Annotated in this window: 49 protein-coding genes, 16 tRNA genes, 1 rRNA gene and 2 pseudogenes; 9 read left to right on the top strand and 59 right to left on the bottom strand. The window is 51.4% G+C overall.

Annotated features, from left to right (window positions below; translation table 11 throughout):
• Positions 1-209: 209 nt before the first annotated feature.
• The 4 genes from AC0YNV_RS12845 to AC0YNV_RS12830 all read right to left on the bottom strand — a co-directional run bounded on the left by AC0YNV_RS12845 (position 210) and on the right by AC0YNV_RS12830 (position 6223).
• The gene (locus tag AC0YNV_RS12845) at positions 210-1760 is read right to left on the bottom strand and encodes an ABC transporter substrate-binding protein (RefSeq protein ID WP_475768464.1); all 1551 of its coding nucleotides are present in this window, start codon (positions 1758-1760) and stop codon (positions 210-212) included.
• Between the two features lie 55 nt (positions 1761-1815).
• Positions 1816-2688 (bottom strand): carbohydrate ABC transporter permease, encoded by an 873-nt coding sequence (locus AC0YNV_RS12840; RefSeq protein ID WP_475768463.1) that lies wholly within the window; start codon positions 2686-2688, stop codon positions 1816-1818.
• A complete protein-coding gene (locus tag AC0YNV_RS12835) occupies positions 2688-3668 on the bottom strand; it encodes an ABC transporter permease (protein ID WP_475768462.1) in 981 nt (326 codons plus the stop codon). Before AC0YNV_RS12835 ends, AC0YNV_RS12840 begins: the two co-directional genes overlap by 1 nt.
• A 278-nt stretch (positions 3669-3946) precedes the next feature.
• Positions 3947-6223 (bottom strand): helix-turn-helix domain-containing protein, encoded by a 2277-nt coding sequence (locus AC0YNV_RS12830; RefSeq protein WP_475768461.1) that lies wholly within the window; start codon positions 6221-6223, stop codon positions 3947-3949.
• Positions 6224-6520: 297 nt separating this feature from the next.
• Between AC0YNV_RS12830 and AC0YNV_RS12825 the strand changes: the two genes are divergently transcribed.
• Both AC0YNV_RS12825 and AC0YNV_RS12820 read left to right on the top strand, forming a co-directional pair.
• On the top strand, positions 6521-6646 hold the full coding sequence (locus tag AC0YNV_RS12825; RefSeq protein ID WP_475768460.1) for a hypothetical protein: 126 nt from the start codon (positions 6521-6523) through the stop codon (positions 6644-6646).
• A 144-nt stretch (positions 6647-6790) separates the two neighbouring features.
• Positions 6791-6925: pseudogene (locus tag AC0YNV_RS12820) on the top strand (DNA alkylation repair protein); the annotation flags it as partial.
• A 239-nt stretch (positions 6926-7164) separates the two neighbouring features.
• On the opposite strand, the gene AC0YNV_RS12815 reads toward AC0YNV_RS12820, so the two are convergent.
• From AC0YNV_RS12815 to AC0YNV_RS12805, 3 genes are all read right to left on the bottom strand, one after another.
• The gene (locus AC0YNV_RS12815) at positions 7165-8004 is read right to left on the bottom strand and encodes an oxidoreductase (protein ID WP_475768459.1); all 840 of its coding nucleotides are present in this window, start codon (positions 8002-8004) and stop codon (positions 7165-7167) included.
• Between the two features lie 347 nt (positions 8005-8351).
• Positions 8352-9149, bottom strand: coding sequence for a TrmH family RNA methyltransferase (locus AC0YNV_RS12810; RefSeq protein ID WP_475768458.1), 798 nt, complete (start codon positions 9147-9149; stop codon positions 8352-8354).
• 8 nt (positions 9150-9157) lie between these two features.
• Positions 9158-9823, bottom strand: a complete 666-nt coding sequence (locus AC0YNV_RS12805) for a potassium channel family protein (RefSeq protein ID WP_210038143.1) — start codon at positions 9821-9823, stop codon at positions 9158-9160.
• 86 nt (positions 9824-9909) lie between these two features.
• Between AC0YNV_RS12805 and AC0YNV_RS12800 the strand changes: the two genes are divergently transcribed.
• The gene (locus AC0YNV_RS12800) at positions 9910-10203 is read left to right on the top strand and encodes a small acid-soluble spore protein SspI (RefSeq protein WP_379113916.1); all 294 of its coding nucleotides are present in this window, start codon (positions 9910-9912) and stop codon (positions 10201-10203) included.
• 217 nt (positions 10204-10420) lie between these two features.
• Here AC0YNV_RS12800 and AC0YNV_RS12795 read toward each other — a convergent pair whose 3' ends face one another.
• From AC0YNV_RS12795 to AC0YNV_RS12720, 16 genes are all read right to left on the bottom strand, one after another.
• The gene (locus tag AC0YNV_RS12795; RefSeq protein ID WP_210038142.1) at positions 10421-11515 is read right to left on the bottom strand and encodes a Gfo/Idh/MocA family protein; all 1095 of its coding nucleotides are present in this window, start codon (positions 11513-11515) and stop codon (positions 10421-10423) included.
• Between the two features lie 118 nt (positions 11516-11633).
• Positions 11634-12260: a ThuA domain-containing protein gene (locus AC0YNV_RS12790; RefSeq protein ID WP_475768457.1), complete on the bottom strand. Its 627-nt coding sequence runs from the start codon at positions 12258-12260 to the stop codon at positions 11634-11636.
• A gap of 32 nt (positions 12261-12292) precedes the next feature.
• Positions 12293-13456, bottom strand: a complete 1164-nt coding sequence (locus AC0YNV_RS12785) for a Gfo/Idh/MocA family protein (protein WP_475768456.1) — start codon at positions 13454-13456, stop codon at positions 12293-12295.
• Between the two features lie 91 nt (positions 13457-13547).
• A complete protein-coding gene (locus AC0YNV_RS12780) occupies positions 13548-14621 on the bottom strand; it encodes a LacI family DNA-binding transcriptional regulator (protein ID WP_475768916.1) in 1074 nt (357 codons plus the stop codon).
• Between the two features lie 287 nt (positions 14622-14908).
• Positions 14909-15703: an aldo/keto reductase gene (locus AC0YNV_RS12775; protein ID WP_475768455.1), complete on the bottom strand. Its 795-nt coding sequence runs from the start codon at positions 15701-15703 to the stop codon at positions 14909-14911.
• Positions 15704-15734: 31 nt separating this feature from the next.
• Positions 15735-16445: a cyclase family protein gene (locus tag AC0YNV_RS12770; protein ID WP_475768454.1), complete on the bottom strand. Its 711-nt coding sequence runs from the start codon at positions 16443-16445 to the stop codon at positions 15735-15737.
• A gap of 180 nt (positions 16446-16625) precedes the next feature.
• Complete coding sequence (locus AC0YNV_RS12765) at positions 16626-18764, bottom strand: hypothetical protein (RefSeq protein WP_475768453.1); 2139 nt, start codon at positions 18762-18764, stop codon at positions 16626-16628.
• Between the two features lie 71 nt (positions 18765-18835).
• Positions 18836-19705: an aldo/keto reductase gene (locus AC0YNV_RS12760; protein ID WP_475768452.1), complete on the bottom strand. Its 870-nt coding sequence runs from the start codon at positions 19703-19705 to the stop codon at positions 18836-18838.
• A 17-nt stretch (positions 19706-19722) separates the two neighbouring features.
• Positions 19723-20703 (bottom strand): amidohydrolase family protein, encoded by a 981-nt coding sequence (locus tag AC0YNV_RS12755; protein WP_475768451.1) that lies wholly within the window; start codon positions 20701-20703, stop codon positions 19723-19725.
• Positions 20704-20767: 64 nt separating this feature from the next.
• Positions 20768-21766 (bottom strand): 4-hydroxythreonine-4-phosphate dehydrogenase PdxA, encoded by a 999-nt coding sequence (gene pdxA / locus AC0YNV_RS12750; RefSeq protein WP_475768450.1) that lies wholly within the window; start codon positions 21764-21766, stop codon positions 20768-20770.
• Positions 21763-23094, bottom strand: a complete 1332-nt coding sequence (locus AC0YNV_RS12745; RefSeq protein ID WP_475768449.1) for a four-carbon acid sugar kinase family protein — start codon at positions 23092-23094, stop codon at positions 21763-21765. The genes pdxA and AC0YNV_RS12745 overlap by 4 nt, the downstream gene beginning before the upstream one ends.
• A gap of 269 nt (positions 23095-23363) precedes the next feature.
• Entirely contained in the window at positions 23364-24620 is a 1257-nt protein-coding gene (locus AC0YNV_RS12740; protein ID WP_475768448.1) for a nickel pincer cofactor-dependent isomerase, group 22, read from the bottom strand.
• 122 nt (positions 24621-24742) lie between these two features.
• Complete coding sequence (locus tag AC0YNV_RS12735; protein WP_475768447.1) at positions 24743-25756, bottom strand: HoxN/HupN/NixA family nickel/cobalt transporter; 1014 nt, start codon at positions 25754-25756, stop codon at positions 24743-24745.
• 471 nt (positions 25757-26227) lie between these two features.
• Positions 26228-27832 carry a malate synthase A gene (gene aceB, locus AC0YNV_RS12730; protein WP_475768446.1) on the bottom strand — a complete coding sequence of 535 codons (1605 nt, stop codon included), beginning with the start codon at positions 27830-27832 and terminating at the stop codon, positions 26228-26230.
• Positions 27833-27866: 34 nt separating this feature from the next.
• Positions 27867-29312: an NAD-dependent malic enzyme gene (locus AC0YNV_RS12725; protein WP_210038129.1), complete on the bottom strand. Its 1446-nt coding sequence runs from the start codon at positions 29310-29312 to the stop codon at positions 27867-27869.
• A gap of 181 nt (positions 29313-29493) precedes the next feature.
• Complete coding sequence (locus AC0YNV_RS12720; protein ID WP_210038128.1) at positions 29494-30243, bottom strand: IclR family transcriptional regulator; 750 nt, start codon at positions 30241-30243, stop codon at positions 29494-29496.
• Positions 30244-30657: 414 nt separating this feature from the next.
• Between AC0YNV_RS12720 and AC0YNV_RS12715 the strand changes: the two genes are divergently transcribed.
• Positions 30658-31821 carry an iron-containing alcohol dehydrogenase gene (locus tag AC0YNV_RS12715; protein WP_475768445.1) on the top strand — a complete coding sequence of 388 codons (1164 nt, stop codon included), beginning with the start codon at positions 30658-30660 and terminating at the stop codon, positions 31819-31821.
• 241 nt (positions 31822-32062) lie between these two features.
• Here the strand turns inward: AC0YNV_RS12715 and AC0YNV_RS12710 are convergent, their stop codons facing one another.
• From AC0YNV_RS12710 to AC0YNV_RS12695, 4 genes are all read right to left on the bottom strand, one after another.
• Positions 32063-32377 (bottom strand): hypothetical protein, encoded by a 315-nt coding sequence (locus tag AC0YNV_RS12710; RefSeq protein ID WP_475768444.1) that lies wholly within the window; start codon positions 32375-32377, stop codon positions 32063-32065.
• Positions 32378-32396: 19 nt separating this feature from the next.
• The gene (locus AC0YNV_RS12705; RefSeq protein WP_475768443.1) at positions 32397-33986 is read right to left on the bottom strand and encodes a peptide chain release factor 3; all 1590 of its coding nucleotides are present in this window, start codon (positions 33984-33986) and stop codon (positions 32397-32399) included.
• Between the two features lie 126 nt (positions 33987-34112).
• The gene (gene zwf, locus AC0YNV_RS12700) at positions 34113-35669 is read right to left on the bottom strand and encodes a glucose-6-phosphate dehydrogenase (RefSeq protein ID WP_475768442.1); all 1557 of its coding nucleotides are present in this window, start codon (positions 35667-35669) and stop codon (positions 34113-34115) included.
• A gap of 136 nt (positions 35670-35805) precedes the next feature.
• Positions 35806-36636, bottom strand: a complete 831-nt coding sequence (locus tag AC0YNV_RS12695; RefSeq protein ID WP_475768441.1) for a YwmB family TATA-box binding protein — start codon at positions 36634-36636, stop codon at positions 35806-35808.
• A gap of 87 nt (positions 36637-36723) precedes the next feature.
• Here AC0YNV_RS12695 and AC0YNV_RS12690 point away from each other — a divergent pair, with 87 nt between their 5' ends.
• Positions 36724-37131: a hypothetical protein gene (locus AC0YNV_RS12690; RefSeq protein ID WP_475768440.1), complete on the top strand. Its 408-nt coding sequence runs from the start codon at positions 36724-36726 to the stop codon at positions 37129-37131.
• 127 nt (positions 37132-37258) lie between these two features.
• Positions 37259-38536: a hypothetical protein gene (locus AC0YNV_RS12685; RefSeq protein ID WP_475768439.1), complete on the top strand. Its 1278-nt coding sequence runs from the start codon at positions 37259-37261 to the stop codon at positions 38534-38536.
• Positions 38537-38682: 146 nt separating this feature from the next.
• Here the strand turns inward: AC0YNV_RS12685 and AC0YNV_RS12680 are convergent, their stop codons facing one another.
• A complete protein-coding gene (locus tag AC0YNV_RS12680; protein ID WP_475768438.1) occupies positions 38683-40068 on the bottom strand; it encodes a molybdopterin molybdotransferase MoeA in 1386 nt (461 codons plus the stop codon).
• 108 nt (positions 40069-40176) lie between these two features.
• Here AC0YNV_RS12680 and mobB point away from each other — a divergent pair, with 108 nt between their 5' ends.
• The gene (gene mobB / locus AC0YNV_RS12675) at positions 40177-40788 is read left to right on the top strand and encodes a molybdopterin-guanine dinucleotide biosynthesis protein B (protein ID WP_475768437.1); all 612 of its coding nucleotides are present in this window, start codon (positions 40177-40179) and stop codon (positions 40786-40788) included.
• A gap of 134 nt (positions 40789-40922) precedes the next feature.
• On the opposite strand, the gene AC0YNV_RS12670 is transcribed toward mobB, so the two are convergent.
• The 12 genes from AC0YNV_RS12670 to AC0YNV_RS12615 form a co-directional block, all read right to left on the bottom strand.
• Positions 40923-41600, bottom strand: coding sequence for a response regulator (locus AC0YNV_RS12670; protein WP_210038118.1), 678 nt, complete (start codon positions 41598-41600; stop codon positions 40923-40925).
• 21 nt (positions 41601-41621) lie between these two features.
• Positions 41622-42707: a sensor histidine kinase gene (locus AC0YNV_RS12665; protein WP_379113911.1), complete on the bottom strand. Its 1086-nt coding sequence runs from the start codon at positions 42705-42707 to the stop codon at positions 41622-41624.
• Between the two features lie 89 nt (positions 42708-42796).
• Positions 42797-43516: a PspA/IM30 family protein gene (locus tag AC0YNV_RS12660; protein WP_210038117.1), complete on the bottom strand. Its 720-nt coding sequence runs from the start codon at positions 43514-43516 to the stop codon at positions 42797-42799.
• A gap of 2 nt (positions 43517-43518) precedes the next feature.
• Positions 43519-44025 carry a PspC domain-containing protein gene (locus AC0YNV_RS12655; RefSeq protein WP_475768436.1) on the bottom strand — a complete coding sequence of 169 codons (507 nt, stop codon included), beginning with the start codon at positions 44023-44025 and terminating at the stop codon, positions 43519-43521.
• The gene (locus AC0YNV_RS12650; protein WP_210038115.1) at positions 44022-44717 is read right to left on the bottom strand and encodes a PspA/IM30 family protein; all 696 of its coding nucleotides are present in this window, start codon (positions 44715-44717) and stop codon (positions 44022-44024) included. Before AC0YNV_RS12650 ends, AC0YNV_RS12655 begins: the two co-directional genes overlap by 4 nt.
• Positions 44718-44771: 54 nt before the next feature.
• Positions 44772-45062 carry a LiaF transmembrane domain-containing protein gene (locus tag AC0YNV_RS12645; RefSeq protein WP_210038114.1) on the bottom strand — a complete coding sequence of 97 codons (291 nt, stop codon included), beginning with the start codon at positions 45060-45062 and terminating at the stop codon, positions 44772-44774.
• A gap of 429 nt (positions 45063-45491) precedes the next feature.
• Positions 45492-47063, bottom strand: a complete 1572-nt coding sequence (locus tag AC0YNV_RS12640) for an ABC transporter substrate-binding protein (protein WP_475768435.1) — start codon at positions 47061-47063, stop codon at positions 45492-45494.
• A gap of 121 nt (positions 47064-47184) precedes the next feature.
• Positions 47185-48120: a carbohydrate ABC transporter permease gene (locus AC0YNV_RS12635; protein WP_475768434.1), complete on the bottom strand. Its 936-nt coding sequence runs from the start codon at positions 48118-48120 to the stop codon at positions 47185-47187.
• Between the two features lie 19 nt (positions 48121-48139).
• Positions 48140-49123 (bottom strand): ABC transporter permease, encoded by a 984-nt coding sequence (locus AC0YNV_RS12630; RefSeq protein WP_475768433.1) that lies wholly within the window; start codon positions 49121-49123, stop codon positions 48140-48142.
• A gap of 99 nt (positions 49124-49222) precedes the next feature.
• Positions 49223-49411: a helix-turn-helix domain-containing protein gene (locus AC0YNV_RS12625; protein WP_475768915.1), complete on the bottom strand. Its 189-nt coding sequence runs from the start codon at positions 49409-49411 to the stop codon at positions 49223-49225.
• 15 nt (positions 49412-49426) lie between these two features.
• The gene (locus tag AC0YNV_RS12620) at positions 49427-50827 is read right to left on the bottom strand and encodes a response regulator (protein WP_475768432.1); all 1401 of its coding nucleotides are present in this window, start codon (positions 50825-50827) and stop codon (positions 49427-49429) included.
• On the bottom strand, positions 50805-52520 hold the full coding sequence (locus AC0YNV_RS12615) for a sensor histidine kinase (protein WP_475768431.1): 1716 nt from the start codon (positions 52518-52520) through the stop codon (positions 50805-50807). The genes AC0YNV_RS12620 and AC0YNV_RS12615 overlap by 23 nt, the downstream gene beginning before the upstream one ends.
• 319 nt (positions 52521-52839) lie before the next feature.
• On the opposite strand from AC0YNV_RS12615, the pseudogene AC0YNV_RS12610 reads away from it, so the two are divergent.
• Both AC0YNV_RS12610 and AC0YNV_RS12605 read left to right on the top strand, forming a co-directional pair.
• Positions 52840-52992: pseudogene (locus tag AC0YNV_RS12610) on the top strand (TetR/AcrR family transcriptional regulator); the annotation flags it as partial.
• Between the two features lie 6 nt (positions 52993-52998).
• A complete protein-coding gene (locus AC0YNV_RS12605; protein ID WP_475768430.1) occupies positions 52999-53418 on the top strand; it encodes a TetR family transcriptional regulator C-terminal domain-containing protein in 420 nt (139 codons plus the stop codon).
• Positions 53419-53661: 243 nt separating this feature from the next.
• Here the strand turns inward: AC0YNV_RS12605 and AC0YNV_RS12600 are convergent, their stop codons facing one another.
• From AC0YNV_RS12600 to AC0YNV_RS12510, 19 genes are all read right to left on the bottom strand, one after another.
• Positions 53662-54018, bottom strand: coding sequence for a VOC family protein (locus AC0YNV_RS12600; RefSeq protein ID WP_475768429.1), 357 nt, complete (start codon positions 54016-54018; stop codon positions 53662-53664).
• Between the two features lie 71 nt (positions 54019-54089).
• Positions 54090-54902 (bottom strand): SDR family NAD(P)-dependent oxidoreductase, encoded by an 813-nt coding sequence (locus AC0YNV_RS12595; RefSeq protein ID WP_475768428.1) that lies wholly within the window; start codon positions 54900-54902, stop codon positions 54090-54092.
• 964 nt (positions 54903-55866) lie between these two features.
• A tRNA-Leu gene (locus tag AC0YNV_RS12590) sits at positions 55867-55948 on the bottom strand.
• Positions 55949-55955: 7 nt separating this feature from the next.
• Positions 55956-56032, bottom strand: a tRNA-Arg gene (locus AC0YNV_RS12585).
• Between the two features lie 19 nt (positions 56033-56051).
• Positions 56052-56125, bottom strand: a tRNA-Cys gene (locus tag AC0YNV_RS12580).
• A 7-nt stretch (positions 56126-56132) separates the two neighbouring features.
• Positions 56133-56207 (bottom strand) — tRNA-Gly (locus AC0YNV_RS12575).
• Positions 56208-56214: 7 nt separating this feature from the next.
• A tRNA-Gln gene (locus tag AC0YNV_RS12570) sits at positions 56215-56289 on the bottom strand.
• A 29-nt stretch (positions 56290-56318) separates the two neighbouring features.
• Positions 56319-56394: transfer RNA gene (locus AC0YNV_RS12565), tRNA-His, on the bottom strand.
• Positions 56395-56409: 15 nt separating this feature from the next.
• Positions 56410-56483, bottom strand: a tRNA-Trp gene (locus tag AC0YNV_RS12560).
• 9 nt (positions 56484-56492) lie between these two features.
• Positions 56493-56578: transfer RNA gene (locus AC0YNV_RS12555), tRNA-Tyr, on the bottom strand.
• Between the two features lie 5 nt (positions 56579-56583).
• Positions 56584-56659 (bottom strand) — tRNA-Thr (locus AC0YNV_RS12550).
• A 20-nt stretch (positions 56660-56679) separates the two neighbouring features.
• Positions 56680-56755 (bottom strand) — tRNA-Phe (locus tag AC0YNV_RS12545).
• 12 nt (positions 56756-56767) lie between these two features.
• Positions 56768-56844 (bottom strand) — tRNA-Asp (locus AC0YNV_RS12540).
• Positions 56845-56879: 35 nt separating this feature from the next.
• Positions 56880-56956, bottom strand: a tRNA-Met gene (locus AC0YNV_RS12535).
• 27 nt (positions 56957-56983) lie between these two features.
• Positions 56984-57059: transfer RNA gene (locus AC0YNV_RS12530), tRNA-Val, on the bottom strand.
• A 79-nt stretch (positions 57060-57138) separates the two neighbouring features.
• A tRNA-Glu gene (locus AC0YNV_RS12525) sits at positions 57139-57213 on the bottom strand.
• A gap of 55 nt (positions 57214-57268) precedes the next feature.
• Positions 57269-57359: transfer RNA gene (locus AC0YNV_RS12520), tRNA-Ser, on the bottom strand.
• 3 nt (positions 57360-57362) lie between these two features.
• Positions 57363-57438: transfer RNA gene (locus AC0YNV_RS12515), tRNA-Asn, on the bottom strand.
• Positions 57439-57560: 122 nt separating this feature from the next.
• Positions 57561-57671: ribosomal RNA gene (locus AC0YNV_RS12510) — 23S ribosomal RNA — on the bottom strand; the annotation flags it as partial.

The raw sequence follows: 57671 nt of genomic DNA, 5'->3' as shown, positions 1-57671 counted from the left end.
CCTTCCGTCCGCGCAGCAGCAACACCTCATTTTCCGCCACGCACCGCAATTCCCCGGCAAGCGCCTTTCCGCGTGGAAAAGGGAGACCATTCCTCATCTTCCGAATCGAAAAAAAGGGTCTCCCTTCGTCAGCTACGCGGCTTTTCCTGCTCACTGCAACCTTCTGTCGTTCTTTCGTGAGCTGCTGTCTGACATATCCGGATTGCCGCTTATTTGGCGCTTTCCAGATAAGTATTCAATTGTTTCTGATATTCTGCTATGACTTTATCGATACCCGCGGCTTGTAATTTCTGCTGGGCTTGTTGAATATGGCTGTCATAGTCCACCACTCCGGCGTAGATCGGTGCCACATCGGAAGTAAGCACGGCCTTCACGTTTCCGAGTTCTGTCTTGACCGGAGTCGCGTCGAAAAAGAAGCCCGATGAAATAAAGTTCTTGGCATCCGGGTCTGTCTCATACAGCTTGCGGGTAGCATTTACAATATCGCCGACACGAATGTAATTCAGATTTCCGATCATCCAATCTGCATTCGGTATAAGCGAATTTTGAGTCTTCGGATCGAGTATGGCTTCCATCCCCCGGTCCCCGACCTTCTTATAGGTCTTTCCTTCGATACCGTACATAAACAAGTCGTAGTTGTCCTGACTGCCGTACAGCCAGTTCATAAATTGCACAACGGCCTCCGGATGCTTGCTGTTAGCCGCTACGACGTTGAGATTTTTGGCGTTGGTGAAGCGGTAATGTCCTTTCTCGGGATTGAACTCCTGCAGCGTGAAGTCGCCCAGCTTTGCCCCGGGCATATTTTTATCAAGATCCGCCTGCGTATCGGCAACCGTCCCCAGGATGAAGGACCAGTTCACTTCTCCAACCGCTTTTTGCACTTGATCCTGTTTCAATGTCAGCACGTCCGGGCTAATCAGCTTTTTCTGGTAGGCTTGCCGGAAGAACGCGCTTTCCTGTTTGAATTCTTCGCTGTCCACCCAGCTTTTGATTTGTCCATCCTTGGCAATCATCGCAATCCCGTCGCGGACATCGAATGGATATGAATCGAATGCGCGGTGCAGAAAATCCTCGCCGTTTGCGGATATATAGCTGAGCGTGAACGGAAACTGCGGTTTGGGTGCAGGCGCCGCATTGTACAGCTGCTCCATGATGTCCAGCATCTCCTGCGGCGTGCCAGGCTTGCTGTTGATTCCGTATTTTTTCAGCAGATAATCATTGGAAGTAAAATTGTTCACAACGGCCGGTTCCATCCAGTTGGCGGGAATTCCGTAAATTTTGCCGTCCTTGGTCACCGCATTGAAGATATCCTCGGGAATCACCTTTTTGATATCTGGACCGTATTGGTCCAATTCCGCGGAAATGTCCTTAACCGCTCCCCTCGCAATGTAATTGGACAGCGAAACGACATCGTTCATGACCTGGAACATATCGAAATCGGCGCCTGTCGACAGCATCAGGTTCAATTTCTGATCCCATACGGACCAATCGATATACTGCTCGTCAATCTGCACGTTCAGGCCGTCGGCCAGCAGTTTTTTGTTAACTGCATCCTTCACTTCCGGCCAGCTGTCCGGCGCAATACCCGGAATGACGTATTTGATCGTGACCGGATCGCCTTGGGAGGCATCGCCGCTATTCCCGTTCGCAGCATCTTTCTCCGGGACATTCGAAGCATTGTTCCCGCTCTTGCTGGAACAGCCCCCAAGTACCATGAGCACCAAAACCAGTGACAACATCAAAAATGCACTCTTTTTCAATCTGACCCTCTCCTCATGAATTGAATTTATATAAACCCCAAATAAGGGGGATATATCAGCCTTTCACGGAACCGATAATCAAACCTTTGACAAAATATCGCTGCAGGAAAGGATAAAGCAGCACGATAGGCCCGATGGTCAGCACCACAGTTGCCATTTTGGTCGACTCGGCGGGAATCGTGGTCATCTGTACACCGCTCGGAATCATATTCAGTGCGTCTATATTGGATTTTATCTGCAGCAGCAGGTACTGGACGGGGTACAGATCTTTATTTGATACAAGCATGATTGCGTTGAACCAGTCGTTCCAGTAACCAAGCGCATAGAACAAACAAATGGTGGCCAGCACAGGCACGCATAACGGCAGATAAATCTGAAATGCGATTCGTAAATCGTTGGCCCCGTCCACGTAAGCGGACTCTCGCAGCTCACCGGGCAGACTGTCCATGAAATTGCGTACCAGAAACATGTTGAACGGACTGAACATCAGCATCGGTATGATCAGTGCCCATATATTATCGATTAATCCAAGCTTGCTGCACATCAAATACCAGGGAACAAGGCCGGCGCTGAACAGCATCGTGATAAAAAAATAAAGAGCCAGGCCGTTTCGGTATTTAACATTTTTATTGGCCAGCGTATAGGCAGCCATGCCGGTCATAATCACAGCCAGCAGAGTACCTGCGACTGTTACGGAGATGGAGACGAAATAAGCTTTGAATAATACATTCCCTTGAGCGAATACGAGCCTGTAGGCCTCCAGCGAGAATTTATCCGGAAACAAGCTGTATCCGTGCTGTGTGATACTGTCCTCGCTGGAGAAGGAAACGATGACCGTAAGCAGCATCGGGAACAGGCAAAACAGGGAAAACAAAGCGAGAAACAGATAGATGAACATGGAAGCGATGGAAAAACGGCGTCGGCTCATTAATACAGCGCCCCTTCCTTATAAAATTTTCGCGTGATCCAGTTGATGGTAAAGACCAGTACAAAACCGACAACGGATTGAAACAAGCCGATGGCTGCCGCATTGGAAGGATCGCCGATTTGCCGGAGCGCGCGAAACACATACGTATCGATAACATCCGTGGTCGGGTACAATACGCCATTGTCGCCGATAATGGCATAGATCATCCCGAAATCCCCATAGAAAATTTTACCCAAATTCAACAAGGTCAATATGGCAATAGTAGGCGCAAGCAGCGGAAGTGTAATGCTTCTGATTTTGCGCCAGCGAGATGCGCCGTCAATATCGGACGATTCATATAGAGATTGATCGATGCCCGTAATCGCAGCCAAATAGATAATCGAGCCCATCCCTGCATCCTTCCAGATTTTCATGCCTGTCAGCAGCCATGGCCAGACATCCGGCTTGGAATTCCAGTTGACCGTCTGCAAGCCGACGTAGGCCAGCACTCGATTGACCATGCCAAAATCGGTAGCGAACAGCATGTACATTAAATAGCTGACGATAATCCAGGAAAGAAAGCTGGGAAAAATCATAGTGGATTGCGCCAGTTTGATAAATATCTTCTGACGGATCTCGTTGAACAATACAGCCACCGCTACCGCGAAGAAGGTGCCGAATACAAGGAACAGCAAATTCAACTTGATCGTATTCGACATTACCAGCCAGGCATCGCTCGACTTGAAGAAGAATGCGAAGTTTTGAAACCCGACCCATTCACTGTGCAGGATTCCCGTCTGATAATTAAACCGCTGGAAAGCGATTACCAGATAAGGATAAGTAGCATAGGAAAAAATAAATACATACAAGGCAGCCGGCAAAACCAATAAATAGGAAAATCGATTCCTGGACAGTTCGTGCAGGAAACCTGTCTTTCTCTTGACTGCCCCCCCAAGCGGATAGGTTGACGCCCCAGTCTGAATGGATGTTTTGTCCCTCATAAGCATGCACTCCTTTTGTTCCCAGCATAAGTCGCCCTCTGGCCGTTGTAAATTTCAATCTTGCGGTATTTGATGAGAAAATCAGCTATGTCTTCATTTCAAATAAGATTGCTCCAAATCAGGGATGCGGCGGAACGCATTTATCGCTTTCGGTTTTTGATGCGATAACGGCTATGTCTTCATTTCAAATCGGATCGCTCCAAACAAAAAGACGATGAAGAGAGCGAACAGGCTCTTTCATCGTCTTGTTTGGGGAAGGCCGACAACCGGCAGCTGGCTTATGCTTTATGGTTTTCCCTGTACTGGGAGGGCGCCATGCCGGTATGCTTCTTAAATACGGTAGAGAAGTAGGCAGTTCCCGGGAAACCGGATTGTGCGCCAGTCTCCGCAACGGTATAGTTCGTGGTGAGGAGCAGGTGCTTGGCCTGCTCGATCCGGATCATCGTCACATAATCGTTGAATGTCGATTGGACATGGCTTTTGAACAATTTTCCCAAATACCCTGGAGATAGTCCGACCTGACTGGCCGCATAGTCCAAAGAGAGTCCGGGATCCACGTATTTGTTCTCGATAAGCTGCTTGACCTCCTCGATCACCCTCGTGTTTTTCAAGCCCGACACCTGCTTTTTCTTTTCCTGAATGACCGTTACGATTTTATCGCAGCATTCCGTCAGGGTCGCCTTCATCTGATCCAATATCTCCACTTGTTGAATCCGGTGAATATAAATGTATAAATTGTTGGTGTCAATATCCCACCATTCCGAGATATGCTCAAACTCCCGGATCACCGCGAGCAATAAAAAGTTCGTAAACAGCATGGCCTGAGTATTCGTGCATTGGGACATCTGAACGATCCAATCGTCGATTTCTGTCTGAATGGCCTTGACGTTGCACATTTTAACCGCATCGATTAATTTCCTTTCATAAAGTGCCGGGTAACGCGAGTCGGCTATGCGATCCTGAATCGTCCGTTCAGCCGATAGGATGCTGTTATAACCGAAAAACAGACGGTATCCACTGTATACTTGCGCAGAGCGGTAAGAGTTGCGCAATTCGATGAAGGAATCGCACCAGTCTCCAATGCTGGCCGAAACCGTCAACTTGTAATACCTTTGGACTACATCTTGAATTTCCGCCAGCGCAAGATAAAGGGAATCGTTCAAATCCTTTTTGCCGGATTGCAGAATGATAACGATTTCATCCTCCAAAACGGCAACATCGTTCATATCGTTTTTAATGAGCAGCTCCTGGGCTATATTGCTGATGGCGAAATGGATCAGCTCCCTGTCGAAGGCAGAATACATCTCTTTAAACGATGGCAGGTTATCCACTTTAAACAAAATGACCAGGAAAAATGGTCCCTTGAGACGTTCGCCCCAGTCCCGCTCAATCTGTTCTACGGTCGCTTTATCGATACCTTTGAGCAGAGACAGAATGGAGCTGTTCTTCAATGCCTGCCTGGAACGATTCATTTTGGATTCCAGTATCTCCGCATTCATAAAAGCATTCGAGAGTAGCTTGTACTCATCATTTTTGAGCAGGCTGCCCTTGCCGGCTTCCGCTCCCTGGGATTCAATCACCCGATCGACCAGGACACGAATCGGATTGTATATATTTCCTGTTAAAAACAGCGCGGAAGCTGCGCCCAGAACGATCAGAAACAATGAGATGATCCAGGTCCAATTGCGCAGTTCATAAATATCCGACAACAAGATGTTATAAGGCCGCACGCTCACAAAATACCAATCAAGAGTGGACGATCTTACATAGGTTACCAGATTTTTTTGATGATCTATCGTCTGTACGAAGCTTCCCTGGTTCTGCGATCCGTCCAGTATGCGACGAACGTAATTCGTCTTGGAGAAATCGTCCATAAAATTATCCGGATCGGAATGGGACAACACCTGCCCGGAGGCATCCATTACGAACGTATCGCCTTTTTTGGTCGAAGCGTTGATACTGCTGATTGTATTTTGAATATAGGATTCGTCCAAATCCAGCACCAGCGCATACTTCGGTGTGACGTCGGCCTTCCACTGCGGCACAATGCGGAATGACAGCAATCGCAGCTTGTTCTTCTCATTCTTTAACGCCATGCGAGGATAGAATCCGATGTACTGCTCATCTGTAACCTGCGCAGTTACCTGCGGATCGCGCGGCAATCCGAGAGTATCGATATATTCTCCATTCGTGAAATTATATAGACCAATATCGGCAATGAAATTATAGACACTCGGAAGTTTGGAAATGACGATGTAGGCTTTTTGATTGGTTATTTTGTTAATATCGTCCTCATAAAAAAAACCGCCCACATCGTTTTCGACCAACAGTTGACTCGAAACATCTTCGATTTGCTTGTACACCACGTTCGCCGTATAACTCACCTGGGACAGCATTTGTCTTGACGAATGATCGATTTCTTTAATGGTTTTGGCCGAAAACAGGAAATACAAGGTGGTGCTGACCACGACGATAGACATGACGATCGCGATCAAGTAAGAAAGAACCAGTCTCCGATATACCCGGTATTGACGAATTCGATTTAAAAGTGACATTTAGTATCCCCCTCAGCCTCAGTATATCAGAAGAGAATAGCTCCCGGTGAATACTCTGTTATCTTAAATAACTCGGAAAAATTAAAATATATCCTTCAGGAATCTTTCTATTTCAATCTGCTCAATTTGTCTATCATTAAATTTCGCATTCAAGTCAGGGTTATTATGTCGCCCGCCGCTGCTTCGCTAAACGTAACCGCCCTAATCCTCGACGGTCTATAGCCATATTCCGGGAAGAACAGGTCGAGCCCATTGCCAATCCGCCCTTTCACTTGCGTCAGGTTGACGGATAGCTTCATGCAGATTCATGAGGATACGCAGATCGGCGTAGGCTTGTGTAGGCAGCTTCGGTTCGGCGTACTTCATGTTCCCGACGAGATCCACGATGGCTTTGGCGTCTTTACAGTCGCTCTTCGTCTGTGAATTGACCTCCTGTTATTTTGAGGCGCAGCAAGCTGGGGAGACGGGGACCACGGTTGCAGGTCGTCCAGTGATAACACATAGCTGTCCGGTATGTGATTATGATAAACTTGATGAAATCCTTCAAAATAAGGGGAGTGTTAATCAATAGATTTCGAAATGGTTATACAGGAACTTGAAACTCTCGGCAAGGAACGAACCAAGAAAATATACGTATCCAATGGCGCGCACGAACCGCTTTTTGGTGTGGCTACAGGCGAAATGAAACCCACCGCCGAAAAAAATTAAAAAAATCAGCCTTTGGCTGAGCCAGAGTGTCGAGAAACCCATTATTTTTAACGCTGGGTTTCTCGACACTCTGAAAGAACCCTTCGAAGGGTTCTTTGTTTGTCTGTGAGATAAGCCTAAGGAGAAGACTTGCCGTATTTGCCGGTTATACTCTCTTTAAGATAAATACGAAATACCGGTAAGGGACTCCGACACATCCCACAACTGTTTGGTAATTTGCGGATCATATAATTTCAGAACGGACGTGTCCACCTTCGGATACCCTTTGTTTCCGCCTTTTCCGTCCGGACCGATGTATTCGCCTCCCTTGAGTACGGATAAGTTGCCGCATACAAGGTCGGTAAAGCACCCATCTCCGCGGATTGCAGGGCTAAGAGTGCCTTTACAATTTTCATAAGGGGTCCTGTTTTTTCGGATCCAAGCGAGAACAGATTGGTGTTCGCTCTTCCCGGGTGGCTGCCCAGACTGATGGTATTCGAGCCGCTTGCCCTCAATCGTACATTCAACTCTTGGGCAAATAATAAATTGGCTAGCTTGCTTTGACCATAAAATTTCACTCTGTTGTAGCCATTGCTGCCATCGAGATTATCGAAATTAATTTTGGCTCCTCGTATAGCGGTACTGCTTAGAGTGACGACGCGAGAAGAAGGGACATTACTCATCATCGGCAACATAAGTCCAGTAAGCGCGAAATGACCGAGATGATTACTTCCGAACTGGAGCTCGAAACCATCCTTGGTTTTTTGAAAAGGCGGGGTCATGACGCCGGCATTATTGATGAGAAGATTAAGGGAATCATAAGATTGCTTATACTCTTGGGCAAATCGGCGGACGCTGGAAAGATCGCTAAGGTCCAGCTTCATCAATTTCAGAGATGCGTTCGGATACTCCTTTTTAAGTTGTCTGGCGACCTCCTCTCCTTTTTCTAAATTTCGAATGGCAAATACCACCTCGGCGCCTTTCGATGCAAAAGCCCGCGCGGTTTCATAACCGATACCGCTGCTCGCGCCGGTAATCACCACTCTCATCCCTTGTTGGTTCGGCATTTTTTCGGCTGTCCAAATGTTTTCCACAATGATTCCCCCCGTGATATTATTAATTCAACTAACGTTGTTTATTTAACTTATGTTGATTATTATATAGAATTGACAAGCTAATTCAATCGCTAATCAACGCAGTTTTGTTTCATATCCAACAACTTCGCCGGAAATGTTCAATAATAAAAAAGAAGGAGTCCCTAAAGGCTCCTTCTTTCGTCTAGATAAAGACTTAACATAAACCAAATGGCAGCAAACCCTAGTAATACAAGGATTTGCTGCACCCAGCTGTCTCATTTTGATATTATAAACAGTCGCAAACTATCTTATAATTAGTCTTAACCTTACCTTATAACTCACAGCGGACAGGAATTATCATTTGTTTAAAATTCCCGCTGTCTCAGCGCCTCATAAAGCAGCACCGTGGCTGCCATAGCCACGTTCAGCGACTCAGACTGCCCGCGCATGGGAATAATAACGCTGGTGCTGACCGATTCAAGCGCAAGCGGCGACAAACCGTGCGACTCGCTGCCCAGCAGCAGCCACGTCGGCACCGTCCAGTTATGGTTGTAGCAGCTCTTCTCCGCCTGCAGACTGGTGCCAACCAGCTGAATTCCTCTGCTTGCCGCCTCCTGCAGATAGTCCGACAGGCTTCCTTCAATAATAGGCAAATGAAACAGCGAGCCCATCGTGGAACGGACGGTCTTGGGATTGTATAAATCCACACTGCCATCGCCTATCAGCACCGCATCCGCTCCCACTGCATCCGCACTGCGGATAATGGTCCCGACATTGCCGGGATCGCGGACGCCGTCAAGCACCACAACCAGCGAATGCTCCCGGTATAAAGCGGACAAGTCGGGCTTAAGCTTGGCAACGATGCCGAATACCGGCGGCGGGCTGTCGGTTCCCGTGCATTTGGACATAACTGCGGAAGAAGCGGCAATCAGCTCGCAGCTGCTTTGTTCCAGCAGCTCCCGAAGCTCGGCCGGGATGCCGCGTGCAGCATCATAGACAACCTTCAGGACGTCAGCGCCGGCAAGCAGCGACTCCTGGACAAGATGAACACCCTCAACCAGAAAAGCATCGCTGCGGTCACGATGCTTCTTGTCCAGCAAGGCGGCCATCGCCTTCACGGTATCATTTTGTATGGAAGTAATATGGGATATTGGTTTATTCACAGGTTGGTTCAGCCTTCCGCATATACGATTTCAAGATCTGTCAAATCCTGATTTTTACCGACGATAACCAGAATATCGTTGTCCTTTATAATATCGTCCGCATAAGGAGATATATTCATGTGATTATCGGTTTTTATCGCCAGCACATTGCATTTATATTTAGCCCGGATATCCAGCTGCTTCAGGTTCTTCCCAACCGCTTGGGCAGGCGCCTTCATCTCGACAATGCTGTAGTCATCCGACAGCTCGATAAAATCCAGAATATTGGGCGAAATCAGATGATGTGCAACCCGAAGGCCCATATCCCGTTCCGGAAAAATAACCTTGTCTGCGCCAATTTTGCTGAGTACCTTGCCGTGCAGCTCATTTTGCGCCTTGACGATCAGCTTGGGCACGCCCAGATCCTTCAAGATCAGGGTGGTCAAAATGCTCGCTTGGATATCCGCTCCAATCGCGACGACAACCACGTCAAAGTTGCGGATGCCGAGCGCCCGAAGCGCGTCCTCATCCGTCGTATCCGCCGAAACGGCATGAGTCACTATACTCGCGACATCCTGCGTTTTTTGTTCATCCGAATCGATGGCCAGCACTTCAAAACCCAGATTGGACAAAGCGCTGGCGACACTTGAACCGAAACGTCCCATTCCAATGACAGCAAATTGCTTCTTTGCCAAAAGTCCGCACACTCCTTGTATTCAGGTGAACACACTTTTCTTATTATACCACAGCTTTCCTCTATATCCGATACGAGGGAGGCGGGATGAAACCAGACGCTGCGGGATATATTAAACCCGAAATCGATAATGGAGGGATCCCCTTGAACATACTTGATTTGCGTCAGGCCATCGTCCAGCGCGTTCATGACAAAACAGGTGAAGAATTGACAGAAGTCATCGAAGGGTCCATCGGCACCGATGAAAAGGCGCTTCCAGGTCTTGGCGTCCTGTTCGAAATGATCTGGAAGAACAGCCCTTCTCCCGATCAGAACCGAATGGTGCAAACCTTATATAACCATCTGCGTTCCGCAGAAAATGCTCCTCCAAGTCCGAGTTAAGGATCGAATCCAGTTCCATATCCGGTGTTTTCTGCCGCCAGTAAAACAGAATTGATTCCTCTCCTTCTTCATGACGGGCCGCGCCGGCTATGATTCTTTGGCGCGCCCGGATATACATAACGAACCGCCATAGCGCCAATTCTTTTTCCATATCCTATGCTCCTGATTCATACAAAAAAACCAGCTTGCCGGAAAGGCAAGCTGATTGATTGTTTGCTTATTTGGATTGGGTTTCAAGCGCCGGCATCGGCTGAGGACGCTCGCAGGTGCTCTCCATGTTGTAGTGCTTGCCGTCACGCGAAGCATCATGGAACCCATGCATAGCCTCAAGCACATGATAGGCAAGCTCCCCGTTCGCACGATGCGGTCCGCCTTCATTGATGGCCCGGGCCATATCGGCAACGCCGATTCCCCTGTTGTTGTCGGTGTAGCCGTGAGTCAGCGCAATCTCTTCCCATTCTCCGCCCGCTTTTCTCAGCTTCACTTTGCCGCCGAAACCGTTCGGGTCCGGCACCAGCAAGGTCCCTGCGCTGCCGTGTATCTCAATGTTCGGCAGCGATGTTCCTCCCTTGGCGTCAAAGCTGGTAATCAGCGTTCCGACCGCGCCGCTTTCAAAATCCAGCACACCCGCGATATGCGTCGGCGTCTCAACCTTGATCTTCTGGCCGCGTTTCTTCTCGCTTGTGATGGTGCGCTCCGGATAAGAGATAACGGCAGAGCCCGTTACGCGTCTGATCGGCCCCAGCAAATTGACAAAAGCGGTCAAATAATACGGTCCCATATCAAACATCGGACCGCCGCCAACCTCATAATAAAACTCCGGATCCGGATGCCAGCTCTCATGTCCGCCGCCAATCATAAACCCGCTAACCGCGATCGGCGTTCCGATTGCGCCGTCGTCGATCAGCTTGCGGCAGGTTTGAATGCCCCCGCCCAGAAACGTTTCAGGCGCGCTTGCAACGCGCAGCCCCTTCTCCTTCGCCAGCTTGAGCACCTGCTGCCCTTCTTCGCGGGTTACAGCCAGCGGCTTCTCTACGTAAACATGCTTGCCGGACTCCAATGCCTGAAGACATACCGATGCATGCGCTTTGGGAATCGTCAGATTCACGACAATTTCAATCTCCGGATCGGCCATCAGCTGATCGACGGTATAGGCTTTATCCAGATTAAATTCCTGCGCGCGCTGTTCGGCACGGGATAGATCCAGATCAGCCGCAGCGACAAGCTCGAGCTCTGGATATTTTTGCAAATTGGTGAAATAAATTTTGCTGATATTACCGCAGCCGACAATACCGACTTTAACCCGCTTCATAATAGGGAACCCTCCTAAGGTTATGACAATGAATACATGCCGTGAAGCCGCGGCGGCCTGCTCCGTGCAGAACGCCGCAAGTATAAATGAAGAAACGGCTGACCCCGTTAGACATTAACTAACCGCGCGCAGCCCATAAGAAGCCGCGGCGCATGAGCTCAAGCACCTGCGGGATTTCCACAATATTGGCCTGATGTCCCAATGTGTTATGGAATACGCGGCCCTCTCCCCAGGTCTTGCTCCAGACAACCGGCATCTTGACATCGCCGAAAGAGGTTGTCGCATGAACCCGGACTGCAGGGTCGATATGCATATAATATTTCTCCGAAGAAACTTCAAAATCGCCGATACCCTGCGTAAGCGGATCCTTGGCATCCACCATATTCACCTCATACAGCACCCCGTCATTGCCCGGGTGAGCCACCCATTGGCCGCCGACCATGTACTGGTATTCCACCTCATTGCGGAAGGAATCCGACATCCCGCCATGACAGCCGGCAATCCCGCAGCCGGCTTGAACGGTATCCAGCAGCGGACGCAGCTGCTCCTTCTCAATCGTCCCCATGGTCCACACGGGAACAATCAGATCCAGCTGCGCCATTAGATCGGCATCCTTATAGGCGTCAAGCGTATCGGACACGGTTACCTCGAAGTTCTCCTTGCGCAGCAAATCGGCGAAAATAGCCGCGACTTCCTTTGGCTGATGGCCATCCCATCCACCCCATACGATCAATGCCTTTCTCATTTCAACACACCTTTCTTCATCTGACTCGTTTTCTAGCGCAGCTCGGAAATCGCGACCCAGCGGCGTTCCTCAATTGATTTGTCTACGGCCTCCAGTACTGCCTGGCACGCTACCCCGTCATGGAAATTCGGAACCGGCTGACGGTCTTCCGACAGAGCCAGCATGAACTCATGCAGCTCATGCGTGAAGGTATGCTCGTATCCGATCGTGTGGCCCGGCGGCCACCAGGCTTCGATGTACGCATGCGCCGGATCGGTTGCCAGTACACGCCGGAAGCCCTGAACATCTGCGGCATCATCCGTGAAATAAACCTGAAGCTCGTTGACCCGCTCGAAATCGAACTTGATGCTACCCTTGCTGCCGTTGATTTCAAAGGAGTTCGTGCAGCGGTGTCCGGGAGCAAAACGCGTCGCTTCAATGCTGCCAAGCGCCCCGTTATCGAATCGTGACAGGAACAGTGTGGCATCATCAACGGTAACAGGACCGCGCGGAGCATCCTTGTCGCCTTTGGCGCTGAGACCGGTCATGGCGGATGGAAGCGGACGCTCTTTAATGAAAGTTTCGTTCATGCCGATCACTTCCTGAAATTCACCTACCAGGAAGCGGGCCATATCGATCACATGCGCGCCAAGATCGCCAAGCGAGCCGGAGCCGGCAATTTCCTTCTGCAGACGCCAGACAAGAGGAAAGTCCGGGTCCACGATAAAATCCTGCAGAAACATGCCGCGGAAATGATAAATCTTGCCGATCCGCCCTTCCGCGATCAGCTTCTTCGCAAGCTGAACCGCAGGCGCAAACCGATAGTTGAAGCCAACCAGATGCTTGATTCCCGCTTTCTCCGCTGCTTCCAGCATTTCCACAGAATCAGCCAGGTTAAGCGCCAACGGCTTTTCGCAGAAGATATGCTTGCCCGCGGCCGCTGCAGCAAGCGCGATCTCCTTATGGGCGTCGCTTGGGGCGTTGATATCGATCAGATCAATATCGTCGCGGGCGATCAGATCGCGCCAATCGGTCTCGGACGATTCCCAGCCGAACTGGGCTCGTGCCTGCTCCAGCCCTTCCGGATCGCGGCCGCAGATCGCCTTCATCTCCGGCTTCGGCACATTCGGGAAGAACATCGGCAGCGCCCGGTAGGCGTTGCTGTGGGCTTTGCCCATAAATTTATAACCAATCATACCGACACGAATATTACTCATACATTGTGCCCTCCTCATTCAATTGGATATCTAAGTCCGGGTTCCGCCGCAGATAGAAAGTGACGGGTTCCGGATTAAGAATCAAACACGTTTATGTCGGAGTCCTGGATGATGCCCGTACCACGAGCCGTACGGGCAGTTTGACATGAACAGCCTCCTGCCGGTCCTGATCATTGCTATCCGCCGTAATAATACCCAGCAGTTGGGAAGCAGCCTCGCACCCGATCTGATAAAAAGGGACCATAATGGAGGACAGCGGCGGATCCGTCAATCTTGCGCCTTCGGAGTCATCGCAGCCGATAATGGCGGCATCCGCGCCGGCGCGCATTCCGCGCTCCTTCAAGCCTTGCAGCAGACCAATCGCCATCCGGTCATTGGCGGCGATAACCGCATCCGCGAGACCTGCGCCAATCATGGCGGCAACGGCCTCCGCATGCTGATAGCCGCTTGTCCGGCTGTAATTGCCGGTCAGCACCATCGCGGGATCGAAGGGCAATCCGGCTTCTTCCAGCGCCTGCTTGTAGCCGTCCAGACGATCCACGCTGTTGGAGTACACATCCGGGCCGTTCAGGAACAGGATTCGTCTGCAGCCCTGTCCGATGAGAGTTCTCGCAGCCTCATGGCTGCCCATGCGCTGGTCGGCGTCAATCGTATTATAGTCTTCGCCGTCGAACCGCTGATTCACCAGACAAAAAGGATAATTCCCCTCCTGCAGCTCTGCTAATGCCGTACGCTCGCCCGGTACATCCTGTGCGCCAAGAATAATACAGCCGTCCACCTTCTGGGTGCGGAACAAATTCGCGTAATCCCTGGGCTCATCCGGTTTTCGGAACAAGAGCAGCAGATCGTAGCCGCGTTCCTTGGCCGTTACGCCGATCCCGCTCAGAATTTCCGAGAAATAATAGGTCGAGAACAGATTGACCTTGGGCAGCAGCGGCAGAATGACGCCCAGATTGCCGCTTTTGCTGCGTGCAAACCGCTGCGCCAGCGCACTGGGAACATAATTCAGCTGCCTGGCCGCAGCCAGCACGCGCTCCCTCGTATCCTCCTTAACCGGTCCGACCCCATTAAGCACCCGCGAAACGGTTGCTTCCGACACTCCCGCAAGCCTTGCGACCTCTCTTCTGCGAATAAGCCTTTCCTCCCAATTCTGCTTGGGTTTAATCCGCGATTAAACCTCATTTCATTGTGTCTTGTCAGATGGAAAACCCACGCAGTGTACACGCGTACATTTTCTCATGTAAGCGCCTCCCTGTCAATCCTAAATAAGGCGTCCGCTCCCCGCAGTTTCATGCCGTCTCGCGGCCCCTGGTAAGCATGTCAAGAAGAAACGGCTCCGCCGTCCTTTGCGGAAGAGTTATGCATTCAATTAAAGAAGCGGAAATCCGGCACTGCGCCTGATTCCCGCTTCTCATGTTTATCTTTGAACACCGGTCTGATGGGCCCGGGGTTTCATTTGAAACGGTTCACCCAGCCCACAAGCCTCTCCTGCTCACTGATGCTCAACTGGCCCTGCTTCAATATTTGCAGGTTACCCTTCACGTATTCCTGTTTGCGCATGGAAACGATCACTTTATCGACAAGCGGGCTTTGCGCAACCCAGCGCAGCAGAATGCCTGGAGCATTCTCTTTCTCCCCGATCTCCTCCAGTTTCCAGCCGCGTATGAAGGGAGATAAGGCAAGCACCTCCATACCCGCAGTCCTGGCCAGCTTGAAGACTTCCTCCGCGCCCAGATTAAACGCGTTATAAGGCGCAAGCACACAGGATACGGGATGCTTGTCAGGCAGCCCCTTCAAATCCTCCGCACGAGCCATGCCCAGAGCTACGCGCTTGATCTTGCCCGCGGACAGCCATTCCTGCGCCAGCTTCAGTTCTTGCCCGAACCTGCTTCTATCGTTGTGTACATGAATCACAAGCGTGTCGATCCGGTTGGTTCCAAGCTCCTCCAGCATAATATCGATATGCTCCGCCTCATAAGGCGTCGGCCCCGGAAGCTCATCTGATTCAACTGCGGGCTTGAAGAAATTCCAGGCCATAATATGCGCCTCATCCCGCCGGCCCAGCTGCTCCAGAACTCTGCCCAGCGCCACGCGCTCCTGATAATAGGTCGTATCGATAACCGTGATGCCGTTATCCAGACAAGCAGCGACGATAGCGCACTGCTCCTCGAAGGAAGCAAGCGGATCGCTTCCAAGCGCTTCAATAAACGAGTGGCCTCCAAGACCCATTCCAAAACTCCGGTTCATCGGTCATCGTCCTCTCGACTATCTGTATTTTCTATACAAAAGCAAGCGCGCGCATCGGCGCGCCAGAACCTTGCTTTACTTTAAGCGGCGCTACCATAACATAGGATTCACCAAGAATCTGATCCAGCCGGGTCAGATTTTCGATAATGTTCACCCCATTGCCCAGCAGCACATAATGGGCAGGCGATTTATCGGCGCTGCTGCCATCGATGGCAATAGCGTCACAGCCGACAACTTTAATGTCCCGCGCCACCAGAAGCTCGGCCGCTTCTTTATTAATACCCGGCCAGGCAACGCTGAAATCAAGACTTTTGGTCCGGGGAACCCAATAACGGTCCCAGCCGAAGCGGAAGAATACAATATCGCCCGCTAGAATCGGCTGATTATCCCGCTCCCACCGCTCAATTTCCTCTGCTGTTACTTCATCCTTGGCTGTGTAATGGGAGAAATCCAGCGTCAGCGCGCGGCCGTAAAACTTGGCGACCGGCGTTTCATCCATATACAGGTGGGCGGAGTGCCCTTCCTGGATAAAATGCGCAGTCGCATCCATATGCGTCCCGCAATGCTCGCTCATCATCAGCTGATAGGCCAGGGCGATGCTTCCCGTTTCGAAAGAATCCAGAAGCGTGTGGTAATAACGGGAATGAGACTGAACGACCGGCATATTTTCCTCCAGCGTGTGGGACAGATCCACGACCTTCATCGTGGACAGCAGTGCCGCCAGCTGGCTGACTTTAGACATATTGATCCCCTCCTTGTAAATATTGTGGCATGGATCAGATTTGCGGAATCGTGATCGGCACCTTGCGGCTTCTCTTCAGGCTTCTCATGACGCCATGCAGCAAGCCAAGGCCTCTGATGCGGGAAAAAACCTCGCAGATCATGTTCAATTTCCCCGTCGCTTTGACGGGATAGGATGAATTCACGCCTCGCCAATTTTGATATAAAGTCCGGTATACTCATAGATTTTTAGAATTGCGATTCGCAGCAAGAGGCTGCCGTCATCCCGGGTATCGGAGGAGATAAGCTGAACCGGCGCATCCTCGTGCAGACTGCGGAATTCCTGAACCCGTGAGCCCGCAAGCGTCAATGAGACTTCTATATCCGTTACGGGAATCGTCTCCAGAATGGGGCGCCTTGGCAGCGATGTTGTGTTCACCGCATGCAAAATGTAGGCATCCCCGTCTGAACCGCTGCTATTCAGGCTGAAATGAATGCTGGATGGCGCAGTCGTGCTTACTTTATACTGGCTGCCAAGCAAATAATCTACGCTGCCCGCCAACAGCCCGGCAAAGTCGGCATGGCCGTGCAGCCAGATATTCCGGTCCACACCATACGGGAAGAAGACCGATTCGCCAAGTCCATAACGGTTCAATAGAAGCGTCGGATATTCGGTATCGTAGCTTCTCAGCCAGGAGCGCTCAGGCGGCTGAGGGAAAATTTGCGGCACATAGGTTACGATGGACTCTGCGGTATCCGCCGTTCTGCGGACCAGACGCTGCGGTCCCCAGCTTGCCAGCAGCTCCGTATCCTCGAACCCTTGGGTCAGGGGATGACGCTCTCTTATCTTCTGGTAGCCGAACGTCGAATTATCCTTGACAATCCCCGTGAACGAGCAGCCAAACACATCGCCAAGCGCGTAATCATGGCGTTCCGATCCATCTTCGCGGAGCAGTGAGGTGCGGTCGGTCGAAATCAGCTTACCCCCGGCCTTCACATAGCTGCGGATCGTCTCTGTCTCCCTATCGGACAGACAAGCCGCATTGGCGAGAATCAGCACGCGGGTTTGAGCCAGCGTCTCCAGGTTCAGCCGGTCATCCGTCAGCAGCCGGTATTGAATCCGGCGGTCGGTAAGCACCTGCTCCAGCCCGATCAGATGCGTCATATAAGCGTCCTTGGAACGGTCATGGTTACCCAGCGCCGCATTGGATGCTCTTGAATAGAGAACCGTTACTTCAGGGTCTGTATTCTGAATGGTCAGAACATCCTCATGGCGTTCCATATAGTCATAAATATCCGCGGAAAGCATGGCGTTGCGGCGGTCATAGGTCGATCCGGGATGCGCTCCGTTGAAGATTACATTCCAGAACGAACCGCCGGCGCTGATGGCTTCCCACATCCACAGCCTCGTCTCCTGCTTCGGAGAAGAAATGTAGCGCAAATTGTTGTTGGTGCCCAGGTGGCCGAACAGCATGACCGGCGTTTTGTCCGGCGACAGGCTCTTCAGAAATTTGATCAGCGTGGATGGCCCGTTAAGCGGTTCATGATCGGCAGTGAACAACGGCGTGACCAGGAAATCAAAATGCTCCCTGATGGCGTACAGATCATGGCTGCTGCCCTTGAACTGGTCATGATACAGGCCGAATATCTCCGCTGCGAAAGCTTTGTCCTCTCCGTATTTCTTCACAACGGCGCGGCAGTCGCGCAAATGCTCCTCGACGCAGGCCGCTTTCCAGACGCGGTACTCGTCGTAATGGGGATCGAAGAAATCGCCGCCGCGCGGCAGCTCTTTGCCGATTTCGCTGCGGTAGCGGTCCGAGCAGCTTTTGCAGTAACAGATGCCCCACTGGTTATAGGAATTTTCCCATACCCCGTCGATATCGTAATTCTGAAACAGGTAATCTATAAAGGCATAGGCATGCTCATTGCGGTATTTGCTCTGATAGCAGGGTTGAAAAATAGCCGAATGCAGCGGATTGTCGCGGATAAGCGGCTCCCCCTGCGCATTGACGCTGAACCAGTCGGGACGCAGCTCATAAATCCTTTTGTCCACGCCGCGAAAATCAACCCGGACAACCACTTTGATGCCTTTTGCATGACAGGCATCCGTGAGGTCCTTCAGAATATCTTCGCCTTGCATAAAGGGATTGGGATTGGCGGTGACCAGATTATGCCGGAAGAAGTCGACAATCCCGCCGCCGTTAATAATAATGCAGTTGGAGTGAATGCTCTCCAAATACGCCACCACCGATTGGGCGTCATAATCGACGATATCGGGCTCGCGAAGCACGGTCTGCAGAATGCGCAGCTGCTTCTGGTACCAGAAGGTATTATCCGTCATGGGTCATTTCCTTTCCTTAGTAACCTTAGTAGCCTGTATATCCAACGTCCCGTTCAACTTTTTAACGCAGCCTATACGTAGCGGCTGTGCAGCTCATCGAGGCTGATCCGCCCTTCGAAATCATTGCAGATGTTCACATTGCTGCGCACAATCTCCGCATCGCGCATGCCCATGAGGGCCACGTCCACATAAGGGTTGGACAGCACGAACTGGATCAGCGCTGGCGTATAGTCGAAGGTATTGCCGGGGTTCACCATTTGAATCCAGCGCTGGAAGGTGCCCGATGTCGGGGTGCGCATCGTCAGAATGCCCATCCCGGCCTTCTCCGCTTCCAGCAGGCTGCCGAAGGGTCGGCTAGGCTCATAGGGATGCTGGAAAATAAAATTGTAGCAGAGCTGTACCGTATCAAAAGCGCCGCTGCGGATCAGACGGTACACCGCGTCATTATTATCTTCGCTTGTGAAGCCGATATGGCCGACAAGCCCTTCTTCCTTTAACCGAAGCATTTGCTCTGCCATGCCGCCGCTGCTGAGGATATCGTCGGTCTGCTCCGGCTTGAAGGAGTCGCCGTGGATTTGCAGCAAATCAATCCGGTCCCGGCGAAGCCGCTTCAAGCTTGCCTCAAGCGAGGCGCGCAGCTCCCCGCGCTGGCGGTAGGCGATCTTGGTAGAGAGAAACAGCGGATAAGAGCCGCTCGCCTTGACTCCTTCAAGGGCCTCGCCCAGTATCGCTTCGCTTTGACCATCACCATAGGCAGGCGCTGTATCGTAATAATTGATGCCCGAAGCAAGCGACTCTTCGATGGAAGCGATGATGCGGCCCCGGTCTTCGGCATTTTCCGGGTCAAAGGCATGCAAATAATTTTTCAGTCCGGCCGCCGCCCCGCCATAGCCGACGCGGCTGACGGTTGCTCCTGTTTTGCCAAGTTTCGTGTACTCCATATCAGCTGGCTGCCTCCTTACATATCGCTTTTCCAGGTCTTCAGCAAATAATCCGACATGCTTGCGCCCTGGCTGAACGCAGGTGAATTCATATAAGCCGCCAGAAGCCGTTCGTAATCGTCAACAGGCAGCTCAAGCCCCTTCGGAAAGAAGGTCACATTGCGGTTCCTGCGGAACTGCTCCTCTACCCATCCCGGAATTTCGATCGCCCGGGATGCCGGAGGCTCGCCGGAGAAGAACTGCTTATTCGCATTAGTACCGGCGATCAGGCGGAACTGCTCCTCGCTGCATGTGTCCATAAATCCGCGGAACACCTCAAGCGCCGCTTCCGCGCGCTCATTGCGCCAGAAGAGGACAGGATACTCGCTGCCCCACATGAGATGCTCCGCTCCGCAATGCTCCAGCACATAGTTGATCCACGCTTTATATTCGCCATGCGGGGGAATGGAACCGCACATCCCCAGGTTCCGTACCAGAATACCGTAGAAACGCGGATGACCCATCAGCTCGGTGATGAAACCTCCTGCACGCTCAGCATCATTCGACTGAAAGTCGGCGTACATGAAATGCGGCGCAGCCAGCCGCGCATCCGGATAACGGGCCAGCCATTGCAGATAAAGCTTCGCTATCCGCTGGTCGCGGCAGGCGTCGATTCCGTAAGCCCACCGCCCCCTTTCCCCGACGATATCCAGCACCTCCGGGTCTTCCATCGCTTCGCGGTATTCGAACCGGATCGCCATCGCGCCGGCATCCAGCTGGAGCCGGGTAATCTCCTGGCGCTGCGCCTTCGTTTCCCCGAAAGGGATGCCGACACACCGCAGACGATCGGCATGCTCCGCGCTTGCCCGTGCCAGTGACTGAAGGTCCGGCACAAGCGGACCCAGCACCGTGACCGCGCGCTCAATCTCATGAACGTCCATATAGTGAAGCAGCTGCTCAACCGAACCGAAACGAGGCAGTCCGAAATGAGAGTATGCATCTGTCGCTTGCCATTTCATCACCTATTCCCCCCATCAGACGTGATTTCATCTACTATAGAAATTGTTTTATGGAAAAATAGCTCTAGCGTTTCTTCGGGGCAAGCTCTGCGGCATAGCGGATCGCCGCGATCATGCTGCGTTCGTCGGCCTTGTTCGTGCCCGCGATATCGAAGGCCGTACCATGATCGACCGATGTGCGGATCACGCCGCCCTTGAGTCCGACCGTAATATTGACCCCGGCCTCGATTCCGAGCACCTTGATCGGCGCATGCCCCTGGTCGTGGTAGCAAGCCACCACCATCTGAAAATCGCCGCGGGCCGCCCGGTAGAACAGCGTGTCCGCCGGATAAGGACCGGATACCTGAATCCCCTCTTCAAGCGCACGCTTGATGCCGGGAATCAGCTTCTCTTCCTCTTCGCCGTATCCGAACAATCCGTTCTCCCCGGCATGAGGATTAATGCCGCACACCGCGATCGTCGGATTAGGGAAGCCCGCCTGCTCCAATGTGTCGTGTGCCAGTTTGATTACGCGGTAGGTCCGCTCCGGATTGATACTTGCGATCGCATCGATAAGTCCAAGATGCGTTGTCAGATGGATAACTTTCAAATTTGGCGTGGCCAGCATCATGGAGTAATCCTCGGTTTCCGTCAAATGGGCCAGAATCTCCGTGTGCCCCGGAAACCGGTGGCCGCCCATATGGAGCGCCTCTTTATTGAGCGGAGCCGTGCAGATGGCATCGATATCCCCAGCCTGCGCCAGTTCCACCGCCTTGGCGATAAAGCGGTATGCGGCATCGCCCGCGCTTGCCGACAGAACGCCGAAGGGCAGATCATCCGGCAGCACATTCAGATCGATGCAATCGATGCTCCCCTTGTCATATAACGCCTCGCTCATGTACTGGATGCGTCTGATCGCCACGGGCGACCCTGTTACCCGAACGGCACGCTCCAGAATTCCGGCATCCCCGATAACAACTGACCGGCACAGGTCGAACACCTCTTGGGTTGCCAGTGCTTTTACAATTACCTCCGGGCCCACACCCGCCGCATCGCCCATCGTAATACCAATAATCGGCTTCATATCCGACTCGCCTCCTTAATTCGTTTCATTGCCTGCAGCAGCACTGCCTTCGTGCCAAATCCGCCCGCCTTGGTCACTGCCGTCCATTGTTTGTCCCTGCAGATTAGACGCCCCAACGGAACGCCCGTCTCCACTTCGCCCAGCAGGTCGAATCGCTTCGCCCCGATCAGCGAGCAGATATGTCCCGCGGTATCGCCGCCAGTCATGACAAAGCCGGCCGGCTCACACTCTGGCAGCGCTTCCACCAATGCCTCGGCAAGCCCCTCGGCAATGACAGCCCCCACCTCTGTGGGACGCAGTCCCTGCCGCTCTCCCATCGCCTTCGCGCGAACGATATCTTCTTCATTGGCGGAGCAGTACAATACGGTGTCCTTCCCGCTCGACAGGGAAGCTCCAACTTCAACCGCCGCACGGTGAATCTCCTGATTGCGGGCGTCGCCGCCGCCAACAAGCAAATCGGATTGAACGGCCACACCGTTCACTCCCGCTTCCAGCATATAGGTCAGTTGTCCTCTGGAGATGCCGCTGACACTGCCGATAACGGCAAGCGCCGGCTGTGTCCCCATTCCGGAGGTTGGGCCTTGTCCGGTCCCCGGTTTCTGTGACTTCAATCCGGCCCCGCCGCCCCATGCCCGATCCGCAGCTTGCAGGGCCAGGCTGCGGGCAAGCCCGGCCGAGCCTGCCCAGACGATGCGCAGACCGCTGCCCGCCATCGACCTTGCCACATGATCCAGATCCTCATCATATAGGGCATCGAACAGCAGGTACGGAACCGCGGCCTTGCGCAGCAGGTCCAGCCGTACGGCAAGCGCCGGCTGATCCATCAGCTCATCGCGGGTGATGAGCGCACACGCCCGCTGGCTTTGCATCCCCACCAGTCTTGGAATGTAGGATTCCGTCACCGGCGTTACCGGGTCATGCGCCGCTTCTGTATTATGAACAAGCGTCCCGTCCCGGTATTGGCAACCGTTCTCGGTTGTCCGGCCATTGCCGGGGTATGCCGGCGCAAGCACGATAAAATCCGGCTTGAACGCATCGTACACCGCATCAAGCTCGGCTCCGATATTTCCCCGAAGCGTTGAATCGAGCTTCTTGTATACGATTCCGGCGGATAGCCGGCTCACATAATCGGCAGCATTCCTCACCTTGGCATAGGCTGTTTGGGGTGAATCCGCACGGCTGTCCGTATTGAGCACAACCGCATCAAGACTGCCCGGTGCTTCCCCGTCAAGCCGGAACAGCACCGACGTGCTGTAGCCGCTCGCAGCCAGCTGCACGCCGCTGTCGTTAGCACCTGTAAGATCATCGGCGATCATAGCAAATTCCATAGCTTCTCCTTTCGTAATCAAAGAGGATCACTTGCCCTCAGCCTGGTTGGCTTGCATGCTCAAAAAGTCCGGCTGCGCAAGCTGGTAAATTTGAGGCACATTGCTCGCAAGCGCAATGCTGCTAATTCGAGGCACATTGCTCGCAAGCGCATGCTGCTAATTCGAGATTTCATTGCTCGCAACCAGAAGCTTACAAGGCAGCTTTCCACAGGCAGCTTGCAGCTTTACCATTCTGTTTCCGCCTGCTTCACCGGATTATCACCGGCCTGTTAGAATGACGGTAAATTCCCGTCCTCGTCGAACCGGAATTCCTCCCACCCGCCTTCGGTCTCGATGTTCGGCGAGGCTTGAATTTCCTCATAAACGGACTCCGATACATAGATATGCTCGACGTGAAGCGTGCTTACGATACGGGCAATTCTCGCCCGTTCCTCCGGTACGTTCCAATTCGCCCGCAGCGCCGCCGTCAGCGCCGCACGGTCATTGTCCAGGGTGATCGGTACCGATGCCCGGGAGAGAAACGTGCTGGTAATAACATTCTCATTCATTATCTTCCGGTCGATTTTATCAACCAGTCGGGTCGTGGTCAGATCTGCAAGTCCGATACCAAGCGCATTGCCGTGGGATTCCTCGCTCAGATCGCCTGCGATGACGTATTTGATCCGGGGCGACACCGGCTCCGCTTCTCCCTGAATCCGCATTCGGCCGATGATGTTCGTATCCATACCGGTGCCGCTGTGGTTTTTGCCGATTTCATCGACAATGAGAATATCCAGCTCATCCGTCGGAAGCTTCGGATACATGGCTGCAGAAGCAAGCAGCAGCGCTTGCTCGCGTTCATTGATCCTATCCGGTTCTATGGCTTCCAGTATGGAGGTCTGCTCGACGGCATTTTCCACAATCCCGAGACCGAACACAATCCGGCCCGATTCAATCACAACCTTGCCAACTTCGGGCATAATATCCCGGATGCCGGGCACTCCGTAGGAATGCAGCAGCAGCGCCTGCTTATGCTTGCCCAGCCCGATCGCCGCCATTTTTGTCAGGCCGCTTTCAATTCCGACAGGCGACTTGAAATCGGTATGCAGCTTGATGCGTGCGACCAATATGACGCCATCCGCCTCAGAAGCATGACGGTCCATGTAGACGGCGGTTCCGCCTTGCGTCTGCCCGATTTCTACCACGTCCATGGAGCTGATCACAGGCGCCCCGCATTTCTCCTCGGTAACGCCCAGACTTTCCAGCACCTCAATCTGTCCTTCCGCGGTCGCTCCGCCATGGCTGCCCATAGCCGGCACAATAAAAGGATGAGCCCCGTATGACTTGATTTCAGCTGCGACTGCTGCAATAATCCGGGATATATTCGCAATTCCCCTGCTGCCAGCCGTAATCGCAATCCGCTGACCTGGCTGAATTCGCCCGGCAATCTCCGGTTTCCTGATCTCAGCGGCAACTGTCGCCTCTATATTTTCGACTGCTGGTGCATGAAAATGCTGACGGATTTTTATCATTTTCGGCAAGGCCATATGGCTCAACGCCTCCTTATGAAATAAGTATAATTCAGCCCCTCATCCCAATCATCATAATAAAGGACGGATTTATCACAAAATCCGCCCAATGCTTTGCAGGTAGTCCAGAGAACTCAATATCAGCTTTCAACATTTTTAATGATTGGATTCGATCTCCGGCGGAGCACCGACACCAGCCACGCTCCAAACAGGAGGGCCGCCAGGCCGTAACCCATGTAATCGAAATTCAAGCGGTTCACCCAACTGAAGAGCGGATTTTCCTGCGCCATCTCTCCGGAAAACGTCTGCAGCAATTCTACAGCTCCGATGATAAGAGCAGCAGCTACCGAGACTGCGGTGATCGTCGTATTGTAATACAGCTTTCGCATCGGCGTGATGAGCGCCCAGTTGTAGGCTCTCGTCATAAATACGCCGTCTGCCGTATCCAGCAGGCTCATGCCTGCAGCGAACAGCAGGGGCAGCGAAAGCAAGCCCCATACAGGTGCGGCGTTCTGCACGGCTGAAGCAGACAGCGCAAGCAGCCCAATCTCCGTAGCGGTATCGAAGCCCAGACCGAACAGAAACCCGAGCGGGTACAAATGCCAGCTGCGGCTTACCAGCTTTAATGCAGGCTTGGCCAGCCGGGCGATCAGTCCCCGCGATTCAAGCAGCTGCTCAAGCTTCGCCGGATCCGTCCTGACATGGCGGCCTTTGCGTATGATGGCAACCAGCTTCACCAGAACCACCAGATTGATAAGCCCCACGATCAGCAAAAAGATCCCCGATACGCTCATTCCGATCACACCGCCGACCCGCTGCATATCCGGCATGAAGCCCTGCGCCCACTGGAGCGATATGCATAAAGCGACAACCATCAGAAAAACAACCGAAGAATGGCCAAGGGAAAAATAAAATCCTGTCCCCAGCGCATTCCGCTTCTCCTGCACCAGCTTCCGTACCGAATTGTCGATAGCCGCGATATGATCAGCATCAAAAGCATGGCGGAGACCAAGCGTATACGCCAACAAGCCCATGCTCCAGAAAGCGGGAAGATCATGCACAACCGTGAGCAGCCCTGCAAGACCGGCAATATGAAGGACCGCGATAATAATGGCGTAGTGGATCCATGAGCCTTTTTTTACCTTTTCAGACATGGTCGGTCTTTCCTCTTTTCCTCTTCGAAATGCGGGCCTGCCTCCCTTGGGCCAATTTAATCTGCGGACTTATGTAGAAGACAATTCAAGCTGCAGCTGCGACAAGCATCCCACATCCATTGTAACGAATTGATCGCTATAAAGTAACCTGTCTCCCGGAAATTTCTCTGTGCTGCAAGGGCTGCATGTGGTCAAACGACCGCCGTCATGCAGCGAAACACCACGCGCGGCGAGCTGCCCAAGGTGCGAAAAGCGATCCCTGCCGCTCCCCGCGCCCGCTGCCTGCGCCGCTTAACATTTACAGGCGGAGCGCATTTTCGCGCTCCGCCTGATAAACATGTTCCAGCGCCGCTTGCTGTCATCGGCCGCCAAGACGCTGCACCAGAGAATCAGATGAAGGAATATCTGTTCCAGGTCTGCAAGTTCATGCTTCTAAAAATATCCTTCTTGCCGATTCCTCTGTCTGCAGACCTACAAATAACGATAACCGGGCAGTGTCAGAAACTCCTCGAAATCCTCCGCTTCGCTCATCTCGGCGAACAAGCGGCTGGCCACGTCGAATTTTCCGCTCTCATAAGCGCTCTCCCCGATTTTCGTACGGATGGCCTGCAGCTCCTCGTCAATCAAGGTACGGGTCAGTTCAACCGTTATGCGGCGTCCGTCGCTGAGAACGCCTTGGGGATGCTTGATCCACTGCCATACCTGCGCCCGTGAAATCTCAGCCGTTGCCGCGTCCTCCATCAGGTTATTGATCGGTACGGCGCCGATTCCCCGTAGCCATGCCTCGATATACTGGATGCCGACGCTGATATTGGTACGCAGCCCGGTCTCGGTAATATCGCCGGCAGCGGGAGTGAGCAGATCGCTCGCCGTAATGGTGACATCCAGCTGCTTGGACACCTGATTGGCTTCCGGCATCAGCTCGTCGAATACCGCGAGCGCTATCGGCACGAGGCCGGGATGCGCCACCCATGTGCCGTCATGGCCATCCGAGGCTTCTCGCCATTTGTCCGCTCTGACCTTGCCAAGCGCTTCTTCATTGGCTTCAGGGTTATTCTTGATGGGAATTTGCGCCGCCATCCCGCCCATGCAGTGAGCGCCGCGTTTATGGCAGGTTTGGATCGCCAGCAGCGAGTAGGAACGCATGAATGGAACCGTCATTGTGACAACGCTGCGGTCAGGCAGGATGATGTGCGGCTGCTTGCGCAGTTTTTTGATGTAGCTGAAAATATAATCCCAACGGCCGCAGTTGAGCGCCGCGATATGCTCTTTCAACTCATACAGGATCTCATCCATCTCAAAAGCCGCCATGATCGTCTCGATCAGAACCGTTACCTTGACGGTTCCCTGCGGAATACCCAGCGTCTGCTGCGCCTGAACGAATACGTCATTCCACAAACGGGCCTCCTGATGGCTTTCAAGCTTCGGAAGGTAGAAATAAGGACCGCTGCCGCGGGCCAGCAGCTCTCTGGCATTATGATAGAAATAAAGACCGAAGTCGAACAGGCTTGCCGATATCTCCTGGCCATCCACCAGCATATGCTTCTCCGTCATATGCCAGCCTCTCGGGCGGGCAATCAGTACAGCAACCTGCTCGTTCAGCTTGTAAGCTTTTCCTTCAGGACTCACGAAGTCGATGCTTTTGCGAATCGCGTCACGAAGGTTGATTTGTCCGCCGATTGAATTATCCCAGGTCGGGGAATTCGCATCCTCGAAATCGGTCATGAAGGCCTTGGCGCCCGAGTTAAGCGCGTTGATAACCATTTTCCGGTCGCCGGAAGGCCCGGTTATTTCCACACGGCGATCCTGAAGATCGGCAGGCACGGAGATGATTTTCCAATCCCCCTGCCGGATGGCAAGCGTCTCGGGCAGAAAATCAGGCAGCTCGCCCGCATCAATCCGTTTCTGCCGCTCAATGCGGACCTTCAACAGCTCTTCGCGCGTACCGTTGAACGACCGGTGCAGCTCGGCGACGAAGCCCAGCGCCTCAGGGGTCAGGATTTCAAGCTGTTCCCGGGTCAGGTCGGCGGTCAGTTGAATCCCTGCATTTTGCAAAGCCTGGTTGTTAGCATTCATGTGTTCTCACGTTCCTCTCTGATTTGAAATCATTTTAGAAAACCTCATCGGCCGCGACCGGCTGGCGGGCCGACTGCTGCAGCTCACGCGGTATCCGATTCGCAGCGCCAGTCCGGATAGCCGCCTCGATCACGGCATCCCGCACACGCGGAACCACCTTGTCATTGAAAATGCTTGGGATGATATACTGTTTGCCCAGTTCGTCATCGCTTACGATGGCGGCAATGGCATACGCGGCTGCCAGCTTCATTTCCTCATTGATTACCTTGGCCCGGCAGTCCAGCGCCCCGCGGAAAATGCCGGGGAAGCACAATACATTATTAATCTGATTCGGATAATCGCTTCGACCCGTTGCCAGTACCGCAACCAGCGGCTCCGCAACCTCCGGATCGATCTCCGGCTCCGGATTAGCCATCGCAAAGACGATCGGTTCAGGGGCCATGCGCCTGACATCGTCCGGCTTAAGCAGATTGGCGCGGGACACGCCGATGAAGACGTCAGCTCCATCAATCACATCGGACAGCGAGCCGCGCTTGCTTTTCGGATTTGTCTTGGCGGCAATCCGCTTATGCGCCGGATGGTCATCATGCTCGCCGGCGATCAGAGCGCCCGCTTGATCCACCGCCACAAGCTCGGTCACTCCCGCCGCCAGCAGCATATCGATGCAAGCCGCACCGGCGGCACCGACACCGCAGACGACCACCGATACCTCCTCGATACGTTTGCCGGTGAGGCGAAGCGCATTCAACAGACCCGCCAGCAGCACGACAGCCGTACCGTGCTGGTCATCATGGAAGACCGGAATATCGAGCTCCTCCTGCAGGCGCCGCTCAATCTCGAAGCAGCGGGGAGAGCTGATATCCTCCAGATTAATACCCCCGAACATCGGCGACATCGCTTTGACAATCGAAATTATTTCCTCTGTATCCTTTGTCGCCAGGCAAATCGGGAACGCATCCACATCGGCAAATTGTTTAAACAGCACCGCTTTACCTTCCATGACCGGGATAGCCGCTTCCGGCCCAATATCCCCAAGGCCCAGCACTGCGGTGCCATCCGTGACAACCGCTACCAAATTGCGTTTCGCGGTGAGAGTAAACACCTTGGACGGATCGTCGCGTATCGCCATGCATACCCTGGCCACCCCAGGTGTGTAAACGCGGGAGAGATCCTCCCTGTTCTTGATAGGGATCTTGGGAGTGACTTGAATTTTGCCGCCCAGATGAGCCAGAAAGGTGCTGTCCGACTCATTCACGATCCGAAGGCCGGGAAGAGCCCGGAGCGCCCCGGCGAGCTGTTCGTGTACGTCTACATTCAACTGTACGGTAATGTCGCGGACCGTTACATCCCTGGAAGCCCGGATCACATCGACTGCGACAATATCGCCGCCTCCTTGATGTACAACTGCAGCGATATCACTGAACTTGATGAGCGACAAATCCATCTCAATACGAAAAATAATCGTTGTGCTGATCGCCATCGACTGCTGTACACCTCCTGTTGTTCATTATTATGAACATCGTTTATTATTATGATTGAGGTTATTCTTTCATACATCCTACTCTCTGTCAATATAAAAAAAGATCCCTTTTCCGGGGCGCTTCCGAAAATGGGATCCGCGGGCTCGCCTGCAACCACCATGCGCCTGCCTCGCGAGCGCCTCAGACGGCAATGGACAGCAGCTGGGCGAGGGCCTTAACCTCGCGTATGGCTTCCATCTTCTTGCCTTCCCAATGGTGAATGGGCATGGAGCAGCTGATCGCTGCGGCAGCCTGCCGGCTGCGGTCGAATATGGGCGCGGCTACGCAGCAGAAGCCCATAACCCCTTCCTGAATATCCATGGAGCACCCGCTTGCGCGCACCTCCTCCAGCTCTTTGAGCAGCGCTTCGCGCGAGCCGATCGTATGCACCGTGATCTTGCTGAGCGTCTCCTGCGGCAGGATTGCCCGCACCTCCTCCTCGCTCCTGAAGGCCAGCAGCGACTTGCCAAGCCCGGTCGCATGGGCGGGGAAGCGAATGCCGGCGCCCGATACCATCTGCACCGGGGATGGAGCTTCGACCTTCGCCAGATACTGCACATCCCCGCCGTCCAGCCTCGCCAGTTGGATGGACTCCTGTAGCCGGCGGACAACCGGCTCCGCATTGCGCTTGAATTGGTCGATCAGATCATATTGGCGGAAGTAAGCGCCTCCGAAATCGCCCATTACGCTCCCAAGCGCGTAGGTTTCGTTCCGGTCACGGTCAATCCACCGCAGCCGCTCCAGCGTGCTGAGCAGAGAAAACAGCGTGCTTTTGCTGATTTCAAGCCTTCTGGAGAGATCCGACAGCTTCCATACATACGGCTCCTCCGCGAGCAGCGCCATAACGGCATGTGCTCGGTCAAGAGCCGGCACAGCATATTTTTGATTCATAATCTCGTTCCCTCTTTCTTCCGTCTCATCTCTAACGCTGTACACTCTGTATGCTATCCTTGCATGATGGGCATTCGCTGATTTATACAGATTAAATAGGTGAATAAATTATAAACCCTTGTTCCGTATTTCGAACAAAGCCATCGTATCATGCCGGCCCAGTTCAGTCAATTCACCTTCTTGAACTTGAATCGTGACTTTTCCAAGAAATAGACAGTCTTCGACCTTCGGCGGTGCAGCCTGGTTTCTCCCCTCAGAAATATAAGCAGCGCATCATGAAATTTTATACGTTCATATATTTTAAGACATTCACAACTTCTTAAGATGTAATCTGGATGAACGCTCAGGTATAATAATAAATGCTGGGGAATGCTACATATAAAATTCCAAAATCATTCAGGAGGAGATCGAATTATGAACACATTCGTTTACCATAATCCAACCCGGCTGGTTTTCGGCAAGGGGACGCTTGAGAGACTTTCTGATCTGGTCAAGCCATACGGAAGCAAGATTCTTGTCGTTTACGGAGGAGGCAGCATCAAACGCAATGGCATCTACGATAGCGTCATGCAGCAGCTCCGCAGCATCGGTGCCGAAATTCACGAGCTCGGCGGCGTGGAGCCCAACCCGCGGCATACCACGGTGAACAAAGGCGCGGATTTGTGCAAGAAGGAAGGCATTGAGTTCATCCTTGCCGTCGGCGGAGGAAGCGTCATCGATTGCGTAAAAGCCATTTCGGTCGGAGCCAAATATGACGGCGATGCCTGGGATATCGTCACGCGCAAAGCTGAGCCGAAGGCCGCGGTTCCTTTCGGAACCGTGTTGACGCTCGCCGCAACCGGCTCTGAAATGAATAGCGGCTCCGTCATTACCAATTGGGACACACAGGAGAAATACGGATGGGGCAGCAATTTGACTTATCCGCAATTTTCCATCCTTGATCCCGAATCCACCAGCTCCGTACCCAAGGACCATACGATCTACGGAATCGCGGACATCATGTCCCATCTGTTCGAGCACTATTTCAACCATACCGCCAACGCACCGATCCAGTCGGCGTTTGTTGAGTCCCTGCTGCGCATCGTAATTGATGCGGCTCCCAAACTGATCGCCGACCTGCACAGCTACGAGCAGCGCGAAACGATTTTGTACAGCGGCACAATGGCTTTGAATGGCATGCTCTCCATGGGTACAGTAGGCGACTGGGCAAGCCATAATATCGAGCATGCGGTCAGCGCGGTCTATGATATCCCGCATGGCGGAGGACTTGCCATCTTGTTCCCGAACTGGATGGGGCATGTTCTGGATGCCGGCGTTCCCCGCTTCAAGCAATTTGCCGTTAATGTGTTCGGAGTCGATCCTGCTGGCAAATCCGACCGTGAAACCGCGCTTGAAGGCATCCAGGCGCTCCGCGCCTTCTGGAACTCGATCGGCGCCCCAAGCCGACTGGCTGATTACGGAATCGGCGACGACAAGCTTGACATCATGGTCGACAAAGCGATGATTAACGGTCCTTTCGGCAACTTCAAGAAGCTGGACCGCGAGGATGTCCGGGCTATTTACGTGAGCTCCCTGTAAAAGTTCTTTCATAGGATTCGGCAGTATTTGGAGGCAATAGTTTTAAATATAATTTTTGGAAAAAGAAAACTTGCACACCAGGTGTGCAAGTTTTCTTTTTTATTAACAGACCATAAAGCGGACGCCCCCATTAAACTCCGATCGTCCTGCGACAAGATCTGACTTCTAAAAAAATCCCCCCTGGAATCGGAATCCAGAGGGGATGAGAGACTATTATCATTTTACAAAGCTGAAGCTATTCTTAAATACGGTTTCCCGTATTATTCGATGAGCGGTCACCGGCCGCACTGATCAAGAGGATGATGGCACTAATGATATGCATAATCATCCCGACAATAGGAATCCATGCAATCAAGGAAGTAACAATTCCCACTATGCTTCCGATCTTCCCTGAACGTTCTCTGAAACAGAAGAACAAGGTAACAAGATGCAGCACAAACATAAAGATCAACGGGGAATAGGACATTGAGATAACGAATATACCCCCGATAATCGGAATTCCCAGACACGCTTCCAATATGGCGGAAATAAATCGCAAGACCCGTGAAATTTTCATTGGCAGCTTCACCCCCAATCTATGGCGCCATCTCCAGAAACTTGGATGTTGGATTCTTATCTATCGCGGTACGCATGGCATACTCATTCTCGAATAAAGCCACGTAATTATCCTTCTTATCCTTAACCAGCGAAGAGTTGATCCGGAATTTGGAAGGGTCGATCTTGTCATCTACAATCCAGCGGGCAAATTGGAACTGCATCCGGTGAAGCTGAATCTCCACACCGTACTCCGCTCTCATCCGGTATTCAAAAACCTCAAACTGCAGCTGGCCGACCACACCCAGAATCGTTTCGTCAAAACCGCTTGTGGAATGAAAGACCTGAATGGTCCCCTCTTCGGTCAGCTGATCGATTCCCTTCTGGTACTGCTTGTGCTTCAATGCGTTCTTGACCGTCACCTTGGCGAAAAGCTCCGGCGAGAAGGTTGGAAGCTCATCGAAGATAATCTCGCTTCCTTGGGAAAGCGAATCCCCAATCCGGAAAATGCCGGGATCGAATAGTCCAATAATATCGCCCGGATATGCCGATTCGACAATATCCCGGTCCTGAGCCAGAAACTGCTGCGGCTGCGCGAGCTTGATTTCTTTACCCACGCGCGTGTGCCGAACGCTCATTCCGCGCTCGAAGCGGCCGGAGCAGATGCGCAGGAAGGCGATCCGGTCACGGTGAGCCGGGTTCATGTTGGCCTGGATTTTGAACACATATCCGGAAAACTTCTCATTCGTCGGGTCAAGCGGCCCGTCTGTCGTATTGCGAGGCGTCGGGGACGGCGCAAGCTGCAGGAAGTTCTCCAGAAATGTCTGCACACCGAAATTGTTAACTGCACTGCCGAAAAACAGCGGCGTCAGTTCGCCGGCGCGTACTTTCTCAAAGTCGAACTGGTCGCCTGCAACATCTAGCAATTCGAGATCCTGAACGAGCTGGTTATGCAAATAATCGCCGGCCATCTCACGAATGATCGAATCATTGTAATCATCCACTTTGCGCACAGAGATGCTGGAATGATCATCATTGCCCTTGAACAGCTCAACCTGGTTCTTCATCCGGTCATAGACGCCGCAGAGCTCACGCCCCATGCCGATCGGCCAGTTCATCGGGACCGCCCGGATACCGAGAACGCGTTCCAGTTCCTCCATCAAGTCAAAGGGGCTTTGGCCTTCGCGGTCCAGCTTGTTGATGAACGTAAAGATCGGAATTCCCCGCTTGCGGCAGACCTGAAACAGCTTGATCGTCTGCGCCTCGACGCCTTTGGCCACGTCGATAAGCATCACTGCGCTGTCCGCGGCAGTCAAGGTCCGGTACGTATCCTCACTGAAATCCTGATGGCCCGGGGTATCCAGAATATTGACCCGGTGCCCATTGTAATCAAACTGCATGACGGAAGAGGTGACCGAAATACCACGCTGCTTCTCGATTTCCATCCAGTCGCTTGTTGCGTGACGGCTTGCTTTACGCGCTTTAACCGTTCCGGCAAGACGTATTGCGCCACCGAACAGCAGCAGCTTCTCCGTCAAGGTAGTTTTCCCCGCATCCGGGTGGGAGATAATGGCGAAGGTCCGCCGCTTATCTACTTCTTGCTTGATTTCGTCCATTAAACTTTTACTCATTACCCTGTTCCCTTCGTTTTTACGTAACGCTGCTTGCCTTCAACTAACATATGCAGCAAAGCATCGATCCGTAATATCACATAAGGATATTGGGACCGATGCGAGTGGACTTTTATGGTGAAACTACTATTTGGAGCTTCCCGATATCCAGATGACGTTATCCTCATCCTGGCCGTTTACCGGCCACCAATGATAACCGTCCTCGGCAAGGAGCTTGTCTGTTTGCTCGGGTCCCCATGAACCGGCCGGGTAAAACTGCAGACTGTCGTCATCTTCTCTCCATGCCTCGGCGATCCGGTCAACGAACGACCAGGCCTGGGCCACTTCATCCCAACGGGTGAAGTAAGTCGACTCGCCGCGCGCAGCATCATAGATGAGACGTTCATAAGCCTCTGGCGTATTCAAGCCGACCTGGCAGCTTTGGCAGAACTCCATGGCAACCGGCTGTACAACATTGTCGACGCCCGGTTTTTTGGCATTGATTTTGATGTATATGCCTTCCATCGGATTAACGCGGATGACGAGCAGGTTTGGTGAAAGATCATGGCGCCGCGCGAACAGAATATTGTCAGGTACGTTTTTGAATTCGATGACGATTTCCGTTGTCTTGACCGGAAGCCGTTTGCCGGTGCGGATGTAGAAGGGTACGCCTGCCCAGCGGAAATTATCCGCAAACACCCTGGCTGCAAAATAGGTCTCGGTTTTGGATTCCGGATTCACGGAGTCTTCCTGCCGGTACCCGCTCAATGATTTATCCTTGGCTGAGCCCTCTGAATATTGGCCCCGTATAACATTCTGCTTCACTTCCTCGCCGCTAGCGAAGCGGCGGAGCGAACGGAATACTTTAACCTTCTCGTCGCGGATATCCTCGGGATGAAGCCTGCTCGGCGGCTCCATGGCAATCATCGCCAGCATCTGCAATAAATGATTCTGCACCATGTCGCGCAGGGCGCCGGATTTATCATAATAGCCTCCCCGTTCTTCAACGCCGACGGTTTCGGACAATGTAATCTGCACATTGGCGATGTGCTTATTGTTCCAGAGCGGCTCGAAGAACGCGTTGGCAAAGCGGATAACCTCGATATTCTGAACCATTTCCTTGCCCAGGTAATGGTCAATCCGGAAAATTTCCTCTTCCTTGAACACATGACTGAGCTGCTCGTTCAGGTCGCGGGCAGATTGCAAATCGTAACCGAACGGCTTCTCGATAACAAGACGGTTCCATCCCTTCGATTCCAGCAGGCCGCCATCACGCAGATTGAGCGATACCGGTCCAAACAGCTCAGGAGACAAGGCCAGATAGAACAGGCGGTTGCCGGGAATGTCGAATCTGGCGTCAAGCTCTTCCGTCAGGTTGCTCAGCGCCCGGAAGCCGTCCAGATTATTGATGTCGAGCGACATATAGACAAAATGCTGCGCAAATTTCTGCCAAGTCTCATCGTCGCCATGCTTGTACCGGCAAAATTCGCCGATGGAATCATAAACGTCTGTACGAAATTCTTCATTCGTACGTGGTCTGCGGGCCAGCCCCACTACGGCGAAATCCTCGGCCAACTTGCCTTCTTTATATAAGCTGAAGAGCGCAGGAAAAAGCTTTCGCCGCGCTAAATCGCCTGTAGCGCCAAACAAATAATAAACCGCACCCGCTGCGGCAATTGATTCATGGTTGCTCACGTCGGTCATTCCTCATTCTCTCTTATGTATTTTTAATCAGCAAAGCCGAATTCCTACATGGATCATGTTATGTAGTTTAGCATATCAGAACGAGAGATGCTATTCATCAGCCCATAAAAAAATCTGATCCTAGCCTCAATAAATCCTAATTCCCTGCGGAATAATCACCCGTTATGAGCGGCACTCCGATTACCAGCTCCCCTTCGTCCCCGGACATAGAGTGGACCTGGGCAATCTGCATATTCACACTTTGAGTGCCGCTCATGATTTCCGAGCGCAGCTTCGGGCTCAAGTAGGTGACGCTCCGCGTATGTCCGTCATCATAAGATTCGATTTGCTTGGCAGCAGCAAGCCTTGCGAATGTTTTTGCCGAAGCGCCCGCGGCAGGCATGGCGCGGACGGTAAAGCTCCCCTTTAACGGCACTCTCTCTTCCACTGCCATCTCCTCGATTTCGGCGGCCGATGCTTTTATGATATCCAATTTGCTGCCTTTATCCGGCTGCAGCAAAATAATTAATTGCACGGGTGCCTTCCCGTCCGCTTGAATAGACGCTCCCTCGGACGGATTCTTCTGACGATCCGCCTGTTCCTGATACCAAACCGTAACGGCCGGCTTGTCCATCCCGCCGCCAATTGATCCTTGATACGCATCGCCAAGCGGGGAGCTAATGGGGGACATTTCTATATGAAGCCTTTCCGCCAAACGGCTGGCGGTGTCTGCAGCAGCTTCTCCATCCCAGCGGAAAGTCCAGCCCGCCTGCTGCGCACCCTCTGCAAATTCGCGGTCACCCCATCCCCAGAAGGCAGTTAAATCCGCGAGCAGATGGCTGCTCTCAGAACCATCAGGCTGATTCTGGCTGGCCTGCCATAATCCTGCCGCTGCCGCCAATGTAACAACAATCAGAGCGGCAAAAATACCTGTCCGTTTTTTTGATTCGGGTCCTTGGTCCTTCTGCGTATGCGTCTTGACTCCCATGAACAAATTCCTCCTTAAGCATCAGCTTCAAAACGCGTCTGGAGTGGGTAAATAACCATACACATCCGTACCTGGTTGAATACACTGTTGAAAAGCAATCAGGGAGGTATCAATCTAGGGATGGGATTCAGTTTCCCGCTTCATGAGGAGCATATCAACCGATTTTGCGGAATGCCCGTATGCATTATCACCCACGATGGCAGTCGGCATGTCGGCATTTTGAGCAGATGCGAAGGCGACAGGGTATATTTAAACGAAAGACCCGACCAACTGCTGAGCACTTCAGCAGAGTTACAGAGCGGACTCCTGAGCGTACCCCATATATCCAAGAAAAAAGGCAAATCCACAAAATTGAAATCAAAAGCCGCAATCCCGCAGTCAGCCAAGGCTCAAGTCAAAGCTTTTGGCCCGTACGGTTACGGATATGGCTACAACCCATTTGTTGAATCGTTTATTGATTTATCATTGATTGCGTTCTTGTTTCTTCTTATATAACAATGTCAGAGCAGCAGATGAATGGCCAGAAACAGACAGCCCGCGCGCCATCTTGCACAAAAGCCGCGAGGGCTGTCTTCTCTCGCAGGCGCTTTAAATATTCAAATATTCCCGGAGGTGATGGTTCATGATCGATCCTGTGTCACCCATTTCGCGTAATCAGCTTTATGCCGTGCAGCCAGCTATTGAGGCGGATCAATATCCATTTACATATGATGGAGAGACTTCTTCTTCTAACAGGGGCGGCTCTTTCCATAATAGCAGATCCTTCCAGATTCCGCCTCATGCAGGGAAAACAATGAAGCATGCGGCTGATTTTGCCTCATCGTGGCTGAGACAGAGCTTCGAGCTGAGGGCTGCCGCCAATACGCTGGCTAACAAGAGCACCTCTGCTTTTGAGCAGCGTTCGGTTATTTCTACCGATCCTGACGCCGTAACGGGACAAGCCTCATTCGAAGCAAGCCGGGCCTCCTTCGAGGTTCAGGCACTTGCCATCGCCAAACCGCAGCGTAATACCGGTTACGATCTGACCCGATCAGCGCCATCTATTGTCAGCGCCGGAACCCATACCTTTGTTATAGCTGTTGATGGCCGTCAGCGTGTTATTGCCGTATCGGTCGGCACTTCCAGCAGCAATGCCGCTTCGCTTGGCAAGATACGGGATGCACTCAACAGCGCTAAGTTCGGGATTACCGTGCTGGTTAGGGAAGATACGGCCAAAGGCACCGTCAGACTCGAGGCGGAAGCAGATAAGACAGGTGCGGAGTATTCTTTTTCATTGACTGATCTTGGCGGCAGCGCGATTGCGGCAACCGGCATCGGCACTGTTGCGGTCCCCGGAACAAACGCGGTGTACCGTCTGAATGGCGATCAACCCCGGAATTCCCATAGCAACGAAATTCTGCTTCAGGACGGCAAGGCCTCCATTCAGCTCAGAGATACAACCAAGTCTCCTGTGAAGATCAGTATCGGCTACAATGAGAAAGCCATATCTGAGCAGATGACAGCTTTGTTAAATCAAGCTAACAAGCTTAATTCGGTTTATGACGACGCCTCCGATTATTTGAATAAATCGCTCAAGCAAAGCGTGGATCAGCCATTAAAAGAAGCTGCGTCGGCCCGTATCGGGATCTGGCAATCAGCCGCCGGTGAATGGAAATTGAATGAAAAAAAACTCAGTGCGGTTATTGCCGGGCAGCCGGAAGAGGTTCGGCGGATCGTCACCGGGCTGGACGGGATTGCACCGCGGCTGGCCAAGTCTCTGGCCCGCTTCGAGCAGCTGCCCGCCGATGCCTTATTAAGCCCTTCCTCCCCGGAATTCCAATCCTTTATGGCCTATCAGGCCTCCATGCAGTCCTGCCTGCAGCTGCAAATGAATGGAGTGCTCGTCAATTCCACCATTTGAAGAGTGAAAGAACATGCAGGTGGTCCGCCCCCAAGCAGGTTATATTATAGATAAGTACTTTAATGAATTTTCACCGTGCGCAGCTCCCGGCGCGCGGTGCGGCGCTGCATGACGGCGGTCGGCCACATGCTGCCCTCAAGCGCCAGCTACAGAAGCAGCACATCAACAAGCGTGCCTGCACGCGGTCCTGACGGTCCAGCCGGAATCCGGATCAGCCCTTCCGCGTCCGGGATGGAAGCCATCATGCTCGACTTTCCGAAGGCAAGCGGATCGGCATGCAGCATTCCCTGATCCACATACAAGCGGGTCCGCACAAACCGCTCATGCGGAGAGCCTTTCTCATAGGAGGCAGCAAGCCTGGCCGTCATGACCTTAGGCAGCGCTGCTTCCCTGGAGGAACCCTGCATATGCAGAATCGCCGGCCGGACAAACAATTCGAAGCCTACGAAGCAGGCTCCGGGATTGCCTGACAAGGCGAGCAGCAGCTTGCCTTGCACAATGGCTGCGGAAGTCGGGCTTCCCGGACGCATCGCCACTTTATTGAACAACAGCCTGTCACCTGCCTGTCCGGACCCTTCATTGGAAGGGTCTTTGTCAGGCTCACCGGGGCGAAGGCCGTGCATAACGGCGGCCATGATATCGTAGTCACCCACCGAGACGCCTCCGGTGGTTACCACGATATCGGCTTGGGCAAGCGCCGAAGCAAGCGCTTGGACGACCGTGGTCCGGTCGTCCGCAAGCCTTCCGAGCGGCAGCGCAACCGCGCCGCTCTGCTCCGCCATTGCCGCGACCATGGCGCTGTTGCTGTCGCGGATGCTGCCCGGCGCAAGCGGAGCCGCGACCGGCAGCAGCTCCGCGCCGGTCGCGAGCACCGCGACGCGCGGGCGCGCAAACACCGGCACATTGGCATAGCCGAATGTGCCGAGCAGAGCCAGATGGCCCGGACGCAGCAGCGCGCCGGCCTCAGCAAGCAGGCTTCCCCGGCGGAATTCCTCGCCGGGCGGCGCAATGTTCTGACCGGGCGCGGCGGCGCGTTTCACCCACACCACCGGCTGCCCGCCCTCCCAGGAGTCCTCCGTCTGCTCCAGCATGACGACGGCGTCCGCCCCTCCGGGAACTGCCCCGCCGGTCATGATGCGCACGGCGGTTCCCCGCTCAACGGCCACCGGGGCAAGCTCCCCTGCGGCCACGGCGTAAACCACGCGCAGCGCCGCCGGAGCCTGCGGCGAGGCTTGCGCCGTATCGGCGCTGCGGACGGCGTAACCGTCCAGTCCCGACCGCGCAAAGGGCGGCCAGTCGCAGCTTGCGCGCATCTGCTCCGACAGCCGCCGGCCGGCAGCCCGTTCAAGCGGCACGATTTCGTGCCCGCCAGGCCGGACTGCCTCAAGCACAAGACGCGCCGCTTCATCCACCTTCACTGCGCGCCTGTCAAATCGCGACGATCCCTGCAGGTCCTGCACAATCGTCCTCCTCCTGCTGCTGTCATCCAGGCTAAGCTGTATAATGATGACGCTACCAATTAATTTTGCCATGCATGCGTGCTAACCCTTCAATTGTATCATTACCGGCAGAACCGCTCCATAGCTGGAGCAGAAAAAGGGCTGTCCCCCTCATTCGCAATATTATGATAAAGTAATGGTATGACAACTTCTAATTCGAATCCTTCCCGGACCACTCCGGTCTTTGTTTTGCAAATTGTCGGCTTCAAGAACAGCGGCAAAACTACATTAACCGCGGAAATGATCCGGCGCTTCAAGGGGCTTGGCTTCAAAGTCGGCACCATCAAGCATGATGCCCATCATTTCACGATCGACACGCCGGGCACGGATACGTGGAAGCACCAGCAAGCCGGCGCGGATGTCACGGCTATCAGCTCGCCCGAGCGCAGCGCCATCATGAGAAACAGCCCGGAGCCGCTTCATGGGCTTTTGGCACAGATGGCCGATATGGATATCGTTTTTGTCGAAGGCTTCAAACACGAGCTATATCCCAAGCTTGTTCTGCTGAAAGAACCGGAGGATATGAAGCTTCTGCTTACGCTTCATGCCGTAGCGGCCGCCGCAGTTTGGCCGTCATTTTGCATACCCGCTGCGAATAGCGGTGTACCGTCGGATACTCCGCAACCGATTACCGATCATGTTTCCGCTGCCGCGTCATTCTCTCTGGAAGAAGACCGGAAGTTGTTCCAGCTGGAGGATTTAACCGGTATATGTCAATGGATTCATGCTCAATTGATGAAACATCGTGAGTGAGAGTGAGTGAATACGGGGATGGGGCAATTTCTTTGGAAATGGATAAAAGCCGCTTCCCCAACTAAACGGGTACGGCTTCCATGTTTTTCCTCTCATGCGGTCACAGCTTCAATGCGGCACAGTCCATAATTAAATTAATCCGCCAACCCCTGCTTGTGCGCATAAATCGCGGCTTGTGTACGATCATCCACGCCAAGCTTGGCAAAAATATTCGTTACATGAAATTTGACGGTCTTGATGCCGATAAACAGCGTTTCGGCAATCTCCTGGTTGGACTGTCCTCTGGCTACGCATTTCAATACATCCATTTCCCGCTCGGTCAGCTGCTCATGCGCAGGGCGCACCGAGTCTGCCTTGGGCTGGCGAAAACGGTTCATCATCTTCGCGGCAACCTGCTGCTCCAACACCGACTGCCCTCTTGCGGCAGCGCGGATCGCATCGGCGATTTCGTTTGCGCGCGAGGTTTTGAGCAGGTAGCTGAAGGCCCCTGCCTCTATAACCGGATACATTTTGCTGTCGTCCAGATAGCTGGTTAATACAATGACTTTACAGTCGGGATACAGTTCCAGCAGCTTGCGTGTCGTCTCGACCCCGTCCATCCCTTCCATAACCAGATCCATCAGAACAACATCCGGCTTATAGGCCTGGGCCAGACGGATGCCTTCCATGCCGTTGCTCGCTTCACCCACAACTTCGATGCCGTCCTCGGTATTAAGCACAGCAGCCAACCCAATTCTCACCATCTCGTGATCGTCAACAAGCAGCACTTTAATCGGTTGTTCCAATATATCCACTGAATTCGTCGCCTCCATCAAGGTGCGATTCCCCTCTCTTCATTGAACCGTAACCGGAACCTTAATGTCAATATGCACGCCTTGTCCGGGTGCAGAAGTCAGACGTATGGAACCCCCGAGCACATTGACGCGCTCTTCCATCGTCAGCAGCCCGTACGAGGTTTGTTTCTTCGCTTCCAGATCAAATCCGACCCCATTGTCCTGAAAGGTGAGCTGCACATCATTTCCATAACCCTTCAGCCGAATCAGAACCTGCTCTGCCTTGGAATGTCGAAGCGTATTGGATAATGCCTCTTGAGCGATCCGGAACAGATGATCCTCCGCCTCTGAGTCGAGCATAATCGAATCATCCACTTCCAGCGTAATGTGCATCGGCACCTTCTGTTTCAACTCCTCGACCAGACTGTATAAAGCCTGCCCCAGGTTCTTGCCGTCCAGATGAATGGGCCGAAGATGCAGCAGCAGCGCTCTCATCTCGGATTGGGCGACAGATGCCATTTCTTCAATCAACTGCACCTGGCGTTTCGCCCGCTCCCAATCCTTCTCCAAGGTACGGCTGACCGCCGTCGCCGTCATCGAAATCGCGAACAACTGCTGGCTGACCGCATCATGAAGCTCCCGCGCAAGCCGTTCCCGCTCCTGAATAACAGCCGAGAAGCGGACCTGCTCGGTCCATACTTCCTGATCCTTGGTCATTTCATCCACAGTTCCCGCTTCATGATCTACGGAAGGAAGCGTCACACGCTGCTTCTTCCGCCGCTGCTGATCGGTTAACCGTTTGATAGCGGCCCGCAGTTTAATTCCCTGCAGATAGCTGTAAACCGCAGCAGCAGCAAGTCCAACCCCAATCACGGAAAGACCGATAGCGGCCGCCTTCGTTTGCAGAGCGAACAGCTGCACATAGTTCGTTCCCTGCATGACCAGTACAATCAATCCAAGAATGACGAGCAGCCATATGACTGTCTCGGCGGCATTTCCCCGTTTACCCTGATCCCGGACTCCCTGCGGAATTCCGCCATCATTGCGCAGCATGGATGGAGCTTGACGCTGCCCTTCCGTATTCGCGCTTTCCGGTTTACGTGAATGGCCATCCGGCGGCAAATCCGCAGGCGACTTGTCAGCCATTAAAGGTTGCTCCTCTCTATGTAAAGAGCATAAAGACAAGCCACAGCCGGCGCTTCTTTTTGAAGCCCCGACTGCAGGTTTGTTTATGCTTATTCTTCTGTAACACTTGCTTTCTCAAGCGATGGCGAGGATGAAGAAGGGTTCAGCTTGTTTTTAAGCGCCTGCAGCTGCTCTTCCACCTTCAGTTGTTTCGAAGGATCCACGATCCCGGCAGAAGTGCTGCTGCCGTGCGTGCTGAATGGAACGCGCATTACATCGGCTTCCGCTTCCAGCTGCATAATTTTCTCTTCCATCCGGCCAAAGCCGCGCGATGCATTTCCGCTTTCGATGGAATGAACGGTTGTTACCTGAGCCATTTGCTTCTTGGCTTTCGCCATTTGTGCGCGGGCCGCCAGTTCATTGCGTTTGTTGCGAAGCTGATAGAACTCATCCTTCATGCCGTGCAGCTGCTGCATGAGCTCTTCTGCCTGCGCTTTTGCCCCGGCATGCATTTCACCATATTCCGTTACTTTTTGATCGAAGAAAATTTTCTCTTCCAGCAGCTTGCGTGCAAGCTCTTCCTGTTCGGCGCGAATGGCCGTTTCGGCTTTTGCCTCCCGGTCTGCCGCGCTGCGGACTGCTTCGTCCAGGCGCTGTTTCATGCGGCGCTCGTTGGCCATTTGCTTGGCGACGGTCAGCTCTGCCTGATGGATCTCGGCCTCCATATCCCGCAGATACTGATTCAGCATCACCACCGGATCCTCCATTTTATCCAAAAGCTCATGCATCGATGCCTTCGTCATATCTTTCATACGTTTAAATATACTCATTTTTAAAACTCTCCCTTCTCTTGCTTGGCTAGTTTGGCTTTCAGTTCGTCAATTTCACGGCGCAGCGCCTTGATTTCCAGCTCTTCCATCATCGCATCCAGATTGGATGCTGGCTGCCCCTGCTGCCAGTTGGCAGAACCTCGTTGGGGACCGGATGGAGGTATGTTCGGGTTTGTATTCGTATAAGAACCGTTATATCCCGGGCTTTGGCCTGGATTGGAATAGTAGCCTCCGCCATTATTCCAGCCACCGTTATTGTAGTTCCCGCCGCCATAACCGCCTGGACCGGGACCGAATCCGCCTGGGCCAAATCCATTATAGGGGATAGGCTCCTTGGGGACGACCAGACCGGCTAATATATAAACAACAATTAAAGCGCCGCTTGTAAACACAGTCAGGACAATCAGAAGAATCCGCAGCAGTGTCGCATCAACATTGAGCATCTCGGCGATGCCGCCGCATAATCCGAAGAGCTTCTTGTCCCGTCGCGACCGATACAGTTTCTTCATGACGATTTCCATCCTTCCTGCTGTAATTTGCGTTTCAGCTGTTCCATTTCCCGCTCGATGGCCGACTGGATCGTAGAGCCCGCTTCAGAGAGAAATTCTGCCCCGGCCCGGCGTATTTCACGCAGGCTTTTAGCTTCCAGCTCCATGTCGGTAATGCGGTCCTCCAGCCTGCGGAACATGCCTGATGGCTGCTGCCCGGGAGCGGCTGCTGTTGGGCCTCCGGCATAGCGGGCATTCATCCGCTGCTGCAGTCGAAGCGACTCCATCCTTGCGGCGTAATACTCACGTTTGTCGTAGACAGCCTGATACTCGCTGCGCAGCTCACGCAGCTGCTGCTCAAGGTCCTGAATGTTGTTAAGGGTCTGTTCATACAATTCGCGATACTGCAGGGCGCGTTCTTCGCTTCCCGCTTTATCCTGCAGCGCAATGCGCGCTACCTGTTCTTCGCCGGCCTTCAGAGCGATAATCGCTTGCTGCTCCCGTTTTTCCTTCATTTGCTCGGCTTGCAGCCATTGGTTTTTCAGGTGGTTCCCGTGCCCCATATATTGTTGATACAGCCGCTCGGCCTGGATGATCTCTTCACGCGTCGACCATAGAAATTGATCGATCAGCTTGACCGGATCTTCCGCTTTCTCCAGCCGCTCATTTAATGTCGCGACTGTCAAGTCACGAACCCTGCGAATAATACTCATCGGTATACCTCCTTAGTCCCGTTGTTCTTGCTTCCTTGCTGACAGCGCATGTATTTAAACACGTTTCTCACGTTTGAAAATGGATACGCCCCATACGATCAAGCCGATCGCCAGCAAAAGCGTAATCAGGCCCATCATTTTGCCAAGCAGCATGAATGCTCCAACTACAATCAGAATGCCGCCGATCACCTTGCTGTCGTTCTTCAAACCGACAACGCCCAACCCGATCAGTATGAATGGCATCAGGAATCCGATAATTCCTCCGAGATGAATACCGAAAAAATTCATTGCCACCAGACCGCCAACAATAACGAGTATAACACCAAGCGCCGATTTTCCGTTCATTGTTTGTGTCACCGCCTTTCGACCTTTTTTATATTTTTGTATTCGTTGATACCTCGCTGCGCTTGAATTTGTTTCACCGCTTTGCTTATGTACTCATTGTAGGTTATTTTCAGGGGTTTCAAAACGGACCCGCGACGGTTTTTGTTCCTAGACCTCAGTCGGGGATACGCCCCACCCGCGGACCGAAAACGGCTCACTTTTCAACCAAGCAGCCTTTTAAACCTGGGTATTATGCATAAGACGAGCTTCTTAAATGGAAAGTAAACAAACGTCGTTTGCAGGCAATTGATGGCCGGTGCGGTAATGATGGCATATACATTATAACTGATATGCTCCTTACATTGGATAATCAATAAAAACCCGTGTCTCCAAGGGACACGGGCTGGATAGCTGGACCAATCAGTTATGGTATGAACCGGTTCACGTGAATTACTTTTTCCCTGCCAGGAAGGCATCGAACTGCTCCTGCTTGGCTATGATGATTTTATCAACACCTGCCGCTTTCAATGCGGCCATATATTCCGGCATTACCTTGTCAATGTCAACGGATCCGGTTTCCAACGCTTTCTTATACTGCTTATCGACGTTTGCGATAGCGCCTACCTCGGACTTCACCTCCGCGCTGTCGAATACAAAACCAAGAGCAGGCGACGATTTGGCATTCATATTAAACTCACGGAATTTTTCCCATTTGTCCGGATCCTCCGAATCCCACACATAGTTCAGGAACTGGTTTCCAAGCTCCCAGGCTACGCCAGGCGCATACTGCTGGGAATTGGCCGAGGACGTAATAATTTCGCCATTGCGCGTATAATGATCTCCTTCGATGCCAAAGTTGATCAGATTGACGAGCTCCTTATCTGTGTGCAGCAGATTAATAAACATCATCGCACGCGCCGGGTCCTTGGAGGTCGAGGAAATGGCCAGCATCGAGCCTGCCGTTTCGTCCGTGGACACCGTTTTGCCCGTCAGGGTGATTTGATCCAATTTGCCGGACAGTCCGGCCGCATTGGCTATTTCCGCCGCTTTGCCCGGTTTTATCGGTTCGACAGTGGAGAATACATTGCCGGCTTTATAGGCGTCTCCACTGGCGAGCTGTGTTGTCGCGGCATCGCTGTTCACATAACCCTTTACATAGAAATCACGCGCCACCTTCAAATAACGTTTGTAGATGTCCAGCTCCTGTTCCATCCGTACTGTGGCATCATCCGAGCTCTTAATGATCGCCCCTGGGATCGTACTGTCACCGAGGAAATCGGTTTCGGCGAAAAAATGGGAAGTGAACAGGCCGCCGGTCGTATACAGCGGAATCATATCCGGCTTCTTTTCTTTGACCACTTTATAAATCGCATCCAGATCTTCAGCTGTTTTTACCGCACTCATATTCAGCCCCAGCTCATCCGCGATATCCTTGCGGTATACAATCCCGCCTGCCGCGGCAAGCTCCTTGTTCGTAGGAATCCCGTAATTATTCCCTTTGATTTTGGAGCCCTCCAGAAATGCCGGGTCTAACGATTCCAGGATACCCTTGCCATATTCCTGCAGCAGATCATCCGCCGCCAGGTAGGCGCCCTTGGCCACATTCTTGGCGTATCCGTTCCATGCTGCAGTGAATAGTACATCCACCGGCTCGCGGGAAGCGATCATCAGGTTCATTTTATCGTCCCATGCCCCCCAATCAATCGGCATCAGATCGATTGTCGCATTGATTTTGGCCTTCAGCAGCTTATTCATGGCCTCTTCCACTTTCTTCTCATCCGGCTGAGGCGGTCCTTCATAAACCACCTTCAGCTCATAGGGCTTCAAATCCGATGCAGGGGCCGCTGCGTTATCTTCTTTGCCTGCTGCATTATTACTGCTTATGGTTTCATTTGCCGGCTTATTTCCTCCGTTGTTATCGTTACCCCCATTATTGCTTGCTCCCCCGCACGCTGTGAGTATCAGAATGATGGCTAAAATCAATATACCTGTCAACGATATTTTACTTTTCGTCTGTTTCATGAGCGGATATACCTCCTTGAACTTTTTTATAGGCTAATCCGGCACCGCCGGTTGCAGCTGAACGGATTACTTGCTCTTATCAATAAATAGCCGAGTCGCTCCGGATTCATTTGAAGCGCATTCACCCTTTTACCGCGCCAACCGTCAGTCCTTTAATAAAATATTTCTGGAAAAACGGATAAGCCAGCACAATCGGCCCTACCCCGATGATCGCCATTGCCATGCGTACCGTCTCACTGGGAAAATTCATCATGCCGCCTGCCTTGGCAATCTCTGCAGCAGCTGTAGGATTGCTCGCCAGATACTGGATATTAGCCATCATTTTATATAACAGATACTGCACCGAGATATTCTCATTGTTGGTGATGAACACCAGGCTAAGAAACCAGTCATTCCAATAGTTCAGCGTTTGAAACAGGGCGACCGTGGCAAGCACTGGCAGTGATAACGGCATCACAATTTGAATGAAGATCCTCATCTCGCCTGCCCCGTCGATCTTGGCGGATTCCAGAACGGCAGCGGGAATGGTGGTCTGAAAGAAAGTCCTGACAATAAGCACGAAGAAAGCGGATACGATAAGCGGCATGATTAACGACCATAATGTATCCTTCAAATCCAGCATTTGCACATACACCAGATACCACGGAACCAGCCCGCCGGAGAAGAGCATCGTGAAGAATACAAAGAAGGTGAAAAATTTGGCATGGGGGAAATTCGTTCTGGAGATGGGGTATGCATATAAAGCGATAATGAGCATGCTCAATATCGTTCCGATCACGGTGACCGAGATCGTAATCCCGTAAGAATGAACAATTTGATGAATATCCCGCATAAGGAACTTATAGGCGCTCATATCAAATTGCTCCGGGATGAATTTATAGCCTTCACGAACAACGGACTGCTCATTGGAGAAGGACACCGAGATGATCAGAAGCAGCGGAATAATACATAGGAATGAATAAATAACGAAGAACAGATTAATTCCCCATGATGCCGCAGCCGGCAGTCTATTTTGCGGATTGGACATGGACGTCAGGTTTGCTTTCACAGCTTCCATTCATTTCACTCCTTGGAGACTAGAATAAAGCATTATCGCTATTGAACCTTCGGACGATCCAGTTGGCCAGAAAGACCAGCACAAACCCTACAACCGATTGCAGCAATCCCGCCGCAGAAGAGAGCCCAATATCGCCCACCGTTAGAAAAGTCCGGTACACATAGGTATCGATAACATTGGTAACCGGGAAAAGCACACCCGAATCTCTTGTCACCTGGAAGAACAATCCAAAGTCCGCATTGAAGATCCTCCCGACCTGAAGCAGCGTCATAATTGTGAGAATCGGCATAATGAGCGGAATCGTAATGCCTGTCATCTGCTGCCACTTGCCTGCCCCGTCAATCGTAGCGGCTTCATAGTATTCATCGTCAATGCCGATAATGGCGGCCATATAGATGACAGTATAATAGCCTATCCCTTTCCAAAGATTGACGAGCGGCAGAATGAAAGGCCATACCTCTTTTGTGAAATACCACCGTATGGGATCAAGACCAAGCGCCGGCAGCAGTGTCCCGTTTAAATAGCCATGCTCATCGCTCATAAATCCCAATACCAGGTATGCAATTATAATGTAAGAAAGAAAGTAAGGCAGAAACATAATGGTTTGATGCACCTTGGAGAAGAAGCGGTTCTTCATTTCGTTCAGCATAATGGCGAAAGCAACCGGAAAAATCAGGTTCAGCACAATAAACAGGGAATTATAGAGAAGCGTATTGCGTGTAATGATCCAGGCATCCGAGGTTTTGAACAAATATTGAAAATTGGTCAGTCCCGACCAAGGACTGTTCAGGATCCCGTCGGTATAATTAACCGTCTTGAATGCGATAATAATGCCGAACATGGGAATGTAATTATTCAGTACGAGAAGAACAATTGCCGGCAGCATCATCAGATAAAACATCCAGAACCTTCTGATCGTTCGAAACAGAGTGAATTTCCGGACCGTCGCACGTCCCGAATTGTAAGCGTTATCAATTACCTCCGGGGTTGCTGCTCCTTCCACCGTCTTCATCCTCCTTCGCTTTCTTGATAATTCCATCATAATAAAAAACGATGCCGCGCTCTATCGGCATCGTGACTTGATTAACGCTGTGGTGACCTCTTACTGCACATCCTGATATTTCTTGCGGTATTCCTGCGGTGTGAGTCCGGTTGTTTTCTTGAACAGTTTGGAAAAATGCGAAAAATTGCAGTAACCGACTGACATCGCAATATCGCTGATTTTATGATTGGTTTGTTTCAGCTCAGACTTCGCTTTGGACAAACGCAATTCAACCATGTAATCCGTCAGGGATTGACTGGTTTCCTACCGAAACAATCTCGACAGATAAGCGGGGTTCAGATATACATGCCCGGCAATCATTTCCCTGTTTAGATCCTTATCCAGATTAAATTCGATGAACTGCTGAACCTTCACGATAGTGTTCGATACCTCTTTTCCCTGAGTGAATAGATAATCCGCAGCTTCATCGATGAATTGCAAGCTCCATGCTTTCATGGTGACCAGCGTCTTCATTGCCGGCTCGCCATCTTTCCAATCCCCATGGGGATACACATCCGAAGGTGCCAGCTGCTTCTTCTGCAGCAGCTGAAACACCATCGTTACGAGACTGTAATAGTAATTGACCATGTAATTATGATCCACCTGCTCATTCCTCAGACGCTCAAACAGCTCGATAACCCTTAGCCTGACATCCTGCTTTTTGCCCTGCTCAATCAATACCGCCCAATCCTGGAAGCTTGGCACCGGTACCGTTAAGCTTTTGGGCTTGGTAAACGCCTCCAGACGTAATACACGGCCTGTCTGACCAACATTGCATCTTTCCATTTCCAATAAAAGCTGTGTGCCGAAGCGCAAATCACCAATCATCACCGATTCCCCGATATAGCAGGACACCACCCCATACAAATATTTGCTGCATTTTTGAATATATTCCTCACTTCGGGCGTTCAGCTCAGCCGTATGGCTTTCATCCGGAGCATACAGCAGCACAAAAATCAAACCGTTCCGATCGCTGATAACATGCCCGCACCAGTCCTTCAACAAAATCTCGTCTGCTGCATTCTTCAATGCATAAGCCATAATCTCCTCATCATGCGCATTCCATTCCTGTTTCCATTCTTCCACACTGATCAGCATTGGCTGAATCCTCTTGCTCATATCCAGCTTCAACCTGTAAAGAGCGAACAAGGGCTCGAGCTTGCCGGCAGTGGCGGGGATCCGCATACTCAGCACATCCTGCCAGAGACGCTCAATCAGAAAAGGAAGCTGTCTGTTCCACTGCTCATAATAAACCTCATACGTTTTACGCAGGGACTCCTTCTGTGCCTGTTCGCGGACACTCTCTATTGCTTTACCCACACTATCCCTCAATAGCTCATGATCTATAGGCTTGAGCAAATAGTTAAAACTGCTCAGCTGAATCGCCTGCTGGGCGTACAGGAAATCGGCATGTCCGGTTAGGAAAAGAGTCGCCGTATCCGGTGAATGCTCATTGACCCAGGCGAGCAGGTCAATTCCGTTCTCATTAGGCATATCAATGTCCGAGATCAGAACATGAATCGGATATTTGGCGAATATCTGCCGTGCTTCTTCCGCATCGTAGGCCTTATAAATATTCAGGATGGGAAGAGCCGACCAGTCAATCCCCTCCATAATCCCCCGAATGGCAATTTCCTCATCGTCAACGACCAACAGATTGAACATCGTCATCCTCCTCGTGCTCTGCTTCTGAATCCATAGCCTGAAGGGGCAGCCTGATTCGTACGGCAGCCCCTCCGCTCGCCGACTTATTGTCAAATGCAATATCCGCTTCGCCATGATAGCGCAGCTTGAGCCGCTGGATGACATTGAGAATACCGAGCCTGCTTGTTTCCGCCTGGGGAAGTACTCCATCGCCGTTCAGCTGCTCCAGCACATCATCGGGGAAACCAACGCCGTTATCCTCGACTACAATCGACACGAATCGATTCCCCCCATCAAATACGATGCAGCCTGTCAATTGAATGAAGAATGGCTCCTTCCGGTTGACAAAGCCATGGATAATGGCATTTTCTACAAAGGGCTGGAGGGATAATGCCGGCAGAGTGACCGATTTCAGGCGTTCCGGAATATCGTAACTGCAGTAGAGCTTGTTCGGAAACCGAAACTTTTGAATTTCGATATAGCTCTCAATATGCTTCAGCTCTTCCGCCAGACGAATAGAATCCTGATTTATCCTCATTATGAAGCGGAAATAATCCGCCAGATGGAGCGACATCTTCTTCACCGAGTCATAATCCTTCAACGCGGCGAAATTATAAATTATATTCAGGCTGTTCATATAGAAATGGGGATTGATTTGGGCCTGCAGCTGCTTCAGTTCCATTCGCTGCGCCCGGATTTGCTCTTCATACATTCCAATCTTCAGTAGCTTGATCTGCTGCGCCATATTATTGAAGGTATTGGCCAGAAATACGAATTCTATCGTTTCATTCGTGTGCAAGCGGACGTCAAGAATGCCAAGCGACAGCTTTTTCATTCCCTTGATGAGCTGATGAAGCGGATTAAAAATCATTTGCCGGATAAAGAGCAGATACAAAACTAGCACCAGGATGAAACCGAACGCCATTATATAAGTGGCCTTCTGAAAATAAGGCAGTCCCTGCAGCATATAGCTCTCCGGTATAATGATGCTGATCGTCATATCGGCGACTTTACTGGATCGTTCTATAACCATATATTTCTGGCCGTCAACTTTATTTTTAATAATCTGATAAGGCTTGCTCAGCAGCATCATATCGTTGAGCGGGACCTTAGGGTTCGGGTTTGCCAGCGATTTGGCCAATTGAATGCCATTGCGGCGGTAAATGGCACTCTCACCGATGTCCCCGTGATCCCATTGAATCGACAACAAATCCAGCAAATCGGCAATATTGATAATAGCCCCTACATACAGGCCATCAGTAACCTGGAACACTTTGACGAGAAAATCACGCCCTGGCACCAGATCGTCCTCCCAAAGCATCCACTGGCTGACCTCCCCAGGCTTCTGCATGGCAACAATGCGTGCGGTATTATTTTTTAATACCTGCTGTGTGCTCGTGTAAGGTCCGGAAGTACTGAAAATGATATCGCTTTCATGAAATAGAAAAACAGTGTCAATAGGCTTGTAAAATCCGATATCCCGGTTAAGCTTATTTAAAATTCTGATCTTCGTCAGTACGTAATTATCGCTTCCATAGGGAAAGGACATAAGCAGACCGGCATCGGAATCCAATACGGCGAGCTTCTTCAAATAATCGTCTACCTCAAGCAGGCTTCGGTCGGTTTGGCTGACGAAAATATTGAGGGTATTCTGATACGTTTCCGATACCTTGTCACGGACAATGTTTTTGGCATACCAATTATTGATGACCAAAAAGGCGACAACCGGCAGCATAACCGCAAAAAAGCTGATAATTAATTGGGTCTTTACAGAGCGTCTCAGCGTGGCCCATCCCCTTATCTCCTAATTAGTGTAAGTCTATCAGGAGGGAATCGGTTAAGCAATAAAGAGTTCGCGGTTCGAACTGTGTGGGGCATCAAAAAAACGGAGGATTTACGGGAGAATTTTTTTACCCGATCGTTTCATTTGTACCGAAAATACGATCGGTTTGTCTTTTATTGTGTGATTGACATGTCTCTCATATACCCCATAAGATAAGATAAACAGTCGGGCATAAAGGGAGAGACTAAAAATTCGAAAAGGTGAAAAAACAAAGCAGTATGTAATCGGAAAGACTTCTCTTTTACTTAACCAACGCGGCTATTTATCCACCTCTCTGGCTGAAATAACGGATGCGACCGGTCTGCAAAAGGGAGGATTATATAATCATTTCAGAGATAAGGAAGACCTGATGATTGAATCGTTCAAATACTGCTGCTTCCTGGTTAATGAACGCGTAGAGTCAGCAATCGCATCTGAATTGACATCGATCGATCAACTCCTTGCCTTTACAGACTTTTACTGCAATCTGGATTTTCCCGGCGGATGTCCGATAACCAATGCGGCTGTTGAAGCGGATGCTGTATCAGCCCCTCTGTATCGCCATGCGCAGGAGGCTATGAAAGGATTATTGATTCGGCTTGAAGAGATTATCGGCACAGGTATAACCAAGAGTGAGATTCGACCAGACGTTAATCCTCAAGATACCGCATTAGTCATCCTCTCGGCAATTGAGGGAGGCCTTCTGATGAAAAAGCTCTTTCCTTCCTCCACTTCAATGACAGCGGTCAGGAATCAGCTCGTTCGGTATATAAGCAGTGATTTGAAATAATCATACCGCCAAAAATTAAACAGCTCTGGACAATGATTCAACCATTAAGCTTTCGGGTTAAAGCCAAGTCCACTCATGAAGATGGGTACATCAAATTCTTCTGTTTAAGAAAAAGAATTCGTACCCATCCATGATAACGGAACGGACATTATAATTGATAATACACGGGATCCGAAAATCGTTTCACTAGCCTCAGATCGCTCTTTACTGGCAAGACGGCTCTGTTTTTTAGTTCAGCTGCTTTTAAGAGTACGGCTCCAAATATTCCAGAACACTGCCATCCGGATGCTTAACAACGATGAGCGTTCCTACAGGATTGGATATTGGACCACGGAGAATAGATACCCCATTTTCAGCAAAGAAATTCTTAAAGTCTTTAAGCGAATCCACATAGAGAATATTATGAATATCCGATACAAATGATAATGCTTCATCGGTACCTGCTACAAGAACAAATTGGCCTACTATAGAGAATTCAAGCTTAATTTCAGGCGCATTCCAACGTTTTTCACAGGCTTTACCGGCTAATTTCTCATAATAAGGCAATGCATCATCCATGTTATTCAAATGAACAGTTACGAATATTTCATTGATTTTCAAAATTACATCTCCCCGAAATACCTCAGCGATTATTCAAATCCTAAGGTTCAATTCAAAGTACGTTACAATAATCAATCCGCTATTCCCGATACCTTTTCCCATGCCACAACCTCATCAATTCTTTTACTCAACGAATCGCGAATGCCATATGACGCCAATGATCCGACCGGGAAATGAAGGGGCGGTTTCTCGCTGTTGATCATGGTGATTATTGCTTTTACCGCTTTATCCTGCTTCCCTTTTTCCAAGGCATCATAACCTTTGTAGAATGCCTCATATACAGGAGCGTATTCCGGTTTTGATTCGCTCAGCTTTCTTGAACTTCCCATAAATTCTGTCTCGAATACACCTGGTTCTACAATCGTGGTTTTGATGCCAAATGCCGCAAGCTCGTCAGCCATTGCCTTTGAAAGACCTTCTACTGCAAACTTGGATGCAGCGTACATGCTGAATGCAGGGACTGCCCAGACTCCAAAGATGGATGAAATATTGACATAATGCCCTGACTTTTGCTTCTTAAAAATAGGGAGTGTTTCTCGAATCACATCAATCATACCAAATACATTGACATCAAACTGATCTCTAATTTGCTCATCCGTGTATTCTTCAAGCATGCCGAAAAGTCCATATCCCGCATTATTGACAACAATATCGATTTTTCCGAAAACCTCCAAAGCCTCTGCGACCGCAGATTGAATCTGATCCTTTTTAGTCACATCCAGCGCTGCAATATGGACATTCTCAGGTGATTTTTCCTTTAAATCAGCAATTGAATCAATATTACGTGCAGTCGCGACAATTTTATCACCTGTATCGATCAATTGCTCCACAAACTCACGACCGAATCCTGTGGAGGTTCCTGTAATAAACCATACCTTACTCATGAAAATCTCTCCTTTTTCTGTGTTTTTAACTGATACCAGTTTTATATTGATTAGAAATATACATTTCAGAATCAATTTAAGACAGACCGTTCGTTTTTTTATTATATTCATTATAAGCAGTTAAGTCAATATCCGCAGCAGATAAATAAAGTAACCAATATCAAAGAATGGTTTGACCGGATTCATACAAAACGTATTTGAAATCTGTACAAAAGCCTGATTGTTCACGAAATCCGAGATTGTTTGACACAGCAAAGGAACTTCTCCTTGTAACACATGCTGGTAAAATTTCTGATGAATTTTGTTGTTCAACTGGCAGTAAGTCCTCCATAACATTTCTTGAATACTTCCACAATCGAGCATTCTCAAACGCGAATTAATCCAGCCCTTTCTCCAGCACTTACTTAATAATTACATCACGGTACGACTAATAAACTTCTTGAATTCCTTTGAGTACGCCTCTTTAGGATCTCGTACACACCGATTTGTATGCACCAAAAGGGACTCTCTGCTCACACAAAGAATTAATCCCAGGAGAATGACGTTTATCCTGATCCCAGTAAGGATTAATCAGCTAATTTGACATACTTACGATAAAGGGAACGTTTTCAGAAACCGGTACGCAATACTACCCAACCAGTAAATCGCAATACATTTTTGTCTTATGACCTTAATTTAAGAAGTATTATAATAGTGCATGGGTTCATCAGATATAATTTCAGAAAGCTGAAGGGAAGATTACTGAATGTTTGAAAATAAGGAAATACTTGGAGGAAACAATCGGGTAATTTAACCGAAATTAAGTTGAGCATTCATTATGAAAACTTTATTATAGACGTGACACTTGCAATAAAGTCTGCCGGTACCTATCCATCTTCGTTAATTCCATTCTTATGGACATGCCTGAATTTCCAACAAAAAAAATCTAAAGGATAACCTCCTTTAGACTTTCTAATATTCAATATGGTGCCGGCGAGAGGACTCGAACCTCCACGGTTTCCCTCACGATTTTGAGTCGCGCGCGTCTGCCATTCCGCCACGCCGGCATGGACATGGCGTGCCCTAAGAGATTCGAACTCCCGACCTTTTGATTCGTAGTCAAACGCTCTATCCAGCTGAGCTAAGGGCACATCAATTATAAAACAACGGTGGAGGCGCCACCCAGATTCGAACTGGGGGTAGAGCTTTTGCAGAGCTCTGCCTTACCACTTGGCTATGGCGCCAAAAAAATGGAGCGGAAGACGGGAATCGAACCCGCGACCCTCGCCTTGGCAAGGCGATGCTCTACCGCTGAGCCACTTCCGCATATAAATGGCTGGGGATTCAGGGATCGAACCTGAGAATGACGGAGTCAAAGTCCGTTGCCTTACCGCTTGGCTAATCCCCAACATTTTCTTTTCTTTTTTAGGATAAAAATGGGGCGGACGAGGGGAATTGAACCCCCGAATGTCGGATCCACAAACCGATGCGTTAACCACTTCGCCACGACCGCCACGGTATTAAGTTTTGGCAGGGGCAGCAGGAATTGAACCCACACTAACGGTTTTGGAGACCGCTGTTCTACCTTTAAACTATGCCCCTAAGGTAAACTGGTGGAGGATGATGGATTCGAACCACCGAACTCGTAAGAGAGCAGATTTACAGTCTGCCGCGTTTAGCCACTTCGCTAATCCTCCATGAGTGGTGCCGTCGAGAGGACTTGAACCCCCAACCTACTGATTACAAGTCAGTTGCTCTACCAATTGAGCTACAACGGCATATTCAATTCTTTAAAGAATGGTGGCTCGGGACGGAATCGAACCGCCGACACGAGGATTTTCAGTCCTCTGCTCTACCGACTGAGCTACCGAGCCATCTAGTGTAAATGGCGGAGCTGACGGGATTCGAACCCGCGGTCTCCTGCGTGACAGGCAGGCATGTTGGGCCACTACACCACAGCTCCACAATATGGATCTCGGATGACTCCGAAGGTAAAGTTGGTTGCGGGGGCAGGATTTGAACCTGCGGCCTTCGGGTTATGAGCCCGACGAGCTACCGGGCTGCTCCACCCCGCGTCAATATAATACTGCTTATGCAGTTAATGGTGGAGGCTGACGGGATCGAACCGCCGACCCTCTGCTTGTAAGGCAGATGCTCTCCCAGCTGAGCTAAGCCTCCATAATGCGCGACATTTAATACTATACCTCATATTAAGTGTGCTTTGCAAGTCCTAATTCTAACTTTTTGTAAAAGAATTTGGTGACCCGTAGGGGAATCGAACCCCTGTTACCTCCGTGAAAGGGAGGTGTCTTAACCGCTTGACCAACGGGCCCTGATAAGATTTCTCATCGATCAGTATGTAATATCGAGTAATAATGATGAGATTATGGCGGAGAGAGAGGGATTCGAACCCTCGAGACACGGTTAGCGCCTACACGATTTCCAATCGTGCTCCTTCGACCACTCGGACACCTCTCCATATGGCTCCCCGAACAGGACTCGAACCTGTGACAACTCGATTAACAGTCGAGTGCTCTACCAACTGAGCTATCAGGGAACGGTAATACTTCGGGTTGTTACACCCTGAAAACTGGATACGAACGTTTGCGAAACGTTTAGCGGTTGATTCCCTTCAGCCCTTCGGCTGACGGGTGGAACAAGACTTCTCTTGTTCCGGTGTAGGATAAGCCCTCGACCGATTAGTATTCGTCAGCTGCACATCTTGCGATGCTTCCACCTCGAACCTATCAACCTGGTCGTCTACCAGGGGTCTTACGAATTGGGAAATCT

It is taken from the genome of Paenibacillus sp. JT31N11 (assembly GCF_056269285.1).
This window is presented reverse-complemented; position numbering and strand designations above follow the sequence as displayed.

Excerpts from the sequence above, each read along its gene's own strand:
- AC0YNV_RS12840 (WP_475768463.1), bottom strand. The coding sequence starts at position 2,688 with ATGAGCCGACGCCGTTTTTCCATCGCTTCCATGTTCATCTATCTGTTT.
- AC0YNV_RS12835 (WP_475768462.1), bottom strand. The coding sequence starts at position 3,668 with ATGAGGGACAAAACATCCATTCAGACTGGGGCGTCAACCTATCCGCTT.
- AC0YNV_RS12830 (WP_475768461.1), bottom strand. The coding sequence starts at position 6,223 with ATGTCACTTTTAAATCGAATTCGTCAATACCGGGTATATCGGAGACTG.
- AC0YNV_RS12825 (WP_475768460.1), top strand. The coding sequence starts at position 6,521 with ATGCAGATTCATGAGGATACGCAGATCGGCGTAGGCTTGTGTAGGCAG.
- AC0YNV_RS12800 (WP_379113916.1), top strand. The coding sequence starts at position 9,910 with ATGAAACCAGACGCTGCGGGATATATTAAACCCGAAATCGATAATGGA.
- AC0YNV_RS12795 (WP_210038142.1), bottom strand. The coding sequence starts at position 11,515 with ATGAAGCGGGTTAAAGTCGGTATTGTCGGCTGCGGTAATATCAGCAAA.
- AC0YNV_RS12790 (WP_475768457.1), bottom strand. The coding sequence starts at position 12,260 with ATGAGAAAGGCATTGATCGTATGGGGTGGATGGGATGGCCATCAGCCA.
- AC0YNV_RS12785 (WP_475768456.1), bottom strand. The coding sequence starts at position 13,456 with ATGAGTAATATTCGTGTCGGTATGATTGGTTATAAATTTATGGGCAAA.
- AC0YNV_RS12775 (WP_475768455.1), bottom strand. The coding sequence starts at position 15,703 with ATGAACCGGAGTTTTGGAATGGGTCTTGGAGGCCACTCGTTTATTGAA.
- AC0YNV_RS12770 (WP_475768454.1), bottom strand. The coding sequence starts at position 16,445 with ATGTCTAAAGTCAGCCAGCTGGCGGCACTGCTGTCCACGATGAAGGTC.
- AC0YNV_RS12765 (WP_475768453.1), bottom strand. The coding sequence starts at position 18,764 with ATGACGGATAATACCTTCTGGTACCAGAAGCAGCTGCGCATTCTGCAG.
- AC0YNV_RS12760 (WP_475768452.1), bottom strand. The coding sequence starts at position 19,705 with ATGGAGTACACGAAACTTGGCAAAACAGGAGCAACCGTCAGCCGCGTC.
- AC0YNV_RS12755 (WP_475768451.1), bottom strand. The coding sequence starts at position 20,703 with ATGAAATGGCAAGCGACAGATGCATACTCTCATTTCGGACTGCCTCGT.
- pdxA (WP_475768450.1), bottom strand. The coding sequence starts at position 21,766 with ATGAAGCCGATTATTGGTATTACGATGGGCGATGCGGCGGGTGTGGGC.
- AC0YNV_RS12745 (WP_475768449.1), bottom strand. The coding sequence starts at position 23,094 with ATGGAATTTGCTATGATCGCCGATGATCTTACAGGTGCTAACGACAGC.
- AC0YNV_RS12740 (WP_475768448.1), bottom strand. The coding sequence starts at position 24,620 with ATGGCCTTGCCGAAAATGATAAAAATCCGTCAGCATTTTCATGCACCA.
- AC0YNV_RS12735 (WP_475768447.1), bottom strand. The coding sequence starts at position 25,756 with ATGTCTGAAAAGGTAAAAAAAGGCTCATGGATCCACTACGCCATTATT.
- aceB (WP_475768446.1), bottom strand. The coding sequence starts at position 27,832 with ATGAATGCTAACAACCAGGCTTTGCAAAATGCAGGGATTCAACTGACC.
- AC0YNV_RS12725 (WP_210038129.1), bottom strand. The coding sequence starts at position 29,312 with ATGGCGATCAGCACAACGATTATTTTTCGTATTGAGATGGATTTGTCG.
- AC0YNV_RS12720 (WP_210038128.1), bottom strand. The coding sequence starts at position 30,243 with ATGAATCAAAAATATGCTGTGCCGGCTCTTGACCGAGCACATGCCGTT.
- AC0YNV_RS12715 (WP_475768445.1), top strand. The coding sequence starts at position 30,658 with ATGAACACATTCGTTTACCATAATCCAACCCGGCTGGTTTTCGGCAAG.
- AC0YNV_RS12710 (WP_475768444.1), bottom strand. The coding sequence starts at position 32,377 with ATGAAAATTTCACGGGTCTTGCGATTTATTTCCGCCATATTGGAAGCG.
- AC0YNV_RS12705 (WP_475768443.1), bottom strand. The coding sequence starts at position 33,986 with ATGAGTAAAAGTTTAATGGACGAAATCAAGCAAGAAGTAGATAAGCGG.
- zwf (WP_475768442.1), bottom strand. The coding sequence starts at position 35,669 with ATGACCGACGTGAGCAACCATGAATCAATTGCCGCAGCGGGTGCGGTT.
- AC0YNV_RS12695 (WP_475768441.1), bottom strand. The coding sequence starts at position 36,636 with ATGGGAGTCAAGACGCATACGCAGAAGGACCAAGGACCCGAATCAAAA.
- AC0YNV_RS12685 (WP_475768439.1), top strand. The coding sequence starts at position 37,259 with ATGATCGATCCTGTGTCACCCATTTCGCGTAATCAGCTTTATGCCGTG.
- AC0YNV_RS12680 (WP_475768438.1), bottom strand. The coding sequence starts at position 40,068 with ATGGCAAAATTAATTGGTAGCGTCATCATTATACAGCTTAGCCTGGAT.
- mobB (WP_475768437.1), top strand. The coding sequence starts at position 40,177 with ATGACAACTTCTAATTCGAATCCTTCCCGGACCACTCCGGTCTTTGTT.
- AC0YNV_RS12670 (WP_210038118.1), bottom strand. The coding sequence starts at position 41,600 with ATGGAGGCGACGAATTCAGTGGATATATTGGAACAACCGATTAAAGTG.
- AC0YNV_RS12665 (WP_379113911.1), bottom strand. The coding sequence starts at position 42,707 with ATGGCTGACAAGTCGCCTGCGGATTTGCCGCCGGATGGCCATTCACGT.
- AC0YNV_RS12660 (WP_210038117.1), bottom strand. The coding sequence starts at position 43,516 with ATGAGTATATTTAAACGTATGAAAGATATGACGAAGGCATCGATGCAT.
- AC0YNV_RS12655 (WP_475768436.1), bottom strand. The coding sequence starts at position 44,025 with ATGAAGAAACTGTATCGGTCGCGACGGGACAAGAAGCTCTTCGGATTA.
- AC0YNV_RS12650 (WP_210038115.1), bottom strand. The coding sequence starts at position 44,717 with ATGAGTATTATTCGCAGGGTTCGTGACTTGACAGTCGCGACATTAAAT.
- AC0YNV_RS12645 (WP_210038114.1), bottom strand. The coding sequence starts at position 45,062 with ATGAACGGAAAATCGGCGCTTGGTGTTATACTCGTTATTGTTGGCGGT.
- AC0YNV_RS12640 (WP_475768435.1), bottom strand. The coding sequence starts at position 47,063 with ATGAAACAGACGAAAAGTAAAATATCGTTGACAGGTATATTGATTTTA.
- AC0YNV_RS12635 (WP_475768434.1), bottom strand. The coding sequence starts at position 48,120 with ATGGAAGCTGTGAAAGCAAACCTGACGTCCATGTCCAATCCGCAAAAT.
- AC0YNV_RS12620 (WP_475768432.1), bottom strand. The coding sequence starts at position 50,827 with ATGTTCAATCTGTTGGTCGTTGACGATGAGGAAATTGCCATTCGGGGG.
- AC0YNV_RS12605 (WP_475768430.1), top strand. The coding sequence starts at position 52,999 with ATGATTGAATCGTTCAAATACTGCTGCTTCCTGGTTAATGAACGCGTA.
- AC0YNV_RS12595 (WP_475768428.1), bottom strand. The coding sequence starts at position 54,902 with ATGAGTAAGGTATGGTTTATTACAGGAACCTCCACAGGATTCGGTCGT.